The sequence below is a fragment of the Amycolatopsis speibonae genome, from assembly GCF_042647925.1.
Taxonomy (GTDB): Bacteria; Actinomycetota; Actinomycetes; order Mycobacteriales; family Pseudonocardiaceae; genus Amycolatopsis; species Amycolatopsis speibonae.
This window is the reverse complement of record NZ_JBHRWK010000016.1, coordinates 57,672-108,641: the sequence shown is the minus strand read 5'-3', so window position 1 is coordinate 108,641 and position 50,970 is coordinate 57,672. Positions and strand designations below refer to the sequence as shown.

Annotated in this window: 15 protein-coding genes and 1 pseudogene (1 of these 16 cut by a window edge); 11 read left to right on the top strand and 5 right to left on the bottom strand. The window is 71.8% G+C overall.

Going from position 1 to position 50,970, the window contains the following annotated elements:
• The 5 genes and pseudogenes from ACFOSH_RS12355 to ACFOSH_RS12335 all read left to right on the top strand — a co-directional run.
• A pseudogene (locus ACFOSH_RS12355) lies at positions 1–415 on the top strand (hypothetical protein); the annotation flags it as partial.
• A 529-nt stretch (positions 416–944) separates the two neighbouring features.
• Positions 945–1,610 (top strand): helix-turn-helix transcriptional regulator, encoded by a 666-nt coding sequence (locus tag ACFOSH_RS12350; protein WP_378238936.1) that lies wholly within the window; start codon positions 945–947, stop codon positions 1,608–1,610.
• A gap of 479 nt (positions 1,611–2,089) precedes the next feature.
• Positions 2,090–4,786 (top strand): helix-turn-helix transcriptional regulator, encoded by a 2,697-nt coding sequence (locus ACFOSH_RS12345; protein ID WP_378238935.1) that lies wholly within the window; start codon positions 2,090–2,092, stop codon positions 4,784–4,786.
• A complete protein-coding gene (locus ACFOSH_RS12340) occupies positions 4,783–7,533 on the top strand; it encodes an AAA family ATPase (protein WP_378238934.1) in 2,751 nt (916 codons plus the stop codon). The genes ACFOSH_RS12345 and ACFOSH_RS12340 overlap by 4 nt, the downstream gene beginning before the upstream one ends.
• Positions 7,534–7,542: 9 nt before the next feature.
• The gene (locus ACFOSH_RS12335; RefSeq protein WP_378238933.1) at positions 7,543–10,266 is read left to right on the top strand and encodes an AAA family ATPase; all 2,724 of its coding nucleotides are present in this window, start codon (positions 7,543–7,545) and stop codon (positions 10,264–10,266) included.
• Between the two features lie 6 nt (positions 10,267–10,272).
• Here the strand turns inward: ACFOSH_RS12335 and ACFOSH_RS12330 are convergent, their stop codons facing one another.
• The 5 genes from ACFOSH_RS12330 to ACFOSH_RS12310 form a co-directional block, all read right to left on the bottom strand.
• Positions 10,273–13,056, bottom strand: a complete 2,784-nt coding sequence (locus ACFOSH_RS12330; RefSeq protein WP_378238932.1) for a helix-turn-helix transcriptional regulator — start codon at positions 13,054–13,056, stop codon at positions 10,273–10,275.
• Positions 13,057–13,259: 203 nt separating this feature from the next.
• Positions 13,260–14,816: an MFS transporter gene (locus ACFOSH_RS12325; RefSeq protein WP_378238931.1), complete on the bottom strand. Its 1,557-nt coding sequence runs from the start codon at positions 14,814–14,816 to the stop codon at positions 13,260–13,262.
• Positions 14,813–15,751, bottom strand: coding sequence for an ACP S-malonyltransferase (locus ACFOSH_RS12320; RefSeq protein ID WP_378238930.1), 939 nt, complete (start codon positions 15,749–15,751; stop codon positions 14,813–14,815). Before ACFOSH_RS12320 ends, ACFOSH_RS12325 begins: the two co-directional genes overlap by 4 nt.
• 27 nt (positions 15,752–15,778) lie before the next feature.
• A complete protein-coding gene (locus ACFOSH_RS12315) occupies positions 15,779–17,191 on the bottom strand; it encodes a class I adenylate-forming enzyme family protein (RefSeq protein WP_378238929.1) in 1,413 nt (470 codons plus the stop codon).
• Positions 17,192–17,210: 19 nt separating this feature from the next.
• Positions 17,211–18,902 carry a flavin monoamine oxidase family protein gene (locus tag ACFOSH_RS12310; protein ID WP_378238927.1) on the bottom strand — a complete coding sequence of 564 codons (1,692 nt, stop codon included), beginning with the start codon at positions 18,900–18,902 and terminating at the stop codon, positions 17,211–17,213.
• 302 nt (positions 18,903–19,204) lie between these two features.
• Between ACFOSH_RS12310 and ACFOSH_RS12305 the strand changes: the two genes are divergently transcribed.
• The 6 genes from ACFOSH_RS12305 to ACFOSH_RS12280 form a co-directional block, all read left to right on the top strand.
• Positions 19,205–25,594, top strand: coding sequence for an SDR family NAD(P)-dependent oxidoreductase (locus tag ACFOSH_RS12305; protein ID WP_378238925.1), 6,390 nt, complete (start codon positions 19,205–19,207; stop codon positions 25,592–25,594).
• Positions 25,594–25,815 carry a hypothetical protein gene (locus tag ACFOSH_RS12300; RefSeq protein ID WP_378238924.1) on the top strand — a complete coding sequence of 74 codons (222 nt, stop codon included), beginning with the start codon at positions 25,594–25,596 and terminating at the stop codon, positions 25,813–25,815. The genes ACFOSH_RS12305 and ACFOSH_RS12300 overlap by 1 nt, the downstream gene beginning before the upstream one ends.
• 14 nt (positions 25,816–25,829) lie before the next feature.
• The gene (locus ACFOSH_RS12295) at positions 25,830–35,633 is read left to right on the top strand and encodes an SDR family NAD(P)-dependent oxidoreductase (RefSeq protein ID WP_449224178.1); all 9,804 of its coding nucleotides are present in this window, start codon (positions 25,830–25,832) and stop codon (positions 35,631–35,633) included.
• Between the two features lie 319 nt (positions 35,634–35,952).
• Positions 35,953–37,200 (top strand): HNH endonuclease signature motif containing protein, encoded by a 1,248-nt coding sequence (locus ACFOSH_RS12290; RefSeq protein WP_378238938.1) that lies wholly within the window; start codon positions 35,953–35,955, stop codon positions 37,198–37,200.
• 580 nt (positions 37,201–37,780) lie between these two features.
• Positions 37,781–42,094, top strand: coding sequence for a type I polyketide synthase (locus ACFOSH_RS12285; protein ID WP_449224179.1), 4,314 nt, complete (start codon positions 37,781–37,783; stop codon positions 42,092–42,094).
• Between the two features lie 39 nt (positions 42,095–42,133).
• Positions 42,134–50,970: the 5' portion of an SDR family NAD(P)-dependent oxidoreductase gene (locus tag ACFOSH_RS12280; RefSeq protein ID WP_378238920.1), read on the top strand. The gene runs 12,844 nt beyond the window's last position; 8,837 of the gene's 21,681 nt are visible here — the first part of the coding sequence; the start codon lies at positions 42,134–42,136; its stop codon lies off the right edge, out of view.

Sequence of the window (50,970 nt, the reverse complement as noted above, 5' to 3'; positions counted from 1 at the left end):
CTGGTTTTTGTTCCGTCGCAAGAACAATCATCCCAAGCCAGAGGGCATTTGCGTACCCAGACACACCCCAAACACCACATCAACACCGGTGGATCCAAGCTCACTGTCCCTATTTCCCCACACCCCTCCCTGCGCGGCCGTCGTGACCGGTCCGTTCAGGCGGGACTGTGTGGATTTTTTGGTCATCCAACGCACCAAAATCCACACAGTCGGCGTCAACGGCCCGGTGTCGCGCAGAGTCACGTTTGCCTTTTGGTCCAAGAGAACACGACTTGCCACTCGTGACCACTCCGGCCCGCCACGCCACCGCCGTGCCGTTCTCGCCGCGACGCTGGCGGGCTGGGAGTTGTGGGTGCGTACTTGCACCGCGCTGGCCGCCGAGAAGGACGCGGTGACCACGCGCGAAACCGTCTGATCCGGTGCGGGGCCGCCCCAGGTGTGAAACACCGGGGGCGGCCCTGTCACTTTCTGGTGTCCACAATGGACTTCCCGATTCCGGTCAAGCGATCGCTTTGACGAGGGTTCGCGATTCGGTCGATCGACAGGTGGGAGCGGTCGTGTCCCGATCACCGGTCCCCGGGTTCCGAATCCGATCGTGCGGTGCCGAGATCTACCTTAAATCAATGTTAAGGATCGGCGGATTTGGTGCTATCTTGACTGAGCGAAAACGCGAGAAGTTCTTCACGCGGAATTCGCTTTCCGGCCCCCGTGGTGTGGGCCCGCGGTGGAGGTTCGGTCACCGAACCGACCGCTGAGCTGAGGATTCTCTCGCTGGAACCCCGATACCGAACCTTCGGTACGGCCTGTCCGCAGGGTGGGTTCGGTGGCCACGAACTGCCGCGGAATTCGTTGACCCCGTCGACAGCCGGTTCGTAGTGTTTGCCGAGTCTTGGGCAGGGACGGCTTTGGTGGACACATTTGGCTCAGGCAGAAGGGGGCTTTCCATGGCCGGCATCCGAACGATTTCCCCGATCGGCAAGCGGTCTTTCGACGCGGGTCGTACCGCGCGGCCCGGAATCATCAGTGAATTCGTGGAAGTCGCCGACATGCCGCTGGCGGCGCTCAGTGGCGGACTGCGGCTCGGCGGTGGCAACGCCGCCTTTTACCGGCTGCTCGGCCGCCGTCCCGCCGACGTGCTCGGCGAATCGTTCCCCGAACTCGTCACCACCGGTCCCGATCACCTGCGCGACCGGTTGAACAGGGTCGCCGAAGGCTGGGAACAGCGGTTCCGCGGAAGTGTCACCGGACTCGGCTCCGGCGGCGCCGACAGGCTGACCATCGTGGCGGGCCGGATGCGGGCGCCGGGTACGGCGATCCTGCTGACCATGCTCCCGGAGGTGGGGCCCGCCGTGGCCCGCGCCGAGCAGTTGAGCTCGGTCAACGACATCGAGGCGAAGATCCTGCAGGGTATCGCCAGCGGCCTGTCCAGCCTGGAGATGGCCGACAAGTTCTACCTGAGCCGCCAGGGGATCGACTACCACGTCGCCCGGTTGCAGCGGAAGTTCAAGGCGCGCAACCGGGTCGAACTGGTTTCCCGGGCCTTCGCCACCGGCCTGCTGGACTCGACGGCCTGGCCGCCGCGGGTGCCGGAGTCCCGGCGCGCGAGCTGATCGCCCGGACCTGACGTGCGGGTGACCGCAGTGTGACGTGCTCATGCGATTACGGTGCGGTCCCAGTGAACGGCCACTTCGGTTGCACGTATTTCGGCAGAATTCGTAATGATCTTCGAGAGCGTTTTGCTCGTTTGAGCGGTCGGGCCGGGCGCTGAAGGCGCCGACGGTCACCGGGGAGCAACCCTGAGGGCACCGCTGCTTAACGCCCTGTTTTCTTCTGTGGCGACTTCTGGCATTCTTCGTCCACCCGGGCTCGCGCACGGCGGCGCGCCGGCCCGTGGCGCTTCATGCTCGGAGCCCTCGCCGGTGGCCACCTGCTCATCTGAGCGCCTGGTATCCCTGTAGTGAGGGATAACCCTTATCGAGGTTGCACGCTCTATTCGGTAAGACGATCACACGATGAGATGGAAGCACGTAAGCGATTGTTCGCTCTGTGTGACGGCGACGACCCCGATGGGACGACAGGGAGGCGGGAGATGTTGGACGCCAACAGACCCGGACGCGTGCTGGCCGGACGTGACGACGAGCTGCGACGGCTCGCCGCACGGCTGAGCCCCGGCGCGCCGGGCGAAGGCTCCGTCATCGTCGTGCGCGGTCAAGCGGGGATCGGCAAGTCCAGCCTCCTGCACGCCGCGCTGGCCGCGCTCACGGACACCGTCGTCTGCCGGGGTGCCGGTGTGCCGGGTGACGGGACCGCGGTCTCCCGGGAACTGCTCGCGGACCTGCGCCGGGCGGGCGCCCTTGTCCCGGAGCCGGACGACTTCGCCACCTGGTACGAGGCTTTCGCCGAGTGGGCGGGCGGGCAGCCCGCGATCGTGCTCGCCGTCGACGACGTGCAGTGGTGTGATGAACCGACTTTGCGGTGGCTGAGCCTCATCTCCCGGCACTCGACCAGGCTGCCGGTGCGGATGGTCCTGGTCCGATCGGCCGCCGACGGCCCGGACGGCGCGGCGGAACGGTTGGCGGACCTCGAATCCTGGTACGGCACCGAGGTGCTCGACCTCGGCCCGCTGCCCGCGGCGGCCGTCGCCTCGCTGGCACGCGAGGCCGTCGGATCGGAGCCGGGGGAGCCGTTCGTGCGGCACTGCGTCGAGCAGTCCGGCGGAAATCCTTTGCTGCTGCGGGAGATGCTCGACGAACTGGGCAAGGTCGCGTCCGGGGTCGCCCCGGTGGCCGGGTCCGCGGCGGGCGCCGCGCTGATCCGCTCCCTGTTCGCCGGGGTCCCGGACTACGCCCGGACGGTCGCCACCGCCATCGCGGTGCTCGGCGGGCAGGACCTGTCCCTGGTGGCCCGGCTGGCGAAACTGCCCGCCCGCACCGCCGGCACCGCCGTCGAACTGCTGCGGAGTCAGCACATCCTTGCCGCGGAAGGGTTTTCCTTCCGGCACGACCCGGTGCGGGACGGGCTGCTCGACGCTCTCGAACCCGCCGAGCTGGGTCGGTGGCGGCGGACCGCGGCGATCCTGCTGAGCGACGCGGCCGGATCGCCGGAGGAAGTGGCGGAGCACCTTCTCGAACTCGCCGAGCTGGACTCGTGGATGGTCGACCTGCTGCGGGACGCCGCGAGCGGTGCCTGCGACCGGGGCGCGCCCTGGGACGCGCTGCGCTACCTCCGGCCCGCCGCGGCGGCCAGACCCTCCGACGCCGGCCTCGCGGTGCAGCTCGCCGAGACGGTCGCGCTGCTGGAACCGGACAGCGGATTCGATCTCCTGCGCCGCGCGCTCGAACTGCAGCAGGATCCGGTCGACCGGGCGAGGGCCGCGGTGAAACTGGGCCGCGCGGCGCTCGTCGCCCGCCGCTGCGGGACCGCCGTCACCGTGCTGGACAGGGTGCTCACCGTGCTCGGCGGCGAGATGGACCAGCAGTTGCGGGGCCACCTCGAAGGACTGCTGTGCCTGGTGGGCATCGAAGACCGCGACAGCCTGGCGAAGCTCGACACCCGGATCCAGCCCCGGACGGAGGACGCCGTCGTCGACGCCCGCCATCTGGCCGTGTGCGCCGTCGTCGCCGCGCTCGACGGGACCCGGCCGCGCGAGGCCGCCGAATGGGCGATGCGCGCGATCCGCGGGTACACCCCGACCGCCGACGATTCGGCCGTCAGCTCCGCCGTGCTGGCGCTGCTGCTGGCCGACGAGGTCGACGTCGCCAGGGACGAACTGACCAGGGCCATCGAGCTGGTCCCGGCGCAGCGCAGCGAATACCTCGCCTTTCGTGGCCTGCTCGGGCATTGGTGCGGGGAACTCGCCACCGCGGCCGCCGACGCAGGACAGGCCTACGCGCTCAGCCGCCGCGCCGAGGGTCGCACCGGCGGTGTCGTCCCGCGGATCGCGCTCGCGACCGTCGCCGCTCAGCAGGGCGACACCGCGAAGGCGATGAAGTTGTTGCGGGAAGCCGATTCCCCGCAGTTGTGGGACCACACGGTGATGCGCCCGTGGTTCCAGCTCGTCGACGCGCGGGTGCACTGGGCGGCGGGAGACCGCGAGGCGGCGCTGAAGCTCTTCCATCGCTGCGGGGAGAGCCTCGCCGAGGTCGGCATCGCCAACCCGCTGCTGGCGCCGTGGTGGTTCGAGGCCGCCTGCCTGCTGGCCGACGAGGGCCGGTTCGAGGCCGCGGCGAAGCTCGCGGAGGAAGGGAACGGACCGGCACAGCGGTGGGGCACCCCGCGGGCGATCGGGATGGCCAGACTCGCGACCGCGGTCGCCACCCGGGGGCCGGAGCGGATCGCGCTGATCGAAGAGGCGGCGGTCATCCTGGCCGGATCGCCCGCCCGGCTGGAGGAGGCGCTGGCGGAATTCCACCTCGGCCGCGCGCTTGTCGAAACGGGTGACACCGCCGCGGCCCGCATCCGGCTGCGGCGCTGTGTCGAACTGAGTTTGCGGACGGGAGACCGCTTCCTGCTCCGCCGCGCCCAGCGGACCGCCGCCGAGGCCGGGATCCCGAGCGACGTGACGCCGCTGGCCTCGCTGAGCCCCGCCGAACGGCATATCGCCCGGCTCGCCGGGCGCGGGGCCAGCAACCGGGTCATCGCGGAACGCCTCTTCGTCACCGTCCGGACCATCGAGACACATCTGACGAGCGTGTACCGGAAGCTGCGGATCACCGGGAGGGCCGAACTGGCCGCGATACTGGGTCATCCCGGCGACCGTCCGGCGGTCCTCGAAGGTGTCCGGTGAGCGCGGTCCGGCGGCTCGAAGCCGAAGGCACCGACGAACTCGTCGAGCGCGAGACCGAACTGCGCCTGCTCACCCGCCTGATCGAGGATCTCGAACACGGCCACGGCGGCTCCGCGCTCGTGCTCGGCCCGGCGGGCAGCGGGCGTACGGCGCTGCTGGACCAGGCCGCGGCCCTCGCCGCCGAGCGGGGCCTGCAGGTGTTCACCGCGCGGGGATCGACCACCGAGGCACAGTTGCCGTACGGGCTTCTTTCCCAGCTGCTCGCCTCGATCCCGGAGCTCGCGGACGTCCCGTGGCTGCATGCGGCGCTTTCGGACGGCACCGACGTGCAGGTCCTGCACGAACTGCTCTGCCAGCGGCTGCTGGAGTCGGCCCGGCGCTGTCCGGTCCTGCTCGTCGTCGACGATCTGATCCTGGCCGACGAGCAGTCCGAGAGGTGGCTGGCCGCTCTGCGGCGACGCCGGATGAACGCCCCTGTGCTGCTCGTCGCCGCGCATTCCGGCCCGCCGGAGGAGGACGGCGAAGACACGCGCCTGTGCCTCGGCAATCTTCCCGGCGAGAACCGGCATGTCGTGCGGCTGCGGCCGCTGAGCGAGGCGGCGGTCCGGCGGCTGGTGCACGCGGTCCCGGTGCCGCGGCTGCCCGTGGAAGAGGTTTACGCGGCCACGCGGGGAAATCCCGCCTTGCTCGCGGAGGTGCTCGCCCGGTCGTCCGCCGGTCCCGGCGCGGAGATCACCGCCATCACCGCGGACGCGCGCCGGGACACGGCGCTCGACCTGCTCGCCCGGCTGCCGTCCGACCTCGCCGCGCTGGTGCGCACGATCGCCGCGATCGGCACCCTCGACGAGGCGTATCTGCGGCCGCTGGCCGGGCCGCTCGGGATGCCGCTGAGCCGGGCGCTGCGGGTGCTGGCGGACTCCGGCCTGATCGGGACCGATCCCGCCGAGCCGATGAACCCCCAGGTGGCCACCTGGGTGCTGGCCGCGACCTGCGCGGACGAGCGGGCGGGGACCCGCCGCCGCGCCGCCGAACTCGGGCATCGCCGCGCCGCCCCGGAGGAGGACGTCGCCGGGCTGCTGCTCGGCTCCCAGCCGGTCGGCGAGGCCTGGGCGCTGGAGGCTTTGCACGCGGCCGCGCTGCGCCGTCGCGAAGCCGGGGACCACACCGAAGCGGCCCGGTACTACCGGCGGGCGCTCGCCGAACCGGCGTCTCCCGGGACCTCGGCGCGGCTGCGGCTGGAGCTGGAGACGGTCGAAGCGTCGTCATGCCCGTTCACCGGCGGTCTGCGACTGGCAAGGGCCACCAGGATCTCCGGCGACGACACCGTCCGAACGCGACTGTCCGCTGTGGACTTGATGATGCAGCGAGGGGCCAGGGACGACGCGTTGCGCGAGCTGGCCGTCTTGAGCGAGGCCGCGGTCGACGAGCGGGATCGCGCGGATCTGGTGGCGTTGCACTGGCTGGCCGAAGGGACCGGCGCCGGTGCCGCCCTCCTCGGCGTCCCCGCGCTGGCGGACCTCGACCCGGCCGCGCTGACCCCCGCACAGGCGGCCGCCGCTTCCTGGCTGGCCACCACCGCGTGCCGTGACGGGCGGACGGCCCGCCGCCTGGCCCGGCGGGCCGCCGATCCGTCGCACGAACCCATGACCCTGTACTCACCGCGGCTTGCGCTGGCCGCCACCTTCAACCAGACCGACGACGTGCTGGAAGCGCTTTCGGTCTACGAAGAGGTGCTCGTGGACGCGAGCGCCGCCGGTGCCGGAGTGCCGGTGGCGCTCGCTCTCACCGGCCAGGCCTGGATCCACTTGCAACGTGGTCGCGTGCAGGCCGCCGAGGAGGCGCTCGCCAAGGCCGCCGCGTCCGGTCCGCCGGACGGCTGGCCGCCGACGGTGGCAAGCTCGCTGAGCACGATCGCGATCGCGGCGGCGCTCACCCGAGGAGACCTCGAAGCCGCCCAGCGCGCCGTCGACGCGGCGGCCGCCGAGGGCGGGCCGGGGTTCGCCACGCCGTATCTGCTCTTCATGCGCGGACTGCTGGAACTCGACCTGAAACGCCATCGGCGGGCATTGGGGCTGTTCCAGGAATGCGGCAGGCGGATGACCGCGGCGGGCTGGCTGAACCCCGGGCTGGTGCCGTGGCGATCGCACGTCGCCATCGCGGCGCAGGCGCTCGGTGACGAGCACACCGCCGCCGCGATGATCAGCGAGGAATGGCGGCTGGCGCAGGATTGGGGCACGCGCACCGCGATCGGGCGGACTCATCTGAGCGCGGGTGTCGCGGTCCGGTCCGAAGACGCGGTGTTCCGGCTGACGCAGGCTGTCAACGCGCTTCAGCAGTCCCCGGCCAGGGTTCTCTTGGTCGAGGCGATGCTGCTGTTGGCGGGCGCCCAGGTCAACCGCGGCCAGACCAGCGGCGTGCCGCGCCTGCTGCGCGAGGCCGATCGGCTGGCCACCGCGTACCAGCTCGCGTGGGCGACCTCCCGCAGCGCGGACCTCGGGAAACGGCTGTCCGACCGGCCCCGGCGGTCCTACCGCACGGCGTCCCGGCGATGGCGGGCGCTCTCGCCCGCCGCGACCGACCTTGTCCGCCGCGTGCTTTCGAACGCCTCCAACGCCGAGCTGGCGGAGGAGCTGGGCGTGAGCAAACGCGCCGTCGAGCTCCGGCTCACCGCGATCTACCGGCAGCTCGAGGTGACCGGGCGGGCCGAACTGCGAGAGCTGTTCGACGCGCTGGACAAGGAGCTCTGATCCGTCGTCATGATGATCGAGCGAACGGATCAGCTGGCCGCGATCGCGGGAGCGGTGGCCGAGGCCCGTGCCGGGTCGGGGCAATTCGTCGTCGTCCGCGGCGGACTCGGCGCCGGCCGGTCCGCGCTGCTGCACGCGGCGGGGGAAGAGGCCGCGGCGCGGGGTGTGCGCGTGGTCCGGGCGGCCGCGACGCCCTTGGAGCGAGGTGTCGCTCACGGCGTGGCCTGGCTGCTGCTGGAACCCTTGCTGGAGGCCGGACGGCGCGGGGAACTGCTCGCCGCTGTCCGGGCCGACAGCGAATTCCCGGCCGATCCACCCGACCCACGCCGTGCTCACCTCGTACTGCACGAACTGCTGGGACTGTTCACCGAGATGGTGCGCGACACCGGTCCGGTGGCGCTGCTCGTGGACGATCTGCAGTGGGCCGACGCGGCTTCCGCGCGCTGGCTCGCCTATCTGGCCAAGCGGATGAGCAGGCTGCGGGTCCTCGTCGTCGCGACCCTGCTGGAGGGTGACGATTCCGCGGACGACGTCGTGGTCAAGGACATCGCCCGCACCGCGGCGCGCACGGTGCACGCCACCCCGCTCTCGGCCGCCGGAGTCCGGGCCTACCTGACCGCCCGCTGCGGAGCCGAACCCGCGCCCGAATTCGCGGACGCCTGCTACGCCCGCACCGGCGGTTCGCCGATGCTGCTGGACGCGCTCGTCAACACGATGCTCGGGCACGGCCTGCGCCCGGTCGCCGCGGCGGCGACCGAACTCGCCGCGCTCCGGCCCTCGCCCGCCGCGGCCCGGCTGAACCGGTGCCTGCGCGCCCAGCCGGACGACGTCCGCGCGGTGGCCAAGGCGATGGCCGCGCTCGGTGAGGAGACCGAATCCGGTGTCCTGGCCGAGCTCGCCGATCTCGACTCGCCGGACTTCGACGCGGCGCTGCGCGCGCTGCGAAGGCTGGGTCTCGTCGAGGCTCCCGCCGACGGGCTGCTGCGGTTCGCCGGGGAGATGGCCGGCGATCTCGTCGCGGACCAGCTGAGCGCGGAGGACCAGGACCGCCTGCACCTGCGCGCCGCGAATGTCCTGTACCGCAACGGAAGGCCGGTCGAGCAGATCGGACGGCAGCTGCTGGCCACGGTCGCCGAACCCGAACCGTGGGCCGCGGACGTGCTGCGGACCGCGGCCAGCGCCGCGCTGGCGAACTCGTCGCCGCAGACGGCCGCCCAGTACCTGCAGCACGCGCTGGCGCATCCGGGGGCCGACCGCGCGGAACTACTCGTCGATCTCGCTGCCGTCGAACGCGGTTACGACCTGCCCGCCGCCCATCGGCACCTGCACCAGGCGCTGGGCCTGATGCGGGATCCGGTCGACCGCGCGTTCGCGCTCGGCCTGCTCCCGGTGGTGGCAGGGGTCCGTTTCGCCGCGGACGCCCGCCGTCTCCGGCAGGTCCTCGCGGAACTCCGGGAGGTCCCGGGTCCGGACGCGGCCGACGCGGCCCTGCGCATGGAGGCCCGGCTTCGCTACCACGAGCGGGGAGTGCCCGGTGCCGGGGACGCGGCGGCGGACCGGCTGGCCGAACTCGGCCCCGCGCCCGCCCAGGATTCTTCGGCCCAGCGGGAGCTGGTCGCTGTCCTGCTGTACCTGATGACCGTCGCGGGCGCCGCGCCCCGGGAGTCCATTGTGGACCTCGCAAGGCAGGTGCTGGAGCGGGAACCCGGTTCACCGGAACAGATGTACACCACGCTCCCGCTCACCGTGCTGGTGCTCGCGGCCGCGGACTCGCTCGACGGGGTGGACTCCTGGCTCGCCGCGGCATGCGGCTCCGCAGCCGATCCGGACCTGCCGACGTTGGTCGCCTGGGCGGGTCAGGCACTGGTGGCCTCCGCGACGGGCCTGCTGGGCGTGGCCCGCGACCGGGCACAGGCCGTCCTGACCTCGGCGGGACCCAGCCGGGTCGGGATCACCATGACGGCGATGCGGGTGCTGGCCGAGATCGCGATGGAGCAACGAGATCAGACGCTCGCCCGGCTGATCGTCGACAACCTGGAAGTCGACCACGACCCCTGGCTGCGGTCGCTGGCCTACGGCACCTTGGCGCTGACCGAGGCCAATCACACCGCCGCCGCCGAGTACTTCCTCGACTGCGTGCACCAGCTGGAGCGGTTCGGGAACCGCGTGCTGCTGCCGCTGCGCTGCCAGATCGCCTTGCTGCTGGCCGCGACCGACGATCCGAAGCGGGCCGAGGCTGTCGCGCAGGGCGAGGTCGAGCGGGCGTTGTCGTGGGGCGCGCCGTCGTCGGTGGGACGTGCCCTGCGGATCCGCGCGACCCTGCTGGACAGGGACGAGGACGCCGTCCCGGTGCTGCGCGAGGCCGCGGAAACCCTTGCCCGCTCGGGAGACCGGCTCGAACTCGCCCGCACGCTGGTCCTGCTCGGCGAACGAGGCACCGGGCCCGACGCCCGCGAACGGCTGCAGGAGGGCCGCAGCCTGGCCGCCGGCTGCGGGGCGAGCTGGCTGACCGGGTCCGCCGAGCCGTCGGACCAGCAGGACGGCCTGCTGACCGCGACCGAGCAGCGCGTGGTGGAGCTGGCGGTGTCCGGACGCCGCAACCGCGACATCGCGGAACTGCTGGAGGTCACCGTGCGCGCGGTGGAGAAACACCTCACCAGTTCGTATCGCAAGCTCGGCATCACCGGCCGCGCCCAGCTGGCCGCGGCGATGCGCGGCCACCGGGCGGGCTGAGCCCGGTCAGGATCCGGCGGGGACCGCCGCCGTGCCGAGGCGGCCCTGCAGCCAGGCCGCGGCCAGCTCCACCCGGGAATGGCTGCCGGTGCGCTCGAACAGCGACGTCAGCCGGGCTTCGATGCGTTTCTCGCTGACCTGCAGCGCCGCCGCGATCTGCCGGTTCGTGTGGCCGTTCGCGATCAGGCCGACGATATGGCGCTCCAAGGGATCCAGCGTCGCGCGGTCGGTCCGGTCCGCGCGATCCGGCGAGAAGGTGATCCGGTGCTGATCGAGCAGCGCCGAGACGGACGTCAGCGACGCGACGGCGTCGAGCCGCTGCAACGTGCGGTGCGCTTCGAGCAGTGACGGCGCCGGGGCCGGGCTCACCTCGCCGAACGCCGCGCACGCCTCGGCGATCCGGAACACGTCGCCGGACTGCCGGGCCAGTTTGACGCCCGCTCGCACGGATTCCCTGTCCCCGCGCACGAGACCGCCGCACACGAGGGCCGCCTCCTGGACCGAAGCTGTCGGGCCGCGGGCGGCGAGGCTCTCCAGTTCGGACAGCAGGCGGGTCACGGTCTCAGTGTCTCCTTGGCGCCTCGCCCCGTGCAGGAGCCGGGCGAGCAGGCGTTCCATCCCCGCCCGCACCCCGCGTTCGCGGCAGTCGGTGTAATCCCGCCAGCCTCGGGCCACGGCCTCGTCGGGCCGCCCTTCGGACTGGCGCAGCCGACAACGGACCCACGCGACGTAGGCGTCGGCCGAGGTACGGAAAGGCAAGCGGCGCAACCAATCCGCCGCTCGGTCCGGCTGGTCGCGCTGGGCGCAGATCTCCGCGGCGAACACACTCGCGAACCGGTGGCGGCGAGGCGGGTCCCACCACAGGCGGTCGCCTTCGAGCCGCCGTGCCAGTGACAACGCCGCGTCCCACTCGCCCTCGCGGTAGGCCTGCCGGACCGCGTGCCAGCCGACCGAGAAACCGGTCGCCGGAGCCTGGTAGCGGCCGCGCAGCAGGACGTTCAGCACGCCGACCGTGTCGAGGACCTCGGCGGCTTCGGCGACGTCCTCGTGCGGCGGCGGTTCCGTCAGCACCAGCCAGTCCTCGGCGGGTCTGCCGCCGTCGCCGGGCAGCGCGCCCAGCAGGATCCCGGCGCCGAGGGCGAACAGACTGTCGTCTTCGGCGCCGCAAGCACGCGCGAGCGCCCGGACGGCCTCGGCGGCCACGGGCCGGTCGGCCTGGTTGACCGCGTCGAGCAGACGACCGCACTCGCGAGCCGTGTTCAGGGCACGGGCGACTTCGGCGGCCAGCGGTCGCACGACGTCGAGTTCGGCGAGCCGCTGTTCGTGGGCGAGCGCGCCGAGCCAGCACAGCAACACGGTGGCGGACAGCCGGGCGGACGGCCAAGCGCCGGCGAGCCGCGGCACCACGACGGTGGCGAGGTCGTCGGCCAGCGCGCCGTAGCCACCGGCCGCGAGGCTGTCCGCGAGCAAGGCCTGGAGGACTTCGGGAAACCGTTCGTCGGACGGATCGAGCAGCCGGAGCGCCGTCAGCCGATAGCGGCGGGCCGTCGGCAGATCGGTGCCGGCGCCCGCGGCCGCGGCGAGCAGGAGACCCGCCATCGCGGGATCCGGTGGTGACGGCGGGAGTTCGGCGAGATGCGGGGCGACTTCGGCGGGGTCGACCGGCGGTGTGGCGAGGAGGCCCCGCGCGATCCTCCGGTGCAGCACGGTGCGCCAGCGCACGCCGTGCTCCAGCCGGAGCCTGTCGGCGAGCGCGGGAACGGCGAATTCCACCTCACCGTCCTTCCCGGTGCGAAGGATCCCGGCGCGGACCAGCTCGTCGAGGGCCTGGCCCGCGGTGGACGGCGGAAGCGCCGCCGCGGAAGCCAGCCACGGCAACCTTTCGAGAGTGATGGCGCTTTGTTCGCTCAGCACCGCGATGATGGCGGCCAGCCGCCGGGCGCGCGGCCCGAGCCGCCGCAGCCGGAGCGTCTCGGCGTGCCCGTCCGGCAGCACGATCGGCGTCCCCGCACCGGTCAGGCAGACGTGCTCGTCGACGACCGACAGCTTGCCGGTGGCGCGCAGACCCGCGATCGTCGCGCCGACCGTGCCGGGATTGCCGAACAACGGGCCGAGCGCGGCGCGCACCGCGGTGACGAGCGCGGGATCGCTCGCGATCCGGCCCGCCCGGGTGGTCCAGCCCGGCAGGAGCGCGGTCGTCTCGGCCGCGGTCAACGGCCGGAGGCCGATCGTGCCGTCGGCGATGGCGAGCAGTTTGCCCGCCGGGCCGCCCGCGGGCTCCCTGCCGGTCACGGTCGCGACGGTGACCGTCCCGGTGGCGCGAGCACCCTCGGCGACCAGGGTGAGCACGGTGGCGAGTTCCGGCGGCAGCAGATCGAAGTCGTCGAACTGCAGCACCGTGCGGCTGCGCGGGGCGAGGGTGGCGAGAACGGTGATCAGATCGTGGGCCGTCGTCTGCGGTCCGGCGCCGGAACCCGACTCCAACCGCGCCCGTAGCCACGCGACGGCGCTCAACATGCTGACCAGCTCGGGTCTGTCGAGCGCGGTGATCAGCTCGACCAGCTGGGTCGTCAGCCGGAGCAGAACGGTTTCAGGCTCGGGGCCGGCGGGCACGGGCAGGACGGCGACCCCGGACCGGCGTCCGCGCTGGGCCTGGCCGGAGAGCGCGGTGCTGCGGCCGCTGCCCGCGGGCCCGTGCACCACCCAGATCGCGCCGGGCCCGGTGAGCACCCGGTCCAAAGCGGCCTGCGCGTCATCCGGTCCGGCGCTCGTGACGGCCGTCGCTCCCATTTCCCTCCTCGGCCGGCGCGGGACCACGGCGCGGCCGGGCGACGGTCGCTCCGAGCATGGCGCAAGGAGGACCGTTCGGTCGGGAGGTCAGGTGGCCGGGGCACCTTCGGCCAGCATAGTTGCCCCGGCGGACCACGGTCGACCGCTTCGCGTTTCGTCCTCTGGATGCGGTCCTTGCGCGTGCAACTACCGCATCCAGAGGACTAAATGCGGGTGCCTGGGGCCTCGGCGACGGGATCGGGTTGAGGGGGTACGTCCGTCTCGATCACCTTCGGGACGCCGCGCAGGCTCCGCAGCGCCACCACCGCGAGGACGACCATCACCGCCGCGCTCCCGAGCATGCTGGTCCGGATGCCGCCGACGAACGACTCCTCCGCCGCCAGGCGGACCGCCGTCGCCACCGGTTCCGGCAGGCCGGTCGCGACCGCCGCGGTGGCGCTGAATGATTCCCGCACCTGGGCGGCCAGTTCGGGTGGCACGCCGGCGGGCAGGGTCAGTTCGGCGTGGTAGACCGCCGACAGGACGCTGCCGACCACCGCGATGCCGAGCGAGCCGCCGAGTTCGTAGGCGGTGGCGGAGATCGCCGACGCGGCGCCGGCGCGGTCGCGGGGGACCGTGCCGAGGATGGTGTCGCCGGTGACGGTCAGCGTGAGCCCGGCCCCCGCCCCGAACGCCACCTGAGCGGCCAGCACCAGCACGTAGGAGGAATCCGTGCTCACCGCGCCGAACAGCCCGAAGCCGATCGATGCCAGCGCCAGCCCGCCCGACACGGTCGGTGCCCGGCCGAACCGGCGCACCGCCTTGGCCGCCAGGATCCCGCCCGCGACGAGCGCGGCGATCGCGCCCGGCACGAACGCCAGCCCGGACCGCAGCGGGCTCCAGCCCAGCACGAGCTGGAAATACTGGCTGGAGATCAGGGCGAACGCCGACATCGTGAACACCGACACCAGGTTCGAGCCGACCGACGCCGAGAAACCGCGGCTGCGGAACAGATCCAGGTCGATCAGCGGCTGCTCGAGGCGTCGTTGGCGCCTGGCGAACCACCACAGCGACGCGCCACCGACCGCGAAAGCGCCGAGCACCTCCGGGTACCACAGGCCGACGTAGAACGCGCCCTTCAGCGCGTACACCACCGCGACCACGCCGACGATGGACAGCAGCACGCTGGGCAGATCGAGCCGCAATCGGCCGCTGGAGCGGGATTCGGGCACGACGCGGGCCGCCCCGAGGATCAGCAGGGCCACCGGGATGTTGACCATGAACACCGAACCCCACCAGAAATGCTCCAGCAGGACCCCGCCGACGATCGGGCCGATCGCGAAACCCGCGGCCGACACCCCGGCGGTGACCCCCACCGCGGCCGTCCGCGCCCGCTGGGTGGTGAAGACCGCGCGCAGCAACGAAGTCGTCGAGGGCAGGACGGCGGCACCCGCGACACCCAGCAGCGCGCGGGCCGCGATGAGCGTTTCGGCTGTCGGGGCGTAGGCGGCCACCAGCGAGCCCAGTGCGAAGGCGGCGACCCCGATCACCAGGACCCGTCGCCTGCCGAACCGGTCGCCGAGGTTGCCCATGGTCACCAGGAGCCCGCCCATGGCGAAGCCGTAGACGTCCGCGATCCACAGCAGTTCCTCGGCGGACGCGCCCAGCTGGGTGGTCAGCGCCGGTACCGCCAGGTGCAGCACGGTCATGTCGATCGCGACCATCAGCTGCGCCAGGCAGGACACCATGATCGTCGCGATGTCGCGGGCCTTGGCGCTCATGCCGCCACCGCCTCGGGCAGGCGGGGCCGGGCCCTCGGTTTCAAGGTGTCCCGGAGGTCGGCGCGCAGCAGGGTGAACGCCGACGTCAGTCCCGGCAGCCGGTGCAGCAGGTGGTCCGGACCGGCGACGAGGACCCGGCCGACGCCGAATTCGGCGAACCGGTGGACCAGCCCGGGCAGCCGGACCGCGTTGACGGTCGACTCCAGCAGGAGCGACGCCGCCCCGTCACCGGTCCGGATCGGCTCTCCGTCCTGATCGGACACGATCGGCAGAATCGGGTCGGCGAAACCGAACCCGCCGAAGACCTCTTCCGCCAGCCTGTCGCGCAGGCCGCCGAGCATCCGCGCGTGCGCCGCGGGCCGCATGGTCGTGAGCGCGTACCCGCCGGCCGCCCGCACCCGCCGGACGAATTCGTCCAGGTCGGATTCGTGCAGGGTCACCAGGTGGACCTCGTCGTCGAACCGGCCGGACAGCTCGTGGCCGATCCCGTCGAGGATCTCGCCGAGCGCCGGTTCCGGTGTCCGCACGATGAACTGGCTGACGAGATCCTGGTGCGCCGTCTCGAAATACGCGCGCTCCCGGCACGCGACCGCGTCGACGAGCCGGACGAGATCCGCCACGGGGAGAGCACCGGCGCGCACCACGGCGGCGCGTTCACCGAAGCTGGCGCCGCCGACCGCGATCGGTACCAGCCCGTGCTCCCGCTCCGCGCGTTCGGCGAGCGCCAGCGACGCGAGCACGAACGCGATCTGGGTGTGCTCGTTGTACTCCTCGCCCGTTCCGGCGAGCGGATCCAGCAGGGAACGCCCGAGCGCCTGCTCGGCCACCCCGAGCAGGCGCCGGGCCAGGGGATCGATGACGAGGAACCGGCCCAGTTCCGAAGCGCGGGCGGGGCCCATGCCAGGGAAGAGGACGGCATCCGTGAACTTGTCCACAGTGCACACCCAGTTTCGTGGTGGGGATCAGAGTTGTTCGGCCGCGGCGAACTGCTCCAGCCGCTTCCGGTCCGGCTTCCCGTTGCGGTTCAACGGGAACTGATCGGTGACGAGCACGCGGTTCGGCTGCTCCGCAGGGGGCAGTACACCGCAGATCCGGTCACGCCAGTAGCGCGAGTCCCGCCGCGCGTCGTCCTCGACGACGAACACCAGGCTCGACCCGCGACGCTGATCGGGCAGCGCGACGATCTTCGCCGAACAGCCGTCGGCGGCCAGCCGGTGCTCGATCACTTCGGGATGCAGGGTGTGCCCGTTGCGGTGCACCGCCCGTTTGCGCCCGACGACGAACAGGTTCCCGTCCGCGTCGAGCCTGCCGAGATCGCCGGTGGCGTACCAGCCGCGGTCGACAGGGAGCACCTGCCCGGTCGCGTCGAGGTAGCCCTCCATGAGATCCGGGTCGAGGACGAACAGTTCGCCGACCTCGCCGCGGGGCAGCGCGGTGCCGTCGTCGGCCCGTACCTGAAGCGTCAGCCCTTCGACGATCTGTCCGCAGCCGTGCGGGTTCCCGGTGTTGGCGAAGGCGACGTTGCCCATTTCGGTGCTGCCGTAGCTGTCGAGCAGCGGCATGCCGAACAGCTCTTCCGACTGGTCCACGACCCCGGGTTCGAGCGGGGCGGCGCCACTGCACAGCATGCGCACCCGGGAGAACTCCTCCTTGAGCGCGGGACGTTTCCCGATGATGTTGAACAAGCTGCGGTAAGTGGACGGCGTCGCGTCGACGACCGTCGCCCCGGCGCGTCCGGCCAGGCGCAGCGCGCGGTCGGGACGGCGGTAGGGCGCGATGACCAGCGAGCAGTCCCGCAGCCACGCGATCATCACCATGGAAAGGCCGTACTGGTGGTTGAACGGCAGCAGCGGCAGGAGGACGTCTTCGGCGACGTGGCCGACGAGATCTGCGTTGCGTTCCAGGTTCTTCAGGAAGCGCGCGCCGTTCTTCGCGACTCCCTTGGGGACACCGGTCGAGCCGGAGGACCACATCACGAGACTGTCGGGCAGCTTTTCCCAGACGTCGAACCGCAACTGGACGTCGGTCGGGGTCCGGTCGGCGGCGGCCACCATGATCTCGTAGGTGTAGGCCGCGGGCGCGTCCACCGGCATCGGCGCGTCGTCGTCGACGACGGCCAGCACGACACCGGAACCCGCGATCGTCTCGGCGGTCCGGTCGGCGTGTTCCATGTGGTCGACGAGCACCACCGACGCGCCGACGTGCATCAGCGCGACGAGGATCGTCAGATAGGCCAACGTGTTGTCGGCCTTGAGCAGGACACGGTCACCGGAGCCGACGCCGCGGTCCCGCAGCACTTCGGCGACGCGGAGGGCCTGCTGTTCGAAGGCCGCGCCGCCGGTGACCGCGTCGGGGGAATAGATCTTCGCGAACATGGGGAAGTCCTTTCCGCTGTCAATCCAGGCTCACCGGGGCGATCTCGTCGAACACGTCGCCGGGACCGGGGTTGTCCGGATGGGTGCCGCCGCCCAGGTGCTCGACGACGCCCCACACGGCGTTCAGCGCGGTGGTGACCGCGCTCTCGGAGAAACCGGCGATCCACGCGACGTCGTCGCCGGCGAGGAAGAAGCCGCGGTGGTGGTCGGCGGCGCCGCGCTGCATGAACTGGGTGAACAGCCGCCGCTGGTAGCGGTAGCTGCCGGGCAGGCAGGATTTGAAGGCGCCCTTGAAATGCGGCTGCGTCTCCCAGGTGATCGCGATCGGCGGGCCGATCATGTGCGAGCGGATGTCGACGCCCGGGTAGATCTTGGCCAGCGCGTCCAGCATCACGTCGAGCCGTTCGTCCGGGGTCAGCGAGGCGACCTTCAGCGAGTCGTCGTTCCACGTGTAGGAGAGCAGCATCGTGCCGGGTTCGTCGGGGCCGTTGTCGATCAGGTAGACCCCGCGCGGGATGCGGTCGGTGAGCGTCGTGCTCATCACGTCGCGCCCGGTCGCCGGGTCCTGGTCGAGCCAGAACGGCCGGTCGGTGATGACGAACAGCTTGGACGCGCCCATGTAGTGGGTGCGCTCCAGCGCGGTCCAGACCGGTTGCGGCAGCAGGGCGTCGTCGCTCTTCATCCCCGAGAGCAGGTTCCAGTTCTGCGCGGCGAAGATCGCCGCCGGGTAGGTGCGCACGTCACGGTTCGCGTCCTCGATGGTGAACCCGCGGCCGGTCCGGTCGATCCGCACGACCGCCGGGCGCGGCTCGTCGCCGTGCAGGCTCTTCAGCGAGGTGCCGGACGGCCAGTATTCGAGGTCGGCGGGCTCGTCCGCCCACAGGCCGAGCGGCAGCTGCTGGCAGCCGCCGATGATCCGGTGGTGCTCGTCGCTGGTGTCGGTGCAGATCACCCGCAGGATCTCGAGCGCGGAGTTGGGGAAGTCGGTGTCCCAGCCGCCGCAGCCGAAGCCGACCTGGCCGAAGATCTCGCGGTGCTCGAAGGAGGAGAACAGCGGGGACGAGGTCAGGAACCCGTAGAACGACACGTTGTCGAACTTGGTGACCAGGTGGTTCCACAGCGCTTTGATGGTCGAGATGTCGCGGCGCCGGATGGCGTCCTCCATCAGCGACATGTCGGCCTGCTCCTGCAGGGTCTTCGTCCAGGCGTCGTTGACCTCGCGGTACACCGGCGGCAGGTCGGCGGACGTGCGCGCCCAGTGGTTCTCGCCGTGCAGGTTGATCACCGTGCTCGGTGAGGCGGGGGAGAGCGGGTTGGGGAACGGCGTCGTCTCCAGCCCGACCTTGTCGATGTAGTGGAACAGCGCCCCGGCGGACGGCGGGAAGCGCATGGCGCCCATTTCGGCGACGGCGTCCGGGTAGCCGGGCAGGCTCACCGACCGCATCCGGCCGCCGAGCTGTTCGGCCTCGTAGATCACCGGTTTCAGGCCGAGCTTCATCAGCTCGTAGGCGGCCACCATCCCGGACAGGCCACCACCGATCACCGCGACCTCGGTGCCGTGCGCCTGGCGCGGCACCCGGCCGAGGCCGGCGGGATGGCGGATCCAGTCGTCGTAGGCGAACGGGAAATCGGGGCACAGCATGCTCGTCGGCGGCGCCGCCTCGGCCCGCTGGCGGGGCAGGACGCGTTCTTCGACGGGAGACATGGTCATCGGCGTTACCTCCGGCACTGGTTCTGGCGTCGCGCTGACGACCCGGGCCGGCACGGCGGACGCCGGCGTTCTCGTGCGGCTACGGGTCTCAACGCTGAAATCCGGTTCGCCGAAAGCCACGTTAACGATTCCGATCAAGGACGCTGGATACCTTTTCCACCGCTTGTCCACGACCCGGAAACCCGGCAGGGAGCGGGCGGTTACCCGGCGGTGGAACAGTTCCGTCCCGCCCGCGACGGCCGCTGTGGCTAGCTGGACCGCGACTTCCCTGTGCCAGGCGACCCGAGGTGGCGAGTGCGCGCATGACCGAGCTGGATTCCCTGCGACGGCTGGAAAACAGGCCGCGCCCCGAACGGCGCCGCACGCTGCTGGGCCTGGTGCGCCGGGCGACGTCGGCGGTGCTGGACGGCCCGCTCCCGCCCGGGCGTACCTTCGCCGACCTCGGGTTCGACTCCTTGCTGGCGGTGAAGCTGCACGCGAGGCTGAGCGACGAGACCGGGCTCGACCTGCCGGTGACCCTCGCCTACGACCATCCTGGACCGGAAGCGCTGGCGGACTTCCTCGACGAGTGCCTCTTCGGAGCCGAGGCCACTGACGTCGCGGAAGGCGGGGCGGCCTCCGGCGAACCGATCGTGATCGTCGGCATCGGCTGCCGCTTCCCCGGCGGCGCGGACTCGCCCGACGCCCTGTGGTCCCTCGTGGACGAGGGCAGGGACGTCGTCACGGAGTTCCCCCGCGATCGCGGCTGGGACGTCGACGGCCTGTACGACCCGCGGCCGGGGACACCGGGCCGGACCTACGTGCGGCACGGGGGATTCCTGCCCGGAGCGGCCGAATTCGACGCGGGATTCTTCGGTATCTCGCCGCGTGAGGCCCTGGCGATGGACCCGCAACAGCGCCTGGTCCTGGAGACGGCGTGGGAAGCACTGGAACGCGCCGGGATCGACGCCGGGACCCTGACCGGCAGCCGGACGGGGGTGTTCGTCGGCGCCGAGCCGCAGGAATACGGCACCCGCCTGGCCGACGCGCCAGAAGGTCTCGACGGGCTCCTGCTCACCGGCAGCGCGCCGAGCGTCGTCTCCGGCCGGATCGCGTACACCCTCGGCCTGCAGGGGCCCGCGCTGACCGTCGACACCGCCTGTTCCGGCTCGCTGGTCGCCCTCCATCTCGCGGTCCGCGCGCTGCGGAACGGGGAATGCGGTCTCGCGCTCGCCGGAGGGGTGGCGGTGCTCGGCACGCCCGGCCCGTTCGTGGCCTTCTCGCATCAGCGTGGCCTGGCGCCGGACGGGCGCTGCAAGCCGTTCTCCGCCGCGGCGGACGGCACCGCGTGGGCCGAAGGCGCGGGGATGTTCGTCCTGGAACGGCTTTCCGACGCCGAACGCAACGGCCATCCGGTGCTCGCGGTGATCCGCGGCAGCGCGGTCAACTCCGACGGCGCGTCGAACGGGCTCACCGCGCCGAACGGTCCCTCCCAGCAGCGGGTGATCCGCGCCGCGCTGGCCGACGCCGGGATCGGTGCGTCCACTGTGGACGCTGTCGAGGCGCACGGGACCGGGACCACGCTCGGCGATCCGATCGAGGCGCAGGCCCTGCTTTCGACCTACGGCCGCGACCGGGAAACGCCGCTGTGGCTGGGTTCGGTGAAGGCCAACATCGGGCACGCGCAGGCGGCCGCGGGGGCGGCCGGGGTGATCAAGATGATCATGGCGTTGCGGCACGACAGGCTGCCGCGCACCCTGCACGGCGACGATCCGACCTCGGCGGTCGACTGGTCCTCCGGCGCGGTTTCGTTGCTGGCCGAGCCGGTGGACTGGCCGCGCGGCGAGGAACCTCGCCGGGCCGCCGTCTCGTCGTTCGGCATCTCCGGCACCAACGCCCATCTGATCCTCGAAGAACCGGCGCCCGCCGCGCCGGAACAGCCCGCACCCTCGGTGTCTTCACCGGTCGCCGTCGCGTTCTCAGCCGCCGATCCGGAGGCGTTGCGTGCCCGCGCGGCCCAGCTCGCCACCGTCGAAGCGAACCCGGTGGACGTCGCCTTCTCGCTCGCCAAGACCCGCGCGACGCTGGCCGAACGCGCCTTCGTCCTGGCGCCGGACGCTGCCGGCCTGACGGACGCGTTGACCGCTTTCGATGACCGCGTCCTGCGGGGCGGCCCGCTCCAGGAGCCCGCCGAACTCGCGTACCTCTTCACCGGGCAGGGCGCCCAGCGGATCGCGATGGGCCGTGAGCTCTACGACGCTTACGACGTCTACGCCGAGGCTTTCGACGAGGTCTGCGCCCACGTGGACCTGCAACTCGACCCGCCGCTGCGGGAGGTGGTGTTCGGCGAGGCGGACCCGGCGCTGCTGGACAGCACCGACTACGCGCAGCCCGCGCTGTTCGCCGTCGAGGTCGCCCTGTTCCGGCTGCTGGAGTCCTGGGGCGTCGTCCCGGCGTACCTGTGCGGGCATTCGGTCGGGGAGTTCGCGGCCGCGCACGTCGCGGGCGTGCTGTCGCTGTCCGACGCCGCGATGCTGGTGGCCGCGCGCGGCAGGCTCATGCGCGAGCTGCCCGACGGCGGCGCGATGGTTTCCCTGCGCGCCAACGAAGAAACGGCCCGCGCGCTCCTGATCGGGCACGAACGTGAGGCGGGGATCGCCGCGGTCAACGGCGAGGAAGCCGTCGTGCTGTCCGGCGCGCGTGCCGCGCTGGAGGCGGCGATCGCCGGGTTCGACGGCAAGGTCAAATGGCTCAACGTCAGCCACGCCTTCCACTCGCCGCTGATGCGGGACATGCTCGACGAGTTCGCCGGGATCGCGCGGCTCGCCGACTACCGGCCCGCGAATCTGCCGATCGTCTCGACGGTCACCGGTGAGATCGGCGGGCACGACTCGGCCGACTACTGGATCCGGCACGTCGAGGCGACCGTCCGTTTCACCGACGCGCTGCGTGTCCTGAATGAGTCCGGCTGCGGAACCTACCTGGAACTCGGCCCGGACGGCGTCCTGTCGGCCCTGATCGACGACGGTGTCGCGCGCCCGCTGCTGCGCCGCGACCGGCCCGAGGTCCCCGAAATCCTGACCGCGCTGGGCACCGCCCACGTCCGCGGGGTGGACGTCGACTTCGCCGCGCTCGCCCCGGGTGGACGCCGGATCGACCTGCCGACGTATCCGTTCCAGCGGTCGCGATACTGGCTCACTCCCGGTCCCGGTGGGGACGCGCGCGGGCTCGGCCTGCGCCGCGCCGAACATCCGCTGCTCGGGGCGGTGGTCGCCGTTCCCGGCGGTGACACCGTGTTCACCGCCCGGCTCTCGGTGACCGACCAGCCGTGGCTGAGCGGTCACCGCGTCGGCGACGACATCCTGTTCCCCGGCACCGGTTTCCTCGAACTGGCCCTGCATGCGGGCGCCGAAACCGGCTGCGGCCGCGTCGAAGAACTGACCCTGGGCGCGCCGCTCGTGCTTGCGGCCCCGGTCGAGGTCCAGGTCGTGGTGGCCGCCGCGGACGACGACGGCCGCCGCGCGATCGCCGTCCATTCGCGACCGGAGCACGGCGAGGACTGGACAAGGCATGCGAACGGCGTCCTCGCCGCTGAGGTCGACGCCACCACCCGGGAGATCGCGTGGCCGCCGCCTGGGGAAAGTCAATCCCTGGAAGGCTTTTACGACGATCTGCCTGGTTTCGACTACGAAGGCGTGTTCCGCGGCCTGCGAGCGGTGTGGCTCGACGGAGACGACGTCCACGCCGAAGTCGAGCTCCCCGGTGACGAGGACGGCGGCTTCGGTATTCATCCGGCCCTGCTGGACGCCGGACTGCACGCGATGTTCCTGCGCGAGTCGGCGGAGACCGCCGGTGGACTGCCGTTCTCCTGGTCGGGAGTCCGGCTGACGGCGAGCGGTGCGACCGCGTTGCGGCTGCGGATCACCTTCCACGCGGAGGACACCGTTTCGCTGGTCGCCGTCGATCCGTCGGGCGCCGAGGTACTGAGCGTCGGCTCGCTGGTCGTCCGCCGCCCTGCCGCACGTGGACGAGAGCTTCCCACCGGACTGTTCACTGTGGACTGGACGCCGGTCGCGGCCGTGGAACCGGTGGCGTGCACGGCGTATCCGGAGGTCGTCCCCGGCAAACACGCCGTGCTGTCTGTGCTGCCCGAAGGCGACCCTGTCGACTCGGCGCACGACCTCGCTACCCGTGTACTGGAAGTACTCCAGGACTGGGTGACCGGCGAAGAGTCCACTTTGGTCGTCCATACGCGACACGCGGCTGGGCCGGACGCGACCGATCCGGCGGCCGCCTCGATCTGGGGCCTGGTGCGCAGCGCGCAAGCCGAGCACCAGGGCCGGTTCGTGCTCGTCGACGGCGAGGCCGAAGACGTGCCGATGGCCGTGGCGACCGGGGAACCGCAGGTCGCGGTGCGCGACGGTGTCCCGCTCGTCCCGCGGATCACCGAGGCGGGCGCGGGAGTCCTGTTGCCGCCCACCGGGCCATGGCGGCTCGACAAATCCGGCGAAGGCACGGTCGAAAACCTCGCCCTGGCACCGATCGACGAGCCGGACCTCGGACCGGACGACGTCCGCATCGCCGTCCGGGCGGCCGGCCTGAACTTCCGCGACGTGCTGAACGTCCTGGGCATGTACCCGGGCGAGGCCGGTCCGCTGGGCTGCGAGGTCGCCGGGACGGTGCTGGCCACCGGCGCCGCGGTGACCGATCTGGCGCCGGGTGACCGCGTGATGGGCATGGTGCACGGCGGGATCGGCCCGGTCGCCGTCGGCGAGCGCCCGTTCCTGACCCGGGTCCCGGACGCCTGGACCGACGAGCAGGCCGCGACCGTCCCGCTGGTCTTCCTGACCGCCTACTACGCGCTGGTCGACCTGGCCGGACTCGAAACGGGCGAGTCGATCCTGATCCATTCGGCCGCGGGCGGGGTCGGGATGGCCGCGACGCAGCTCGCGCGCCACCTGGGGGCGGAGGTGTTCGGCACCGCGAGCGAGGGCAAGCAGCACGTCCTGCGCGCGGCCGGGCTGCCCGGGGACCACATCGCGTCCTCGCGGACCCTCGACTTCGCCGAGGACTTCCGGATCGCGACCGGCGGACGCGGTGTCGACGTCGTGCTCAACTCCCTCGCGGGCGAGTTCGTCGACGCCTCCCTCGACGTGACCGCGTCCGGCGGCCGCTTCCTCGAAATGGGCAAGACCGACGTCCGCGCCCCCGAAAACGTCGCCTACCGGGCCTTCGACCTGATCGAAGCGGGCCAGGCGCGCACCGCCGAGATCTGGGCCGAGCTCATCGCCCTGTTCGACCAGGGCGCGCTCACCCCGCTGCCGGTGCGGACCTGGGACGTCCGGCACGCGCCGGACGCGTTCCGGTTCGTCAGCCAGGCCCGGCATATCGGCAAGGTCGCGCTGACGGTGCCGCGGGCGCTCGACCCGGAGCGGCCGGTGCTCGTCACCGGTGGCACCGGCGGACTCGGCGCGCTCGTCGCGAAGCATCTCGTGACCGCACACGGCGTTCGCAAGCTGCTGCTCACCAGCCGCCGTGGCCCGGACGCGCCGGGCGCGGGCGAACTCGCCGCCGAGCTCGCCGGGCTGGGCGCCGAAGTCCGGATCGAAGCTTGCGACGTCGCCGACCGGGACGCGCTCGCCGCGCTGCTGGACGGCGTCGAGCTGACCGGTGTCGTGCACACCGCGGGCGTCCTCGACGACGGCGTGCTGACCGGCCTGACCCCCGAAAGGCTCGCGAAAGTGCTGCGCCCCAAGGTGGACGCGGCCTGGCATCTGCACGAGCTGACCCTCGGCCACGACCTCGCGCTGTTCGCGCTCTACTCCTCGGTGTCCGGGATCGTCGGCTCCGCGGGCCAGGCGTCCTACGCGGCCGCGAACACGTTCTTGGACGCGCTGGCTGCCCGTCGTCGCGCGCACGGCCTGCCCGCCGTCTCGCTCGCGTGGGGGCTCTGGCGGGAGGGAATGGGCAGTGGACTGGCCGAGCATGACGTCGACCGCATGGCCCGCGAAGGGCTGCCGCCGTTGACCGCCGAGGCCGGGCTCACCCTGTTCGACGCCGCTCTCGACGGCGGGTTCACCGCCGTCCTGCCGATCGAAGTCGACAGGGCCGCGCTGCGCGCCCATGCCCGGACCACCGAAGTGGCGCCGGTCCTGCGCGGCCTCGCGAAGGTCGCGACCCGGCGCGCGGCAGGGCCCGTGACGACGGGCGGCGCCGGTCTCGCCGAGCGCCTCACGGCGCTGCCCGACGACGAACGCACGACCCTGCTGATCGATCTGGTGCGGCACAACGCCGCCGCCGTCCTCGGCCACGAGGCGGGCGGCATGATCGACCCGGCGCGCGCGTTCAAGGACCTCGGGTTCGACTCGCTGACGTCGGTCGAACTGCGCAACCGGGTCAACGGCGTCACCGGGCTGCGCCTGTCGGCCACCGCCGTGTTCGACCATCCGACCGTCGCCACGCTGGCCGCGCACCTGCTGACCGAACTGGCACCGCCGTCGCTCAGCGCGGCCGACGCGGTGCTCGCCGAACTCGACAAGCTCGAGGCGCGCCTGACCGGGGTCGACGACGACGGCCGCACGGCGGTCGCCGGGCGGTTGCGGGCCCTGCTCGACGGCCTCACCACGCCGGGGACCGACGTCGGTGGCCGGCTGGAGGACGCGACAGCGGACGAAGTCGTCGACTTCCTGGCCACCGAACTGGGGATTTCCTGATGGCGGACCAGAAAGCCGTCGCCAAGGTGCTGGCCGACATCGAGCGGCTGAGCGAACGACTGAGCGACCTGGATCCCGAAGACCGCAAGAAGGTCGCCAAGCCGCTGAAGAAGCTACTGCTGGCTTACGCGGCCGGCGACAAGGACGACGAGTTCGACGACCTGCTCTTCGACGCCGCGGTCGACAAGGTCTTCGACTTCCTCACCGACGAGATCTTCTGACCTGCGAGGGTGTGATGGCGGACCAAGAGAAGCTTCTCGACCTGCTGAAGCGTGTGACCGGTGACCTGCACCGGACGCGGGAACGGCTGCGTGACGCCGAGGACGGACGGCACGAGCCGGTCGCGATCGTCGGCATGGCCTGCCGGTTCCCCGGCGGGGCCGACACGCCCGCCGCGTTGTGGGACCTGGTCGAATCCGGCCGCGACGGGATCGGCGAGTTCCCGGCCGACCGCGGCTGGGACACCTCCGGCCTGTTCGACGACGACCCCGACCGGCGAGGCACCACCTACGTGCGCACCGGCGGTTTCCTGCCCGGCGCCGCCGGATTCGACGCCGAGTTCTTCGGGATCTCGCCGCGTGAGGCGCTGGCCATGGAACCGCAGCAGCGGCTGCTGCTGGAGGTCGGCTGGGAGGCCGTCGAACGCTCCGGTCTCGACCCGGCCGCGTTGCGCGGCAGCCCCACCGGGGTCTACGTCGGCGTTTCCGCGCAGGAATACGGGCCGCGCCTGCACAACCCGGGTGACGCGGTGGACGGCTATCTGCTCACCGGCACCACCTGCAGTGTCCACTCCGGACGGATCGCGTACCAGCTCGGCTTGGAGGGCCCGGCGGTCTCGATCGATACGGCGTGTTCGTCGTCCCTGGTCGCCGTGCACGCCGCGGTGCGCGGCCTGCGCGCGGGGGAGTGCACCCTGGCGCTGGCCGGCGGCGTCAACCTGATGGCGTCGCCGGGGATCTTTGTCGACTTCGCGCGCCAGCGTGGCCTGGCGCCGGACGGGCGCTGCAAGTCCTTCTCCGACGACGCCGACGGCACCGCTTGGGCCGAGGGCGTCGGGATGCTCGTCCTGGAGAAGCTGTCCGACGCCCAGCGCAACGGCCACCGGATCCTCGCCGTGGTGCGGGGTTCCGCGGTGAACTCCGACGGCGCGTCCAACGGTCTCACCGCGCCGAACGGTCCTTCGCAGCAGCGTGTGATCCGCGCCGCGCTCGCCGACGCGCGACTGTCCACTTCGGACATCGACGCCATCGAGGCGCACGGTACGGGAACCAGGTTGGGCGATCCGATCGAAGCCGAAGCGCTGATGGCCACCTACGGCCGTGATCGCGAGCACCCGCTGTTCCTCGGCTCGGTCAAGTCCAATTTCGGGCACGCGCAGGCCGCGGCGGGGGTCGCCGGGATCATCAAGATGGTCGAGGCGATGCGCCACGGCGTCCTGCCGCCCACCCTGAACGTCGGCACGCCCAGCCGCGAGGTCGATTGGTCTGCCGGACCGGTCTCTTTGCTGACCGAACGCACTCCGTGGCCCGACACCGGCCGCCCTCGCTCGGCGGCGGTCTCGTCGTTCGGGATCAGCGGGACCAACGCGCATGTCGTGCTGGAACAAGCCCCTCCGGCGGAGCCCGCCGCTGTCCGGGACGCGCCCGCCGTCGTGCCGCTGCTGCTGTCCGCGGCCACGGAACCCGCGCTGGCCGCTCAGGCGTCCCGGCTGCTGTCGGTCGCCGGAACCGTGGAGCCGATCGACGTCGCCCACACGCTGACCACCCGGGCGGCGCTGCCGTACCGGGCCGTTGTCACGGGTACGGACTGGGAAACCCTCTCGGCGGGTCTGTCCGACGTCGCCGTCACCCGGGTCACCGAGGGCGGGCTCGCGTACCTGTTCACCGGTCAGGGTTCGCAGCGGACCGGGATGGGAACCGAGCTGTACCAAGCGTTCCCGGTGTTCGCGGCGGCTTATGACGAGGTTTGCGCGTTGTTGCCGAAGTCCGGGGACTTGTCGCGGACGGAGTTCGCGCAGCCCGCGATCTTCGCTTTGCAAGTGGCGTTGTTCCGGTTGGTGGAGTCGTGGGGCGTGCGGCCCGATTACCTGGCGGGGCATTCGATCGGGGAGATCGCGGCGGCTCACGTGGCCGGGGTGTTCTCGTTGGAGGACGCCGCGAAGCTCGTCACGGCACGTGGCCGGTTGATGCAGGCGTTGCCCGAAGGCGGCGTGATGGTCGCCGTCCAGGCGTCCGAGGACGAGCTCGGGGAGTTGCCGGACGGTGTTTCGCTGGCCGCGGTGAACGGTCCGTCGTCGGTGGTGTTGTCGGGCGCCGAGGAACCGACACTCGCTTTCGCGGAACGGTTCAAGGACCGGAAGACCAAACGCCTCGACGTTTCGCACGCGTTCCATTCGGTGCTGATGGAGCCGATGCTGGACGAGTTCGCCGCGGTGGTGCGGGAACTGACGTTCTCGGAGCCGCGTATCGCGATGATGTCGCCCGTGACCGACCCGGCCTACTGGGTCGCCCATGTCCGCGAGACCGTGCGGTTCTCCGACGCGGTCGAGCGCTTGTCGGCCGCCGGGGTCACGAAGTTCTTCGAGCTCGGGCCGGATGCCGTGCTCAGCGCGCTGGTCGACGGCGGGATTCCCGCGTTGCGCCGTGGCCATGACGAACCGCGGCAGCTGGTCACCGCGCTCGGCGCGCTGCACGCGCGCGGTGTCGCCGTCGACTGGCCGGCCTACCTCGGCGGCAGCGGGCGATTCACCGAGCTGCCGACCTACGCCTTCCAGCACGAATACTTCTGGCTCGGCCAGGAAAGCGACGCCGACGTCACCGCCGCCGGGCTCGCCGCCGCCGACCATCCGCTGCTCGGCGCCGCGGTGTCCATCGCCGCCGACGACGGGGTCCTGCTCACCGGACGGCTTTCGCTTGACAGGCACCCCTGGCTGGCCGACCACGTCGTCGCGGGCCGGGTGCTCGTCCCCGGCACCGCGTTCGCCGAACTCGCCGTCCGCGCGGGCGACGAAGCCGGCTGCACGGGAGTCGAAGAGCTGATCCTGCGGGAACCGCTGGTCCTCGAACCCGGTACCGCGCCCGAAGTCCAGGTCGTCGCGGGCGCCGCCGACGACCACGGACGCCGACCGGTGTCGATCCATTCACGGCTGCCGGAGCGTCCGTGGATAACCCACGCCGCCGGCTTCCTCGGCAACCCGGCGGTGTCCACTATGGACCTGTCTTGGCCGCCGGAGAACGCTGAGGTCCTGGGCCTCGAAGACGCCTACGACCGGCTCACCGCCGCCGGTCTCGCCTACGGGCCGATGTTCCAGGGCCTGCGCAGGGTCTGGCGTCGCGACTCCGAGATCTTCGCCGAGGTCGTCCTGCCGGATCCCGGGCAGGCGGCCAAGTTCGGCCTGCACCCGGCCTTGCTGGACGCCGCGCTCCAGGCCACCGCCGTCCCCGGCGAAGCCCAGGGTTCGGTTCCCTTCGCCTGGCGTGACGTCGTTCTGCACGCACGGGGCGCGACCGAACTGCGCGTGCACGCCCGGCCGGGCGCCGACGGCTCGATCGCCTTCGACCTCGCCGACGGGACCGGTGCGCCGGTCGCCACGATCGGCGGGCTCAGCGTCCGCGCCGTCACGGCCACGACTTCGGCGCGAGACGGCCTCTATCGCGTCGAGGACGTTCCGCTCCCCGCCGGTTCGTCGGACACCAGGCCTGCCGCGGTCCTGGAAGGCGAATCGCTCGACGCCACCCTCGTCGCGCTGCAGGACTTCCTGGCCACGGACGAGGCCGACCCGCTGGTGGTGCTGACCAGACGCGAAGGCTCGGTCGAAGGTCTGGTCCGGGCCGCGCAGGCCGAGCATCCGGACCGGATCGTCCTCGTCCGGGGCGGCCACACCGACGTCGACGCCGCGCTCGCCACCGGCGAATCCGAGGTGCACGCTTTCGAGGGATCGCTGTTCGCGCCACGCCTGGCCAGGGCCGGAACCGGTGAGTCCACACTGGACACTTCCGGCACGGTCCTGATCACCGGCGGTACCGGCGGACTCGGCGCCCGTCTCGCGCGGCACTTGGTCGCCGAACACGGCGTCCGGCATCTGCTGCTGGCCAGCCGTCGCGGCGAGGCCGCTCCCGGCGCCAAGGAACTCGCCGAAGAACTCGGGGCCCGGGTCGAAGCCTGCGACGTCGCCGACCGCGACCAGATGCGGCAGCTTCTGAGCAGCGCCGAACCGCCGGTCACCGGCGTCGTCCACGCGGCGGGCGTCCTCGACGACGGTGTCGTCACGTCGCTCACGCCCGAGCGGCTCGACGGCGTCTTCCGGGCGAAGGCGACCGCCGCGCACGTGCTCGACGAACTCACCGGTGACCTCGACTTCTTCGTGCTGTTCTCCTCGATCGCCGGGGTGTTCGGCTCACCGGGGCAGGCGGCCTACTCGGCAGCCAACGCCGAGCTGGACGCCCTCGCGCGGCGGCGTCGCGCCGACGGGAAGCCCGCCCAGTCGCTGGCCTGGGGCTTGTGGCGGGACGGGATGGGCGCCGCGCTGAGCGACACCGACCGGGACCGGATCGGCAAGGACGGCTTCGGCGCTCTCGAACCGGAAGAAGGGCTGGCACTGTTCGACGCCGCCGTGGCCGAGGGCGGTGCCGTCCTCGTTCCGGTGCGGCTCGACCTCGCGGCCGTCCGGAACGCCGGGGTCCCGCCCCTCCTGCGCGGGCTGGTCCGCGTCCGGACCCGTCGCGAGGCCGTCCGCCGCACCGACACCGGCCTGGCGGGACGGCTCGCGGGGCTGTCCGAGGCCGACCGCGAAGCGCTGTTGATCGACCTGGTCCGGGCTCGCGTCGCGGCCGTCCTCGGCCGGGCGGGCGCGGAGACGGTGGAGCCGTCACGGCCGTTCACCGAACTGGGCTTCGACTCGCTGACGTCGGTCGAACTGCGCAACGAACTCACCGCCGAGACCGGTCTGCGGCTGCCCGCGACGCTCGTTTTCGACCATCCGAGCCCGGCGGCGGTGGCCGCCTTCCTCGGCACCGAACTGCTCGGCGCCCCGGAACCGGCCCGTCCGGTGGTGACCCGCCGCGGCGCCGCCGACGAGCCGATCGCGATCGTCGCGATGAGCTGCCGCTATCCCGGCGGTGTCCGGTCGCCGGAAGACCTGTGGGACCTCGTCGACGCGGGTACCGACGCGATCTCGCCGTTCCCCAGTGGCCGAGGCTGGGACCTCGACGGCATCTACGACCCCGAGCCCGGATTGCCCGGCAAGACCTACACCCGGCACGGCGGATTCCTGCACGACGCGGGCGAGTTCGACCCCGAGTTCTTCGGGATCTCGCCTCGTGAAGCGCTCGCGATGGACCCGCAGCAGCGGCTCCTGCTCGAAATCAGCTGGGAAGCCCTCGAACGTGCCCGGCTCGACCCGACGTCGCTGAAGGGCAGCGCCACCGGCGTGTTCGCCGGGATCATGTACTACGACTACGCCGCGAAACTGGCCAGCGTCCCCGACAGCGTCGCCGGGTTCCTGGGCACCGGCACCTCGGCCAGCGTGCTGTCCGGGCGGGTCGCGTACACGCTCGGACTGGAAGGCCCGGCGGTGTCGGTCGACACGGCGTGTTCGTCTTCGCTGGTCGCCCTGCACCTGGCCGCCCGGTCGCTGCGGGCGGGGGAGTGCGACATGGCGCTCGCCGGCGGGGTCACCGTGATGGCGACGCCCGAGACGTTCCTCGACTTCTCCCGCCAGCGCGGGCTTTCCCCGGACGGGCGCTGCAAGTCGTTCTCCGCCGACGCCGACGGCACCGGCTGGTCGGAAGGCGCCGGGGTGCTCGTGCTGGAACGGCTTTCGGACGCCCGGCGCAACGGGCATCCGGTGCTGGCCGTGGTCCGCGGCTCCGCGGTCAATCAGGACGGCGCGTCCAACGGTCTCACCGCGCCGAACGGCCCTTCGCAGCAACGGGTGATCCGCGCGGCGCTCGCCGACGCCGGTCTGTCCACTTCGGACATCGACGCGGTCGAGGCGCATGGCACGGGCACGAGACTGGGTGACCCGATCGAGGCGCAGGCGCTCATCGCGACCTATGGCGCCGAGCGGGACGAGCCGCTGTGGTTCGGCTCGGTCAAGTCGAACCTCGGGCACACACAGGCCGCGGCGGGGGTCGCCGGGATCATCAAGATGGTCGAGGCGATGCGGCGGGGCACGCTGCCCCGGACCCTGCACGCGGCGGAACCGTCGGCCGAGGTCGAATGGGACGCCGGCGCGATCGAACTGCTCACCGAGCCGCGCGAGTGGCCCGGTTCCGGCAGGCCGCGCCGCGCGGCGGTGTCATCGTTCGGGATCAGCGGGACCAACGCGCACGTCGTCCTGGAACAGGTCCCGGCCGAAGTGATCGCCGAGCCTGTCGCTCACGGCGTCGTGCCTTGGGTGCTGTCGGCGAAGACCGATCAGGCACTGGCCGACCGGGCCCGCGCCCTTCTGTCCCTTGTGGACGCTTCAGATGCGCGTGCGGTCGCGTACTCCTTGGCCACGACACGGACCGGGCACGAGCGCCGGGCCGCTGTCGTCGGCGCGGACGCGGACACTCTTCGGGCCGGACTCGAAGCCATCGCCGATGGTGGCGGGATCACCGGCAAGGCGCAACCGGGCAAGCTGGCCTTCTTGTTCACCGGTCAAGGTTCGCAGCGTCTGGGGATGGGCGCCGGACTGTACGAGGCGTTCCCGGTGTTCGCGGCGGCGTACGACGAGGTGTCCGCGCTGCTGCCGGAGATCGGGGATCTGTCGCGGACGGAGTTCGCGCAGCCCGCGATCTTCGCGTTGGAAGTGGCGTTGTTCCGGCTGGTGGAGTCTTGGGGTGTGAGGCCGGACTTCTTGGCCGGGCATTCGATCGGTGAGATCGCGGCCGCGCATGTCGCTGGTGTGCTGTCGCTGGAGGACGCCGCGAAGCTGGTGGTGGCGCGGGGCCGGTTGATGCAGGCGTTGCCCGAGGGCGGCGTCATGGTGGCTGTGCAGGCGTCCGAGGACGAACTCGGGGAGCTGCCGGACGGCGTTTCGCTGGCCGCGGTCAACGGGCCGACTTCGTTGGTGTTGTCCGGCGCCGAGGAGCCGACGCTCGCCGTCGTCGCGCGGTTCGGTGGTCGCAAGACCAAGCGCCTCGATGTGTCGCATGCGTTCCATTCGGTACTGATGGAGCCGATGTTGGACGATTTCGCCGCGGTGGTGCGGGAGCTGACCTTCTCGGAACCGCGCATCCCGATGGTTTCGGCCGTGACCGACCCGGCGTACTGGGTCGCGCACGTCCGGGAGACCGTCCGGTTCGCCGAGGCTGTCGAGACGCTTCGCGCCGACGGGGTCACGAAGTTCCTCGAACTCGGCCCCGACGCGGTGCTCTCGGCGCTCACCGACGGAATTCCCTTGCTGCGTAAGGGACACGACGAAGCCGTGACGGCGATGGCCGCGCTCGCCACCCTGCACGTCCAGGGTGTCCGCGTCGGCTGGGACGCCGTCCTGCCCGGCGCACGCGCCCTCGATCTGCCGACCTATCCGTTCCAGTACAAGCACTTCTGGCTGGACCCGGCTCCGGTCGCGGATCTCTCATCGGCCGGGTTGGACTCGCCGGGGCATCCGCTGCTCGCCGCAGGGCTCTCGCTCGCGGAGAGCGACGGCACTGTCCTCACCGGACGGCTTTCGCTCGCGACCCACCCTTGGCTCGCCGGGCACACCGTGCACGACACCGTCCTGCTGCCGGGCGCGGCGCTCGCCGAACTCGCCGTCCGCGCCGGCGACGAGGCCGGGCGGCCGAGGCTGGTCGAACTGACCCTGCACGCGCCCGTGGTGATCCCCGAGAGCGGGCCGATCGAAATCCAGGTCGCGGTCAGCGGGGCGGCGGCGGTGACCATCCACTCGCGGATCCCCGGCGAGGACTGGGAACTCAACGCGCTCGGCCTGCTGGCCGAGGCGAACCCGCCCGTCCAGGGTTTCGCGTGGCCGGACGGCCTCGAGCCGATCGACCTCGGCTCGTTCTACGACGACCTCGCCGACCGCGGGTTCGCCTACGGCCCGCTGTTCCAGGGCCTCCGGGCGGCCTGGCGGCACGGCGAGGACCGCTATGCCGAGATCTCGTTGCCGGAGGAAGCACGAGACGAGGCGGCCCGCTTCGGGATCCACCCCGCGCTGTTCGACGCCGCCCTGCACGGCATGTTCCTCGGCGAGGGTGAGGAATCCGGGGCGCTGCCGTTCAGCTGGAGCGACGTCAGCCTGCACGCGACCGGCGCCACGACGGTCCGCGCGCGGCTGCGGTTCATCGGGCCCGGCGAGGTCGCCGTCGACCTGACCGATCTCGCCGGGGCACCGGTGCTTTCGGTCGGCTCGCTGGTCGTCCGCGCGGTCACCGGCGAGCAGTTGCGGGCAGGGGAAGACCGGTCGCTGTTCCGCGTCGAGCACATCGCGGCCGAGCCGGTGACCGCCACGCCGACCTCGTGGGCGCGGTGGGACGAGGTGACCGAGCCGGTGCCGCCGGTGGTCGTCCTGCCTGTTCCCCCCGAGGGGATCCACGCGGTCCTCAGTGCCCTGCAACATTTCCTGACCGAATCGCGGTTCTCCGGCTCACGGCTGGTCGTGGTCACCGGAGGCGGTCTCGACGACGCGGGCGCCGCCGGGCTGGTGCGGTCCGCGCAGGCGGAGAACCCCGGCCGGTTCGTCATCCTCGACGGCGAGGTGTCCGATGTGGACATCGCGCTGGCCACCGGGGAACCCCGCGTCCGGGTCCGGGACGGCCGGGCCGAAGTGCCGCGGCTGGTCCGGGCCGAACCGGGCCCGAAGCCGGACTGGGAGTCGGCGGGCACGGTGCTGATCACCGGCGGGACCGGTGGCGTGGGGGCTCGACTGGCCGAACGGCTCGTCACCGAACACGGTGTCGAACGCCTGGTCCTCACCAGCCGTCGCGGCCTCGCCGCCCCCGGCGCGGAAGAACTGGTCGCTCGCCTGGGCGACCTGGGCGCCGAAGTGCGCGTCGAAGCGTGCGACATCGCCGACCGCGACGCCGTCGCCACCCTGCTCGACGGGATCCCCGGTCTGTCGGGCGTCGTGCACGCGGCCGGCGTCCTCGACGACGGTGTCGTCACCGCGCTGACGCCGGAACGCCTGGACCGGGTCCTCGGTCCGAAGGCCGACGGAGCCCGCCACCTGCACGAGCTGACCCTCGACCGGCCGCTGACGGAATTCGTGCTGGTCTCGTCGGTGTCCGGCGTGCTCGGCGGGCCGGGACAGGGCAACTACGCCGCGGCCAACGCCTACCTCGACGCGCTGGCCGAGCGACGGCACGCCGACGGCCTGCCCGCGCGATCGCTCGCCTATGGGATGTGGGACGCCGAGGGGATGGGCGGCGTGCTCGACCAGGCGCTGATCGACAGGATGCGTCGGGACGGCTTCGGTGCCTTGAGCCCGGAGGAGGGGGCGGTGCTGTTCGACCTCGCGCCCGGTCCGGTGGCGGTGCCCGTCAAACTCGACCTGGCCGGGCTGCGGGACCAGGCCCGGGCGGGCGTGCTGCCCGCGCTGCTCACCGGGCTCGTCCGGCTGCCGGTGCGCCGGACGGCTGCTCCGGTCGCTTCCGCCTCACTGACACCGGACGCGCTGGAAGACCTGGTCCTGACCCACACCGCGCAGGTGCTCGGGTTCGCCACGGCGAGCGAGGTCGACCCGGAGCACGCTTTTACCGACCTCGGATTCGACTCCCTGACCTCGGTCGACCTGCGCAACCGGCTCGCGGCGGCGGCGGGGCGGCAGCTGGGGGCGACGGTGGTGTTCGACCACCCGACCCCGTCGGCGCTCGCGGCGCACCTCGGGACCCTGCTGTTCCCCGAAGTGGTGGTGCCGGACGAGGCGCGGCTGCGGCGGGCTTTGGCCGGCGCTTCGCTCGACCGGTTCCGGGAATTGGGGGTACTGGAGGCCCTGGTGAAGCTGGCGGAGGAGGAGCCTTCTTCGGTGCCTGCGGTGTCCGTCGAGGCTATCGACGATCTGGACGTCGGGGATCTGATCAGCCGGGCGATGTCGAGTTCGGACCAGGGCTGAAGGGGACTTTCCCCGCATGGGATGCGGGGAAAGCGCCCTTCGGCCTTTCTGGACTGGTGCAGAACGAGGGCTGCTTCGGGTTGGGTCTCGTGAGTGGTGAGGTAAAGGTGTCGTGCCGTTGAGGCGTGCGCCGAATGTGGCATTGGGGGTGACGCGGAGGGAGCCTTCCTTGCGTGGGGATGCGGTGAAAGTTCCCTTCATCCAGCCTGACACGCCACCACGCCTTACCCTTCAAGAATCACACTCATTGAATGTGAAATACCTTTCGAGAAATTGCTTCACATTCGCACACTTGTTCGATTATTGGTATTCTTGCGGGGTGTCCAGTCAACGGATCCTCGAGCCGCCGCAGGAGTTGTGGCGTGCCGGTGCGCGGGAGCTCGCGCATGGTGTGGTCGAGCGTATGTCGTTGGCGCAGCAGGCGTTGGCGGAGGTGGGGCAGTTCCTGGTGGAGATCGAGGCCCGGGGTCCGATGGAGCTGTTCGGGCACGGCTCGACAGCGGGCTGGTTCGCCGAGACCGCCCGCATCACGCCCAAGGAAGCACGCGACACCGTGGCGCGGGCCGTGGAGTTGAATGAGGGCAGGAATCTGGATGGCACCCCTGCCCCCGCGAAGGCGCCGATCGCCGGTGCCGCCGCGGCTGAGGGTGAACTCGGTTATCAGCAGCTGGATCCGATCCTGGCGGTGCTGAAGAAGATCCCCGGCGGGGCCACTGAGGAGGACCGGTCAGGTGCGGAACAGATCCTGGTGGACCTGGCCCGCCACGCCGGCCCTCAGGAGATCGCCAACGCCGGAGCGGATCTGCTGGCCCATCTCGATCCCGACGGGAACGAGCCGAAGGACGAGGACCTGTCACCGCCGTCACGTGAAGTACACCTGCGGAAACGTGATGACGGGTGGTGGCGGTTGACCGGGCTGCTGGATCCGGAGTTCGGGGCTCGCGCGAATGCTTTGTTCGAGACGTGGGGGCAGCGAAGACCCGTCGACGAGGACGGCAACCGAGACCCCCGCACTCCTGGTGAGCGCAACGGAGACGCGTTGTTCGACGCGATCCACTATGCGATGACCAACGACAAGGCCCCGACCCTGTCGGGGGACCGGACCACCGTGGTGGTCACCATCCCCCTCGACACGCTGACTTCAGGACTGGGGATGGCGTGTGTGGACGGGGTCTCCCGGATCACCGCACGCCACGTCCGGATGCTGGCCTGTGACGCCAAGATCATCCCTGCGGTGCTCGGGTCGGAGAGCGAACCCCTCGACATCGGCCGCGCCGCCCGCACCGTCACCCCCGCACAACGACGCGCCCTCAACCTCCGAGACCACGGCTGCGCTTTCCCTGGATGCCATCGCAAGCCCAAGCACTGCGAGGCTCACCATATTCTTCCGTGGGGCCATCTCGGCGACACGGACCTGAACAACCTCTGCCTGCTGTGTCGCTACCACCACCTGGTCATCCACGGACAATCCGGCTGGCAAGTCCACATGGCCGCCGACGGCAGACCGGAGTTCATTCCCCCGCAATACCTCGATCCACTACAAACACCTCGCCGCAACCATCGCTGAACCCCGAGGGAGCCCGCCACCGCCACCGGCGACGGGCCCCTCGGCATGCCCGCACTCGGGTGAACCTTCAGCCACTTCCTGAGATCGACGGCCCGAGCACGTCAGGCCTCGTTGTCTTCTCGAAGGCCCCTGGCCGCATCGTCATCTCACGCTGTTCGGCGAAGAGCCAGGATATCGAGGGGTAAGCCAAATGCGGCGGGTCAGTGGCTCTGTGCAATGCCGGACTTGTGGCGCCGACTGTGTGGATTTTGGTGCGTTGGACGCGCAGAAATCCACACAGTTCCGCATGACAGGTCCTATCGCGACGGGGTGTGTGGAAACAGGGACGATCAGCGTCCCCATTTCCACACACCCCTCACCCTCGGCGACACCCCTCACCCCGCCCGGACTCGCCATCCGACACGACACCCTGCACCGAACGCCGTCGCGACCACGGGTGGGCCCCCGGTTACCGGGGAATGGGGCTGCCGTGGCGAACAGCGCCCGGGGCGAGCGGCGCCCGCGCACAGGATGAGGCCATGTCCGAGCTGCGTCCGTCTCGTCCGGTCCGGAGAATCTGATGGCGACACCCGAAGAGCTGGTGACCGCGCTGCGGGAGTCGGTCAAGGAGAACAGCAGGCTGGCCGCGCGCAACCGCGAGCTCGCCGAAGCGGCGAAAGAGCCGGTCGCGATCATCGGCATGGGATGCCGCTACCCGGGCGGGGTCGACTCGCCCGAGGCGTTGTGGGATCTGGTGGCCGCCGGCCGCGACGCGGTTTCGGGGTTCCCCGAAGACCGCGGCTGGAACCTCGCCGAGCTGTTCCATCCCGACCCCGGCCATCCCGGCACGTCGTACGCGCGTGAGGGGGGATTCCTCCACGAGGCCGCCGAGTTCGACCCCGAGTTCTTCGGCATTTCCCCGCGCGAGGCGCTCGCGATGGACCCGCAGCAGCGGCTCCTCCTGCAGATCAGCTGGGAAGCGATCGAGCGCGCGGGACTCGACGCCTCGGCGTTGAAGGGCAGCGCGACCGGCGTGTTCGCCGGGATCATGTACCACGACTACGGATCCGGCGTCACCGAACTGCCCGAGGGCGTCGAGGGCTTCCTCGGCACCGGAACGGCGGGCAGTGTCCTTTCCGGCCGTGTCGCCTACACCTTCGGCTTCGAGGGCCCGGCCGTGTCGGTCGACACCGCTTGCTCGTCGTCGCTGGTGGCCGTGCACCTCGCCGCGCAGGCGTTGCGGGCGGGGGAGTGCTCGCTCGCGCTGGCCGGCGGCGCGACCGTGATGGCCGTCCCGGACACCTTCGTCGAGTTCTCCCGTCAGCGCGGGCTCGCCCCGGACGGGCGCTGCAAGTCGTTCGGCGCGGGCGCCGACGGCACCGGCTGGGGTGAGGGCGCCGGCGTTCTGGTGCTGGAGAAGCTGTCCGACGCCGTCCGCAACGGCCACCGGGTGCTCGCCGTCGTCCAGGGTTCCGCGGTCAACTCCGACGGCGCGTCGAACGGCCTCACCGCGCCGAACGGGCCGTCGCAGCAACGCGTGATCCGCGCCGCGCTGACCAGTGCCGGACTGTCCACTTCGGACGTTGACGTCGTCGAAGCGCACGGCACGGGCACGAAACTCGGTGACCCGATCGAGGCCGACACCCTGCTGGCCACGTATGGCCGCGAGCGGGAGAACCCGTTGTGGCTCGGTTCGGTCAAGTCCAACATCGGGCACACGCAGGCCGCGGCCGGGGTCGCCGGGATCATCAAGATGGTCGAGGCGCTGCGCCGCGGCGAACTGCCGCGCACGCTGCACGCCGAAGAACCGTCCCCGCACGTCGCCTGGGAGTCCGGCGCGGTCGAACTCCTCACCGAGCATCGGCCCTGGCCCGAGACCGGCCGCCCGCGTGCGGCCGCGGTGTCGTCGTTCGGGATCAGCGGCACCAACTCGCACGTCATCCTCCGCCAAGCCCCGGAAGCGGTCCCCGCCGAGCACCACACCCGAGCCCGAGTCCCGTGGGTGCTCTCGGCCCGCAGTGAAATCGCGTTGCCCGAACTCGCGGACCGGCTCCTTCAGACCAAGGGAAACCCGGCCGACATCGCCTGGTCGCTGGCGACCGGACGGGCGCCGCTGCCGTACCGCGCGGTCGTCACCGGCGCAGACGAAGAAGAACTCCTCGCCGGACTCGGCGCACTGGCCCGCGGCGAGGCCGCGCCCGGCGTCGTCACCGGCCGTGCGGGCAGCGGCAAAATCGCCTTCCTCTGCACGGGGCAAGGGGCGCAACGGCTCGCGATGGGCACCACGCTTTCCTCGGCGTTCCCCGTTTTCGGCGAGACCTTCGCCCAAGTCGCGGAACGGCTCGACGCGCACACCGGCTTCAAACTCGCCGAAGTCCTTTCCTGCGAAGACCAGACCAGGATCGACCGGACCGACGTGGCCCAGCCCGCGCTGTTCGCGTTCGAGGTCGCGATGGCCGAGCTGGTGCGGTCCTGGGGTGTCGAGCCGGACTTCCTGCTCGGGCACTCGATCGGTGAGCTCGCCGCGGCGTACGTGGCCCGCGTGTGGTCGCTCGACGACGCCGCCCGCCTGGTCGCCGCCCGCGGCCGGTTGATGCAGGCGCAGCCCTCGGGCGGCGTGATGGTCGCGTTGCAGGCCACCGAAGCGGAACTGGACCTGCCCGACGGCGTGAGCATCGCCGCGATCAACGGGCCCTCGTCCGTCGTGCTCTCCGGGGAGGAAGCCGCCGTCACAGCGATGATCGACACCTTCCCCGGCCGCCGCACCAAACGACTTTCGGTCAGCCACGCCTTCCATTCCGCGATGATGGACGGGATGCTCGACGACTTCCGTGAGGTCGCCGCGAGTGTCCGTTACGCCGAACCCCGGATCCCGATCATCGCCGGTGACGACGGTGATGTCAGCGACCCGGAGTACTGGGTGCGGCAGGTGCGCGAGCCGGTCCGGTTCGCCGAGGGTGTCGCGGCCCTGCACTCGCGCGGTGTCCGGCGCTTCGTCGAGATCGGGCCGGACGCCTCCCTGACCGCGCTCGGCGCGGACTGCGTCGCCGACGGGACTTTCATCGCCACGCAACGGAAAGACCGCGACGAGGCGGCCGCCGCCGACCTGGCCCGGGCGAGGCTCTTCACCGCCGGGGTCCGGCTCGACTGGGCCGGGATGCTCGCCGGGGGCGCCCATGTCGACTTGCCGACGTATCCCTTCCGGCGCGACCGCTTCTGGCTCGCCGCCGCGGACCGGAGCGCGCCCCCGGCCCGGCGTTACGAAATCGTCTGGCGTCCGATCGAGCCCGCACGGACATCGGAGGGGTGGACCGTCTACGCCCCGGAAACCAACGCCTGGGCCGAAGCCGCTGCTAAGGCACTCGGCGCGCCCCTGGTGACGGAACTCCCGGAAACCGGGCCGGTCTTGGCCTTCCCTGCGGACGGCGCCGCGCTCGCCGCCCTCCTGCGGGACACTCCGGCGAAGATCTGGTGCGCCACCGGCGATCCCGGCGTCGCCGCGGTCGCGCGGGTCGCGGCGATCGAGCAGCCCCGCCGATGGGGCGGCTGCGTGCTCCTGACCGAAGAGACGGACGCCGCCCGCCTCAAAGACGTGCTCGGCGGTCCGGAGGACGAGGTCACGATCCGCGAGGACGGGATCTTCGCCCGCCGGTTCGTGCCTGCCGCCCCCGCGCCCACCACGGCGTGGACCACCTCCGGCACCGCGTTGATCACCGGCGGCACCGGCGCGTTGGGCGCACTCGTGGCCGAACGGCTGATCCGGGCCGGAACGGAACACCTGGTGCTCCTTTCCCGGCGCGGCGAGGACGCACCGGGTGCGGCGGAGCTCCGCCAGAAGCTGGAAGACCTCGGTGCCCGCGTCAGCATCCACGCCTGCGACGCCGCGGACCGTGACGCACTGTCCACAGTGGTCACCGGCCTCGACGACCTGCGAGTGGTCGTGCACACCGCCGGTGTCCTCGATGACGCGCTGCTCGACGACGCCACCCCGGAGCGCTTCGAAGCCGTCGCCCGGCCGAAGGTGACCGCCGCGCGGCATCTGCGGGAGCTCACGAAAGACCTGGATGCGCTGGTGCTGTTCTCCTCCATCGCCGGGGTGCTCGGCAACGGCGGTCAGGCCGCCTACGCCGCCGCGAACGCGGAGCTCGACGCGCTCGCGACCCAGTGGCGGTCGGAAGGGGTCAAGGCGGTCTCGATCGCTTGGGGCCCGTGGGCCGAGGGCGGAATGGCCGAGGCCGTCGACGACGCCGTCCGCCGCAAGGGTTTGCGCCCGATGACCCCGGAAGCCGCGGTGGAGGAGTTCGTCCGGGCGATCGCCGCGGACGACACGTGCGTCACCGTCGCCGACTTCGACTGGCCGTCGTTCTTCGAGGACTTCCGCACCGCGCCGATGCTCGCCGAGCTGCCCCGGCCGGAAGCCGCGGCCGCCGAAGCGCCGGTGGTGGATCTGCGGTCGCGGTTGACCGGGCTGATCGAGCCCGAACAGCGACGGCTGCTGCTGAAGGTCGCCCGCGAGACCGTGGCGCGTGTGCTCGGCCATCCGGACACGTCGGCCATCGGGCCGGACCGCGCGTTCACCGAACTCGGCTTCGACTCGCTCACCGCGGTCGAACTGCGCAACCGCCTCGACGCCGCGACCGGCCTCGCCGTGCCCGCGACGCTCGTCTTCGACCATCCGACCCCGCAGGCCCTCGCCGCCTACCTCTGGCAGGAGCTGGCCGGGACGGAAGACGACGTGGAAGGCCTGCTCGACGGCCTGGAAGCGGCCCTGAGCCGTCTCGACCCGGGCACCGAAGACCACGTCAAAGCGGGCGGCCGCCTGCGAAAACTCGCCGAGCGCCTCGACGGGCCCGGCTTCGCGCCGTCTTCGGACGACGAACTCTTCGCCTTCATTGACCAGCAACTCGGCGCTTGAGCCGGGTGCACGCGACCTCGACCGATGAGTGGGGACACCGTGGGTGAGAACGACAAGCTTCGCGACTACCTGACGCGAGTCACCGGCGAACTGCAGCGCACGCGCGGCAGGCTCGCCGCGCTGGAGGACCGCGCCGCCGAACCGATCGCGATCGTCGGTATGGGCTGCCGGTTCCCCGGCGGCGTCCGCACGCCGGAGCGGTTCTGGGAACTGCTGACCGCCGGGGACCACGGGATCACCGGGTTCCCTGAGGACCGCGGCTGGGACGTCGGTGCGCTCGTCGACCCGGATCCGGATCATCTGGGCACCAGCTACGTCGACCGAGGTGGTTTCGTCGACGGCGCCGGGGAATTCGATCCCGAGTTCTTCGGCATCTCGCCGCGCGAGGCCGTCTCGATGGACCCGCAGCAGCGGCTGCTGCTGGAGACGTCGTGGGAGGCGCTGGAACGCGGTGGCATCGACCCCGCGTCGCTGTCCGGCAGCCGTGCGGGAGTCTTCGTCGGCACCAACGGCCAGGACTACGGCCGCGACCTGCCCAAGGGCGTCGAAGGCGTCGAGGGTTACCTCGGCACCGGCATCTCCGGCAGTGTCCTTTCCGGACGGATCTCCTACGTCCTCGGGCTGGAAGGCCCGTCGGTCACCGTCGACACGGCGTGCTCGGCGTCGCTGGTCACGCTGCACCTCGCCCTCCGCGCCCTGCGTGCGGGGGAGTGCGACCTCGCGCTTTCCGGCGGTGCCACCGTGATGGCGAGCCCGGACGCGTTCATCGAGTTCTCCCGCCAGCGTGGTCTCGCCCGCGACGGCCTGGTCAAGGCGTTCGCCGCCGGGGCCGACGGCACCGCGTGGGGCGAGGGCGCCGGCATGATCGTGCTGGAGCGTCTTTCCGACGCCCAGCGCAACGGACACCCGGTCCTGGCCGTCGTCCGCGGTTCCGCGGTCAACCAGGACGGCGCGTCCAACGGCCTCACCGCGCCCAACGGTCCCTCGCAGCAGCGCGTCATCCGCCAGGCGCTGGCCGACGCGCGACTGTCCACAAAGGATGTCGATGTCGTCGAGGCGCACGGCACCGGCACGACCCTGGGTGACCCGATCGAGGTCCAGGCCTTGCAGGCCACCTATGGCCGTGACCGTGGTGAGCGTGGGCCGCTGCTGCTCGGCTCGGTGAAGACCAACATCGGCCACACGCAGGCCGCCGCCGGTGTCGCCGGGATCATCAAGATGGTCCTGGCCCTGCGCAACGGGATCCTGCCCGCGAGCCTGCACATCGACGCGCCGAGCCCGCAGGTCGACTGGTCGCCGGGAACGGTCGAACTGCTGGCGTCCGCGCGCCCCTGGCCGGAAGGGGAGACGCGCCGGGCGGGTGTCTCGTCGTTCGGCATCAGCGGGACCAACTCCCATGTCCTGCTGGAGCAGGCGCCCGCGATCGAAGCGTCCACAGTGGACGCGGTCGTCCCGCCGGTGATCCCGTGGGTGCTGTCCGGCCGCACTCCGGCGGCGTTGCGTGCTCAGGCTCAAGCGCTGCTGGACGTCGAGGGCGACCCGGCCGACATCGGCTGGTCGCTGGCCGCGACCCGGTCCACCTTCGAGCACCGCGCGGTCGTCACCGGCCGCGACGAGGCCACGCTGCGTGCCGGTCTGACGGCGGTCGCCGAAGGAAATCACGACGCCGGCGAGGCGACCGACGGCGGCCTCGCGATCTGCTTCACCGGACAGGGTTCGCAGCGCCTCGGCATGGGCCGCGAGCTGTATGAGGCGTACCCGGCGTTCGCCGCCGCGTTCGACCAGGTCTGCGAGCTGCTGCCCGGCGTGCGCGAGATCGTCTTCGGTGACGACGCCGATGCCTTGAACGACACCGCGAACGCCCAGCCCGCGCTGTTCGCGCTGGAGGTTTCCCTTTACCGACTGGTCGAATCCTGGGGCGTGCTCCCGGACTTCCTGATCGGGCATTCCGTCGGCGACTTCGCCGCGGCGCACGTCGCCGGCGTCTTGTCGCTGGAAGACGCGGCCGAGCTGATCGCCGCGCGTGGACGTCTGATGGGGGCGTTGCCGCGCGGTGGCGCGATGTGCGCCATCGAGGCGACCGAGGACGAGGTTCGCGCCGCGCTGGTCGCGGGGGCGGATGTCGCCGCTGTCAACGGACCGCGCGCGCTCGTCGTCTCCGGCACCGAGGACGCCGTGCGGACCGTCGCGGCGGTGTTCATCGAGCAGGGCCGCCGGACCAAGAACCTCGCCGTGTCCCACGCGTTCCACTCGGCGCTGATGGACGGCATGCTCGACGACTTCGCCGCCGTCGCCCGCCGCGTCACCTACAAGACACCGAAGATCGCGCTGATCGCGGGCGTCACCGGCCGCATCGCCGAGACCGCGGAGATCCTCGACCCGGCCTACTGGGTCCGGCACGTGCGTGAAGCCGTGCGGTACGCGGACGGCGTCAGCGCGCTGGCCGAGGCGGGCGTGACCCGCTTCCTCGAACTGGGCCCGGACGGCATCCTCTCCGCCGCCGGTCAGGACAGCGCGGACGGCCTGTTCGTCCCCGCGCTGCGCCGCGACCGGCCCGAACCCGAGACCTTCGTCGCCGCGCTGGCCGCCGTGCACGTCCACGGCGGGAAGGTCGGCTGGGCCGCCGCGTTCGACGGCGCGCGTCCGGTCGAGTTGCCCACGTACCCGTTCCAGCGCGAGTTCTACTGGCTTCCCGCGACCCACACCGCCGGTGACGCGGCCGGGCTCGGCCTCGGCTCGCTCGACCACCCGCTGCTCGGCGCCGCCGTCTCGGTCGCCGACGCGGGCGGATTCCTGTTCACCGGAAGCCTTTCGCTGCGGACGCATCCGTGGCTGGCCGACCACGTCGTGCACGGCCAGGTCGTCGTGCCCGGCACCGCGCTGGTCGAGCTCGCCGTCCGGGCGGCCGACGAAACCGGCCTGTCGGCACTGGAAGAGCTGACGTTGCAGACGCCGCTGGTGCTTCCGGAGAGCGGCGCGGTCCAGGTCCAGCTGTGGGCCGGGACGCCGGAGGCCTCCGGTCACCGTCCGCTCACCGTGCACTCGCGTCCGCACGGCGCGGGGGAGTGGACGTTGCACGCCACCGGCGCGCTCGCCCCGGCCACCGTCACGCCGGACTGGGAGCTGGCCGACTGGCCGCCGCCCGGCGCCGAAGCCGTGTCCCTGGAAGGCCGCTACCCCGAGCTGGCCTCGGCCGGGCTGGAGTACGGCGAGATCTTCCAGGGCCTGCGGGCTCTGTGGCGCGACGGCGAGCACACCTACGCCGAGGTCTCGCTGCCCGAGGCCGTCCGCGACCAGGCCGGTCGCTTCGGCCTGCACCCCGCGCTCCTCGACTCGGCGCTGCACGCGCTCGCGGAGGGCGACGGTCCCGCGCGTCTGCCGTTCGCGTGGAGCGACGTCGTCCTGCACGCCTCCGGCGCGGCCGAACTCCGTGTCCGGCTGACCCCCACCGGCACCGACGCGGTCACCCTGCGCGTGGCCGACGGGACCGGCGCGCCGGTCGCCACCGTCGGCTCCCTGGTCGTCCGCCCGGTTTCGGCCGGACAGCTGCGTCCCGCCGCCACTCGCGAGGGTCTGTACGAACTGGCTTGGAACCCGATCGCCACACCCGAAGCCGAAGCCCCGAGCTGGGCGCACTTCGCGGACATCGCCGGCGAGGCTCCCGAGGTCGTCGTCTACCGCGCGGAAGGTGACGACGTCCACGCCGTCACCGGTGCCACGCTCGATGTGCTTCGGACTTTCCTTGCCGAAGACCGCTTCGCCGCGTCGAAACTGCTTGTCCACACTGGACAGTCCGATGTGGACCCGGTCGCGGCCGCGGTGTGGGGGCTCGTGCGCAGCGCGCAGTCCGAGCATCCGGACCGGTTCCTGCTCGCCGACGAACTCACCGGAGCGGTGCTGGCCGCGGGTGAGCCGCAGATCGCCGTCCGCGACGGTGAACTTCGGGTGCCGCGCCTGGTCACGCCCGAATCCACCGGCAGGCTGCTGCCGCCGTCCGGCAACTGGCGGCTTGGGTTGTCCGGCAAGGGAACCTTCGACCATCTGACCCTGGAGCCGCTGCCCGACGAGCCGCTCGGCCCGCAGGGCGTCCGGGTCTCCGTCCGCGCCGCCGGGCTCAACTTCCGGGACGTGCTCAACGCGCTCGGCATGTACCCCGGCGAGGCCGGGCTGCTCGGCAGCGAGTTCGCCGGGACCGTCCTCGAGGTCGGCGCCGACGTCACCGACCTGCGGCCCGGCGACGAGGTGATGGGCCTCGTCTCCGGCGGCGCCGGTCCGGTCGCGGTCGCCGAGCGGCCGATGATCACCCGCAAACCCGCGGACTGGACCTACGAGCAGGCGGCCTCGACGCCGCTGGTGTTCCTGACCGCCTACTACGCGTTGGTGGACTTGGCCGGACTGAAGCCGGGTGAGTCGATCCTGATCCACGCCGCCGCCGGCGGGGTCGGGATGGCCGCGACCCAGCTCGCGCGCCACCTCGGCGCCGAGGTCTACGGCACCGCCAGCGAGAGCAAGCAGTACGTGCTCCGCGACGCCGGACTCGACGACGCGCACATCGCCTCCAGCCGCACACTGGAGTTCGAGGAGCGGTTCAGCGGCATCGACGTCGTCCTGAACGCGCTCGCCGGGGACTTCATCGACGCCTCGATCCGCACGATGGTGCCGGGCGGCCGCTTCCTGGAAATGGGCAAGACCGACATCCGCGAGCCCGAAGGCGTCCGGTACCAGGCTTTCGACCTGATCGACGCGGGCCCGGAGCGGACCGCGCAGCTGTGGGACGCGCTGACCGACCTGTTCGCCTCCGGCGCGCTCGTCCCGCTGCCGACCCGGACCTGGGACGTCCGCGAAGCCCGGGACGCCTTTCGATTCCTGAGCCAGGCCAAGCACATCGGCAAGGTCGCGCTCACCATGCCGAGGGCCCTCGACCCCGAGCGGACGGTGCTGATCACCGGCGGCACGGGCGGCCTCGGCGCCCTGATCGCCCGCCATCTGGTGACCACGCACGGCGTCCGGAAACTACTCCTCACCAGCCGTCGCGGCCTGGACGCGCCCGGAGCGGCGGAGCTGGCGGAAGAACTCGACGCCGAAGTCCGGGTCGAAGCCTGCGATGTCGCCGACCGTGACGCCGTCGCCGCGCTGCTGGACGGCGTCGACCTGACCGGTGTCGTGCACGCCGCCGGTGTGCTGGACGACGGCACCATCGACGCGCTCACGCAGGAGCGGCTCGACTTCGTGCTCGGCCCGAAGGCCGACGCGGCCCGGCATCTGCACGAACTGTCCGGAGACCCAGAGCTGTTCGTCACCTTCTCCTCGGCCGCCGGTGTGCTCGGCGCCCCGGGGCAGGGCAACTACGCGGCGGCCAACGGGTACCTCGACGGCCTCGCCGCCCACCGCCGCTCGCTAGGCCTCGCCGGACAGTCGCTGGCCTGGGGCCCGTGGGCCGCGGGCATGGCGGAGACGCTCGGCGAGGCTCACCTGGCGCGGCTGCGCGCCGGGGGTACTCCCGCGCTCGCGGTCGAGGACGGTCTCGCGCTGTTCGACGCGGCCATCGCCGCCGGGGCGCCGCTCGCCATCCCGGTGCAGCTGGATCTGCCGGTGCTCGCCGCGTCCGGACCGCTTCCGCCGCTGCTCGGCGCTCTGGTCAAACCCGGCCGCCGGACCGCGAAATCGGGCAGCGACTCCTCGCTCGCCAGGCGGCTCGCCGGGCTGACCGAGGCCGACCAGGACCGCGAACTGCTCGACCTCGTCCGCACCCAGGTCGCCCTGGTCCTCGGGCACGTCAACGCGGCCACCGTCGAACCCGGCCGTGGTTTCATGGACCTCGGTTTCGACTCGCTGACCGCGGTCGAACTGCGCAACCGCCTCGGTTCGGTGACCGGTCTGCGGCTGCCGTCGACGGTGATCTTCGACCACCCGACCCCGGTCGCCCTCGCCGGTTACGTGCGTTCGGAACTGCTCGGCGACCTCACCGCCGGACCGCGCGCCCGCGCCCGTGTCGTCAACGACGACGAGCCGATCGCGATCGTCGCGACCAGCTGCCGGTTCCCCGGTGAGGTGAACACGCCGGAAGACCTGTGGCGCCTCGTGTCCGAGGGCCGCGAAGGCCTCACGGAATTCCCCACCGACCGCGGCTGGGACCTGGCCGCGCTGTTCGACCCGACCCCGGGCAAACAGGGCGTGTCGAACACCCGCACCGGCGGATTCCTGCCCGACGCGGGCGACTTCGACCCGGAGTTCTTCGGCATCTCGCCCCGCGAAGCGCTCGCCATGGACCCACAGCAGCGGTTGCTGCTGGAGATCGCGTGGGAGGCCTTCGAACGCGCGGGCATCCCGCCGGGCACGCTGCGCGGCAGCGACACCGGTGTCTTCACTGGCGCGATCTACCACGAGTACGCCTCCCGGCTGACGAAGATCCCGGAGGAGGTCGAAGGCTTCCTCGGCACCGGCACGTCCGGCGCGATGATGTCCGGCCGCGTCTCCTACACCTTCGGCTTCGAGGGACCGGCCGTGTCGGTGGACACGGCGTGCTCGTCTTCGCTGGTCGCGATGCACCTGGCGAGCCAGGCACTGCGGTCGGGGGAGTGCTCGCTCGCGCTGGCCGGCGGTGTCACCGTGATGGCCAACCCCGACCCGTTCGTCGACTTCAGCAAGCAGAACGCGATGGCGGTCGACGGCCGCTGCAAGGCCTTCGCCAACGGTGCCGACGGCGTCAGCTGGGGTGAGGGCGCCGGGTTCGTCCTGCTGGAGAAGCTGTCCGACGCGCGCCGCAACGGGCACCCCGTGCTGGCTCTGCTCAAGGGTTCCGCGGTCAACCAGGACGGCGCGTCCAGCGGGCTGACAGCCCCGAATGGACCGTCCCAGCAGCGCGTGATCCTCCAGGCGCTCGCCAACGCCGGACTGTCCACTTCGGACGTCGACGTCGTCGAGGCGCACGGCACCGGCACCAGGCTGGGTGACCCGATCGAGGCGCAGGCTCTGCTCGCCACCTACGGCCAGGACCGTGAAGAGCCTTTGCTGCTCGGCTCGGTGAAGTCGAACTTCGGGCACACGCAGGCCGCGGCCGGTGTCGCCGGGGTGATCAAGATGGTCGAGGCGATGCGGCACGGCGTCGTCCCCGCGACGCTGCACGTCGACGCGCCGTCGGCTCAGGTCGACTGGGAAGCCGGCGCGATCCGCGTGGCCACCGAATCCGCGAGCTGGCCGGAGACCGGCCGTCCGCGCCGGGCCGGGGTGTCGTCGTTCGGGTTCAGCGGGACCAACGCGCACGTCGTACTCGAACACGTTCCCGCGCAGGAGAACCCTGGGCCGGGAGCCCGGCCCGCGATGCTGCCGTGGGTGCTGTCCGGCCGGTCCGAGGAAGCCCTGCGGGCACAGGCCGCGCGGCTCGCCGACCTGACTGACGACCCGCTCGACGTCGCCTGGACGCTCGCCACCGCCCGCACCGCGCACGAGCGTCGCGCGGTCGTCGTCGGGACCGATCCGTCGGTGCTGCGTGCCGGGCTGGCCGCGTTCGCCGACACCGGCCGGGCGGCCAACGTCGTCTCCGGCCGCGCGGCCACCGGCAGGCTCGCGTTCCTGTTCACCGGTCAGGGTTCCCAGCGGCTCGGTATGGGCCAGGGGCTCTATGACGCTTTCCCGGTGTTCGCAGCGGCTTATGATGAGGTCGCCGCGCTGCTGCCCCTCGACGGTGATATCGACCGCACCGGCACCGCGCAGCCCGCGATCTTCGCCCTGGAAGTGGCGCTGTTCCGGCTTTTCGAGTCCTGGGGCGTGGCCCCCGATCTCCTGGCCGGGCACTCGATCGGCGAGATCGCCGCCGCCCATGTCGCGGGTGTGTTCTCGCTGGAGGACGCGGCGAAACTGGTCGAGGCGCGGGGCCGGTTGATGGAGGCGCTGCCCGAGGGTGGCGCGATGGTCGCGGTGCAGGCGTCCGAGGACGAGGTCCGTGAGTTCCTGACCGATGAGGTCTGCCTGGCGGCGGTGAACGGGCCGCAGGCGGTCGTGCTGTCCGGTGTGGACGGTCCGGTTCGCGAGGTCGCCGCCCGGTTCGCCCACGATGGCCGCCGCACCAAGCATCTCGTGGTGTCGCACGCGTTCCACTCGTCGCTGATGGAGCCGATGCTCGCGGAGTTCGCCGAAGTGGCGGACAGCCTGAGCTACGCCGAGCCGCGGATCCCGATCGTGTCCACCGTGAGCGAATCGGCGGATCTGACCGACCCGGCCTATTGGGTGCGCCATGTCCGCGAAACCGTGCGGTTCGCCGACAGCCTCGCGGCCCTGACCGCCGAGGGTGTCACGACGTTCCTCGAACTCGGTCCGGACGCGGTGCTCTCCGCGATGGGCACCGACGGCGTCTTCGTCTCCGCGCTGCGCAAGGACTCCGACGAGGCGCGGTCCGCGATGACCGCGTTGGGCGCGGTGCACGCGGCGGGGGCTCCCGTCGACTGGGACCGCTTCTTCGACGGCAGCGGCGCGCGGCCGGCGACCCTGCCTACCTACCCGTTCCAGCGCCGCCGTTTCTGGCTGCTGGCCCCGCCGGGGTCCGGCGACGCCACCGCGCTGGGTCTCGGCGCGCTCGATCACCCGCTGCTCGGTGCCGCCGTCGCGCTGCCCGAACGCGGCGGGCTCGTACTCACCGGACGCCTGTCGCTCGACGAACAGCCGTGGCTGGCCGGGCACCGCGTCCGCGACGCCGTCCTGCTGCCCGGTACCGCGTTCGCCGAACTCGCCGTGCGGGCGGGCGACGAGGTCGGCCGCGGCACCGTCGAGGAACTGACGCTGCAGGCGCCGCTGGTGCTCACGTCGGCTCCGGTCCAGCTCCGCGTGTCCCTTTCGGACGATGGCGCCCTGGCGGTGCACTCCCGTCCCCAGGACGGCGA

Coding starts and splice junctions, on each gene's coding strand:
- ACFOSH_RS12315 (WP_378238929.1), bottom strand. CDS start 17,191: ATGTTCGCGAAGATCTATTCCCCCGACGCGGTCACCGGCGGCGCGGCC.
- ACFOSH_RS12310 (WP_378238927.1), bottom strand. CDS start 18,902: ATGACCATGTCTCCCGTCGAAGAACGCGTCCTGCCCCGCCAGCGGGCC.
- ACFOSH_RS12350 (WP_378238936.1), top strand. CDS start 945: ATGGCCGGCATCCGAACGATTTCCCCGATCGGCAAGCGGTCTTTCGAC.
- ACFOSH_RS12335 (WP_378238933.1), top strand. CDS start 7,543: ATGATGATCGAGCGAACGGATCAGCTGGCCGCGATCGCGGGAGCGGTG.
- ACFOSH_RS12305 (WP_378238925.1), top strand. CDS start 19,205: ATGACCGAGCTGGATTCCCTGCGACGGCTGGAAAACAGGCCGCGCCCC.
- ACFOSH_RS12345 (WP_378238935.1), top strand. CDS start 2,090: ATGTTGGACGCCAACAGACCCGGACGCGTGCTGGCCGGACGTGACGAC.
- ACFOSH_RS12295 (WP_449224178.1), top strand. CDS start 25,830: ATGGCGGACCAAGAGAAGCTTCTCGACCTGCTGAAGCGTGTGACCGGT.
- ACFOSH_RS12300 (WP_378238924.1), top strand. CDS start 25,594: ATGGCGGACCAGAAAGCCGTCGCCAAGGTGCTGGCCGACATCGAGCGG.
- ACFOSH_RS12330 (WP_378238932.1), bottom strand. CDS start 13,056: ATGGGAGCGACGGCCGTCACGAGCGCCGGACCGGATGACGCGCAGGCC.
- ACFOSH_RS12325 (WP_378238931.1), bottom strand. CDS start 14,816: ATGAGCGCCAAGGCCCGCGACATCGCGACGATCATGGTGTCCTGCCTG.